This window comes from Butyrivibrio sp. VCB2006 (assembly GCF_000420945.1).
Lineage (GTDB): Bacteria > Bacillota > Clostridia > Lachnospirales > Lachnospiraceae > Butyrivibrio.
The window spans coordinates 1-57,671 of record NZ_ATVX01000017.1; the positions used below are offsets into that span (position 1 = coordinate 1).

The 57,671-nt window shown below is 39.8% G+C and carries 44 protein-coding genes (1 of these 44 running past the window's edge); 24 read left to right on the top strand and 20 right to left on the bottom strand.

What is annotated here, in order from left to right; all coding sequences use genetic code 11:
- From G613_RS0114190 to G613_RS0114215, 6 genes are all read right to left on the bottom strand, one after another.
- A partial coding sequence (locus tag G613_RS0114190; RefSeq protein WP_029674973.1) for a transposase occupies positions 1–304 on the bottom strand: 304 nt, incomplete at its 3' end.
- A gap of 168 nt (positions 305–472) precedes the next feature.
- On the bottom strand, positions 473–766 hold the full coding sequence (locus tag G613_RS0114195; protein ID WP_029233250.1) for an acylphosphatase: 294 nt from the start codon (positions 764–766) through the stop codon (positions 473–475).
- A 61-nt stretch (positions 767–827) separates the two neighbouring features.
- Positions 828–1,583: a hypothetical protein gene (locus G613_RS0114200; RefSeq protein WP_029233251.1), complete on the bottom strand. Its 756-nt coding sequence runs from the start codon at positions 1,581–1,583 to the stop codon at positions 828–830.
- 129 nt (positions 1,584–1,712) lie between these two features.
- Positions 1,713–2,264: an NAD(P)H-dependent oxidoreductase gene (locus tag G613_RS0114205; protein WP_242826157.1), complete on the bottom strand. Its 552-nt coding sequence runs from the start codon at positions 2,262–2,264 to the stop codon at positions 1,713–1,715.
- A 14-nt stretch (positions 2,265–2,278) separates the two neighbouring features.
- Entirely contained in the window at positions 2,279–3,382 is a 1,104-nt protein-coding gene (locus tag G613_RS0114210; protein WP_029233252.1) for an HAD family hydrolase, read from the bottom strand.
- Between the two features lie 135 nt (positions 3,383–3,517).
- Positions 3,518–5,029, bottom strand: a complete 1,512-nt coding sequence (locus G613_RS0114215; RefSeq protein WP_029233253.1) for a flotillin family protein — start codon at positions 5,027–5,029, stop codon at positions 3,518–3,520.
- Positions 5,030–5,259: 230 nt separating this feature from the next.
- Between G613_RS0114215 and G613_RS0114220 the strand changes: the two genes are divergently transcribed.
- Entirely contained in the window at positions 5,260–5,868 is a 609-nt protein-coding gene (locus G613_RS0114220) for a YgjV family protein (protein ID WP_029233254.1), read from the top strand.
- A 109-nt stretch (positions 5,869–5,977) separates the two neighbouring features.
- On the opposite strand, the gene G613_RS0114225 is transcribed toward G613_RS0114220, so the two are convergent.
- Positions 5,978–6,217, bottom strand: a complete 240-nt coding sequence (locus G613_RS0114225) for a hypothetical protein (RefSeq protein ID WP_029233255.1) — start codon at positions 6,215–6,217, stop codon at positions 5,978–5,980.
- 258 nt (positions 6,218–6,475) lie between these two features.
- On the opposite strand from G613_RS0114225, the gene pta reads away from it, so the two are divergent.
- The gene (gene pta / locus G613_RS0114230; RefSeq protein ID WP_029233256.1) at positions 6,476–7,459 is read left to right on the top strand and encodes a phosphate acetyltransferase; all 984 of its coding nucleotides are present in this window, start codon (positions 6,476–6,478) and stop codon (positions 7,457–7,459) included.
- A 188-nt stretch (positions 7,460–7,647) separates the two neighbouring features.
- Positions 7,648–9,009 carry an MATE family efflux transporter gene (locus G613_RS0114235; RefSeq protein WP_029233257.1) on the top strand — a complete coding sequence of 454 codons (1,362 nt, stop codon included), beginning with the start codon at positions 7,648–7,650 and terminating at the stop codon, positions 9,007–9,009.
- 50 nt (positions 9,010–9,059) lie between these two features.
- On the opposite strand, the gene G613_RS0114240 is transcribed toward G613_RS0114235, so the two are convergent.
- From G613_RS0114240 to G613_RS0114250, 3 genes are all read right to left on the bottom strand, one after another.
- The gene (locus tag G613_RS0114240; protein ID WP_029233258.1) at positions 9,060–10,868 is read right to left on the bottom strand and encodes a sensor domain-containing diguanylate cyclase; all 1,809 of its coding nucleotides are present in this window, start codon (positions 10,866–10,868) and stop codon (positions 9,060–9,062) included.
- A 34-nt stretch (positions 10,869–10,902) separates the two neighbouring features.
- Entirely contained in the window at positions 10,903–12,297 is a 1,395-nt protein-coding gene (locus G613_RS0114245; protein WP_029233259.1) for a diguanylate cyclase domain-containing protein, read from the bottom strand.
- Positions 12,298–12,381: 84 nt separating this feature from the next.
- Complete coding sequence (locus tag G613_RS0114250; protein ID WP_029233260.1) at positions 12,382–13,329, bottom strand: GTP-binding protein; 948 nt, start codon at positions 13,327–13,329, stop codon at positions 12,382–12,384.
- 124 nt (positions 13,330–13,453) lie between these two features.
- Here G613_RS0114250 and G613_RS0114255 point away from each other — a divergent pair, with 124 nt between their 5' ends.
- Positions 13,454–14,683: an extracellular solute-binding protein gene (locus tag G613_RS0114255; RefSeq protein ID WP_029233261.1), complete on the top strand. Its 1,230-nt coding sequence runs from the start codon at positions 13,454–13,456 to the stop codon at positions 14,681–14,683.
- Positions 14,684–14,733: 50 nt separating this feature from the next.
- Here the strand turns inward: G613_RS0114255 and larC are convergent, their stop codons facing one another.
- Both larC and hypA read right to left on the bottom strand, forming a co-directional pair.
- Positions 14,734–15,954, bottom strand: coding sequence for a nickel pincer cofactor biosynthesis protein LarC (larC, locus tag G613_RS0114260; RefSeq protein ID WP_029233262.1), 1,221 nt, complete (start codon positions 15,952–15,954; stop codon positions 14,734–14,736).
- A 46-nt stretch (positions 15,955–16,000) separates the two neighbouring features.
- Positions 16,001–16,351 (bottom strand): hydrogenase maturation nickel metallochaperone HypA, encoded by a 351-nt coding sequence (gene hypA / locus G613_RS0114265; protein WP_029233263.1) that lies wholly within the window; start codon positions 16,349–16,351, stop codon positions 16,001–16,003.
- A gap of 166 nt (positions 16,352–16,517) precedes the next feature.
- Between hypA and G613_RS19275 the strand changes: the two genes are divergently transcribed.
- The gene (locus G613_RS19275) at positions 16,518–16,733 is read left to right on the top strand and encodes a hypothetical protein (RefSeq protein WP_081647908.1); all 216 of its coding nucleotides are present in this window, start codon (positions 16,518–16,520) and stop codon (positions 16,731–16,733) included.
- Here the strand turns inward: G613_RS19275 and G613_RS0114275 are convergent, their stop codons facing one another.
- Both G613_RS0114275 and G613_RS0114280 read right to left on the bottom strand, forming a co-directional pair.
- Positions 16,734–18,038, bottom strand: a complete 1,305-nt coding sequence (locus G613_RS0114275; protein ID WP_029233265.1) for an ATP-binding protein — start codon at positions 18,036–18,038, stop codon at positions 16,734–16,736. It abuts the gene before it with no gap.
- 57 nt (positions 18,039–18,095) lie between these two features.
- The gene (locus G613_RS0114280; protein WP_029233266.1) at positions 18,096–19,259 is read right to left on the bottom strand and encodes a replication initiation protein; all 1,164 of its coding nucleotides are present in this window, start codon (positions 19,257–19,259) and stop codon (positions 18,096–18,098) included.
- 3,131 nt (positions 19,260–22,390) lie between these two features.
- On the opposite strand from G613_RS0114280, the gene G613_RS0114290 reads away from it, so the two are divergent.
- Both G613_RS0114290 and G613_RS0114295 read left to right on the top strand, forming a co-directional pair.
- Positions 22,391–23,218, top strand: a complete 828-nt coding sequence (locus G613_RS0114290) for a ParA family protein (RefSeq protein ID WP_029233267.1) — start codon at positions 22,391–22,393, stop codon at positions 23,216–23,218.
- Positions 23,218–24,009, top strand: a complete 792-nt coding sequence (locus tag G613_RS0114295; RefSeq protein ID WP_029233268.1) for a hypothetical protein — start codon at positions 23,218–23,220, stop codon at positions 24,007–24,009. The genes G613_RS0114290 and G613_RS0114295 overlap by 1 nt, the downstream gene beginning before the upstream one ends.
- A 101-nt stretch (positions 24,010–24,110) precedes the next feature.
- On the opposite strand, the gene G613_RS0114300 is transcribed toward G613_RS0114295, so the two are convergent.
- Together G613_RS0114300 and G613_RS0114305 are read right to left on the bottom strand one after the other, a co-directional pair.
- Positions 24,111–24,395 carry an HU family DNA-binding protein gene (locus G613_RS0114300; protein WP_013282588.1) on the bottom strand — a complete coding sequence of 95 codons (285 nt, stop codon included), beginning with the start codon at positions 24,393–24,395 and terminating at the stop codon, positions 24,111–24,113.
- A 164-nt stretch (positions 24,396–24,559) separates the two neighbouring features.
- Entirely contained in the window at positions 24,560–25,912 is a 1,353-nt protein-coding gene (locus G613_RS0114305; protein ID WP_029233269.1) for an MATE family efflux transporter, read from the bottom strand.
- 211 nt (positions 25,913–26,123) lie between these two features.
- Here G613_RS0114305 and G613_RS0114310 point away from each other — a divergent pair, with 211 nt between their 5' ends.
- Complete coding sequence (locus G613_RS0114310; protein ID WP_029233270.1) at positions 26,124–27,062, top strand: type I phosphomannose isomerase catalytic subunit; 939 nt, start codon at positions 26,124–26,126, stop codon at positions 27,060–27,062.
- Between the two features lie 24 nt (positions 27,063–27,086).
- On the top strand, positions 27,087–28,730 hold the full coding sequence (locus G613_RS0114315; RefSeq protein WP_081647909.1) for an ABC transporter substrate binding protein: 1,644 nt from the start codon (positions 27,087–27,089) through the stop codon (positions 28,728–28,730).
- Here G613_RS0114315 and G613_RS0114320 read toward each other — a convergent pair.
- From G613_RS0114320 to G613_RS0114330, 3 genes are read right to left on the bottom strand one after another with little or no spacing between them, the layout of a single operon-like run.
- Positions 28,701–29,885: a substrate-binding domain-containing protein gene (locus G613_RS0114320; RefSeq protein ID WP_029233272.1), complete on the bottom strand. Its 1,185-nt coding sequence runs from the start codon at positions 29,883–29,885 to the stop codon at positions 28,701–28,703. The genes G613_RS0114315 and G613_RS0114320 overlap by 30 nt on opposite strands.
- Before the next feature lie 2 nt (positions 29,886–29,887).
- Positions 29,888–31,651 carry a methyl-accepting chemotaxis protein gene (locus G613_RS0114325; RefSeq protein WP_196805067.1) on the bottom strand — a complete coding sequence of 588 codons (1,764 nt, stop codon included), beginning with the start codon at positions 31,649–31,651 and terminating at the stop codon, positions 29,888–29,890.
- A gap of 16 nt (positions 31,652–31,667) precedes the next feature.
- Positions 31,668–32,963, bottom strand: coding sequence for an ABC transporter substrate-binding protein (locus tag G613_RS0114330; RefSeq protein WP_029233274.1), 1,296 nt, complete (start codon positions 32,961–32,963; stop codon positions 31,668–31,670).
- Between the two features lie 246 nt (positions 32,964–33,209).
- On the opposite strand from G613_RS0114330, the gene G613_RS18810 reads away from it, so the two are divergent.
- The 9 genes from G613_RS18810 to G613_RS0114380 all read left to right on the top strand — a co-directional run bounded on the left by G613_RS18810 (position 33,210) and on the right by G613_RS0114380 (position 47,283).
- Positions 33,210–38,117 carry a class B sortase gene (locus G613_RS18810; RefSeq protein ID WP_051151084.1) on the top strand — a complete coding sequence of 1,636 codons (4,908 nt, stop codon included), beginning with the start codon at positions 33,210–33,212 and terminating at the stop codon, positions 38,115–38,117.
- A gap of 42 nt (positions 38,118–38,159) precedes the next feature.
- Positions 38,160–39,410 carry a response regulator transcription factor gene (locus G613_RS18150; protein ID WP_029233275.1) on the top strand — a complete coding sequence of 417 codons (1,251 nt, stop codon included), beginning with the start codon at positions 38,160–38,162 and terminating at the stop codon, positions 39,408–39,410.
- Positions 39,407–40,756: a sensor histidine kinase gene (locus G613_RS0114350; RefSeq protein WP_029233276.1), complete on the top strand. Its 1,350-nt coding sequence runs from the start codon at positions 39,407–39,409 to the stop codon at positions 40,754–40,756. Before G613_RS18150 ends, G613_RS0114350 begins: the two co-directional genes overlap by 4 nt.
- A 126-nt stretch (positions 40,757–40,882) precedes the next feature.
- Positions 40,883–41,875 carry an ABC transporter substrate-binding protein gene (locus tag G613_RS0114355; protein ID WP_029233277.1) on the top strand — a complete coding sequence of 331 codons (993 nt, stop codon included), beginning with the start codon at positions 40,883–40,885 and terminating at the stop codon, positions 41,873–41,875.
- A 244-nt stretch (positions 41,876–42,119) separates the two neighbouring features.
- Positions 42,120–43,634, top strand: a complete 1,515-nt coding sequence (locus tag G613_RS0114360; RefSeq protein WP_029233278.1) for a sugar ABC transporter ATP-binding protein — start codon at positions 42,120–42,122, stop codon at positions 43,632–43,634.
- On the top strand, positions 43,631–44,701 hold the full coding sequence (locus tag G613_RS0114365) for an ABC transporter permease (RefSeq protein WP_029233279.1): 1,071 nt from the start codon (positions 43,631–43,633) through the stop codon (positions 44,699–44,701). The genes G613_RS0114360 and G613_RS0114365 overlap by 4 nt, the downstream gene beginning before the upstream one ends.
- Entirely contained in the window at positions 44,701–45,741 is a 1,041-nt protein-coding gene (locus G613_RS0114370) for an ABC transporter permease subunit (protein WP_029233280.1), read from the top strand. Before G613_RS0114365 ends, G613_RS0114370 begins: the two co-directional genes overlap by 1 nt.
- Positions 45,742–45,753: 12 nt before the next feature.
- Entirely contained in the window at positions 45,754–46,815 is a 1,062-nt protein-coding gene (locus tag G613_RS0114375; RefSeq protein ID WP_029233281.1) for an ABC transporter substrate-binding protein, read from the top strand.
- Positions 46,816–46,908: 93 nt separating this feature from the next.
- Positions 46,909–47,283, top strand: coding sequence for a response regulator (locus G613_RS0114380; protein WP_029233282.1), 375 nt, complete (start codon positions 46,909–46,911; stop codon positions 47,281–47,283).
- 69 nt (positions 47,284–47,352) lie between these two features.
- On the opposite strand, the gene G613_RS0114385 is transcribed toward G613_RS0114380, so the two are convergent.
- Positions 47,353–47,877 (bottom strand): helix-turn-helix domain-containing protein, encoded by a 525-nt coding sequence (locus G613_RS0114385; RefSeq protein ID WP_029233283.1) that lies wholly within the window; start codon positions 47,875–47,877, stop codon positions 47,353–47,355.
- A gap of 193 nt (positions 47,878–48,070) precedes the next feature.
- Between G613_RS0114385 and G613_RS0114390 the strand changes: the two genes are divergently transcribed.
- The 6 genes from G613_RS0114390 to G613_RS0114420 all read left to right on the top strand — a co-directional run.
- Positions 48,071–50,533 (top strand): glycoside hydrolase family 2 protein, encoded by a 2,463-nt coding sequence (locus tag G613_RS0114390; RefSeq protein WP_029233284.1) that lies wholly within the window; start codon positions 48,071–48,073, stop codon positions 50,531–50,533.
- A gap of 95 nt (positions 50,534–50,628) precedes the next feature.
- On the top strand, positions 50,629–50,916 hold the full coding sequence (locus G613_RS0114395) for a hypothetical protein (protein ID WP_029233285.1): 288 nt from the start codon (positions 50,629–50,631) through the stop codon (positions 50,914–50,916).
- Positions 50,917–51,041: 125 nt separating this feature from the next.
- On the top strand, positions 51,042–51,680 hold the full coding sequence (locus tag G613_RS0114400; RefSeq protein ID WP_029233286.1) for a phosphoribosyltransferase family protein: 639 nt from the start codon (positions 51,042–51,044) through the stop codon (positions 51,678–51,680).
- A gap of 21 nt (positions 51,681–51,701) precedes the next feature.
- Positions 51,702–54,155 (top strand): EAL domain-containing protein, encoded by a 2,454-nt coding sequence (locus G613_RS18815; protein WP_029233287.1) that lies wholly within the window; start codon positions 51,702–51,704, stop codon positions 54,153–54,155.
- 158 nt (positions 54,156–54,313) lie between these two features.
- Positions 54,314–56,656 carry a DUF2339 domain-containing protein gene (locus G613_RS0114410; protein WP_029233288.1) on the top strand — a complete coding sequence of 781 codons (2,343 nt, stop codon included), beginning with the start codon at positions 54,314–54,316 and terminating at the stop codon, positions 56,654–56,656.
- Between the two features lie 175 nt (positions 56,657–56,831).
- Positions 56,832–57,671, top strand: the 5' portion of a protein-coding gene (locus tag G613_RS0114420) for a hypothetical protein (protein WP_029233289.1). The gene runs 393 nt beyond the window's last position; 840 of the gene's 1,233 nt are visible here — the first part of the coding sequence; the start codon lies at positions 56,832–56,834; its stop codon lies off the right edge, out of view.

Genomic DNA, 57,671 nt, shown 5'->3' on the forward strand with positions numbered 1-57,671 from the left:
CTGGTTCATTGAGTTCAAGACCAAGGAACCATCTGTATGCAACGTTTACCTCGATTTCCTTGATGGTCTGGCGCATACTTTTTATTCCGTATAAGTATTGAATGAATGGAATTTTAATAAGAGTGACAGGATCCATGCTTGGCCTGCCCATGTCAGGAGAATACTTATCTTCAACAAGGTCATAGATGAATGACCAGTCAATTGCCTTATCAATAAGCCTGAGCATATGGTCCTGCGGAACAAGGTCATCCATGCTCACAAACTGCATCTGTTCACGTTTTCTTTCTGTATTCGAAGTCATCATAAGTGCGATCCCCATCCCCAACTTTGATACTCCTATTATAACACAAAAAGTGCCTCAATCCTAGATAAATACTGGGTTTGTGGCACTTTTGTATAGAAAAATCCACGGCGTAAGCCGTGGACTTTGTCTTCAGTCTGAAAGGATGTCGCTAAGACATCCTTCTTTTCATCAGTACCCTGATACCTTAAATCCTCGTTCATCTTCCAGAACCGAAATAGTATTGGCTATCATATTATCAATCGACACATAGGTCCCCTGCTCAATCATCTGAAACACTTTATCAATCTGTTCCTCGGTTCCCTGTATCTCCATCGAAACGGATCCATCCGGATTGTTCCTGACCCATCCTGTTGCTCCAACAAGTTCGGCAGCATGTATTGCCCTATACCTGAAGCCAACCCCCTGAACAAATCCGTGAACCGTTATCGCTTTTCTTATGATTTTCTCGTTATAAGCATCCATCAGCTAATTTCCTAAATATTTTCTATCTCTGGCATTTCTTTTCTCACTTCATGCGTTAAAATCATGATCCGTGTACGCGAAGGTACTCAATACCAAAGGGGCCTTCACGGTGGCAAGTCACCAGCTTGGTCTCTTCTGCCTTCTTGTATAAATCACTACCTACCATGCTTTCGTACTCAGTTCCATCCTGCAACTTTACAGTCACATAATAAGTAGTTCCGCCCTTTGTGGAATGACTATACGATTTTGAAACAAATGTGCATTCTTCATGGGTCGCTGGGCTACTCAAATAGTAACATGTCGAGTTCACAGTAAGGCCGATGAAAATGGCCATCATAAACCCATAATATAACATCTGTTTTCCTTTGTTTATTTCTTCAATACGGAAATAGCCTATAACCATCATCAGTAACCAAATAAGTCCCCATAGAATAAGGATTTTACTGAATCCCTTATAGGTCTGCGCAATACAAAACAAAGTAAGCATATCATACAGCAAAATGAAGCCCTGGAAAAAGGAAAAAACATGGAAGAATTCTATATGTGTTTCTTTCCACGCTGCTGTAGATCTTATATGTAAATCATCAGATTTTGCATTTGCTTCGTCCCAACAGGTAAGCTTTGCAAAGATAAGTGCGTATATGTATCTCACCCAGGGAAGTAGTCCCAGTGCCAAAATCATCTTCTTTTGAGATGTCCATACATCGAAATGATATAGGATGATGATTAGAATCTGCGCAACTATCACCAGTGCAGATAAAACTTTTTCTACCGTTACAATCTTTTTTGCTCTTTCATAACTATAAATATCAGTCATTATTTAATTATTTTACTCTCCTTTGCAGCAATAACTGCCTCATATAATTATTATGAGAGAAAGTATACTATACAAAAGAGCACAGGTGGATAGTAAAATATGCGAGATAGGTGTACATATTTCGCAATCTTATCCTTCTCGATATAAGCAATCCTCCAGTATAGCCTCTGCGTCAGCACCTGCAATATCCAATCCGATTGCCTTAATTAGCTCAACATCACTGATTCCATAAAAGTTCTGCGCAAGCGCCTTTATATATCCGAACCCAAACTCTTCAGGCACGTAATTGCCGCCCGCTGTCATCACATAATAAAGCTTATTCGCTTTGCACAAGCCCTTGGGAAATCCCTCCGGCGTATATTCAAAGGTTACTCCCAATACATTTATAGCCTCAATATACTGCTTAAGCTTAGCAGGAAAAGACAAATCCCAGTAAGGAGCTGCTATTACAATCGTGTCAGCTTGGGCAAATTGCCTGGCCAATGCAAACATATCGTCATCAAAGGCTCCTTCTGCTATTAGCCTATCTCTCTTTTTTAGGTATGCCTCATCTGTTACGTCAAAACAAATGTCTTCAAGGTTTACACTAACCACTTCTCCTTCAAGCTTTGCCAAAAGAGCTTGTGCAAGTCTCTTAGTCCTAGATTTCTCTCTGACACACGCATTCACAAAAAGGATCATTTCCTTCCCTCCTATCATGCAGCCTCATCTTCCTCTTCATCTGCATCATTCTCAGGTTCTACGTACTGTGTTTCAGACCTTGTTACATTATCCGGGTAAATCTTAAGGAAATCATTTTTCATAGAAATAGGAATATACCCCTGTTCGATGTAGGCTGCTGACTTTTCTTCCCAGTTCTGCTTTCCCCATTCACGGACGTCATCATCTGCAACTACCATGTAACTCTGGGCAGGATAAGGATTTCTTTTGTCCAAAACGTAGTTCATCATGCTGGTATCACTGCCGCTATTTCCAAAGGCAAGCACCGGCCTCTGTCCGATTTCCCTCTCAATCCATATAGATTTATTGGCATTTAAGTTTTTCTGAATAAATCCACCGGTGAAAACAAGATCATCTCCGTCAGCATATTTATAGTCCATATTTGATGGGATATCCTCACAACCACGCTGCTTCACCTCAAACTCAGTTCCTATTACATGGGCTGGGGATACATATTCGCTTATAGGCGAATTAGCAACGATGGCCCTTGTAGTTGTGCGCTCTGTACCGCTTACAACGTAAATTGTAAATCCGTTTTCATACAGATACTTAACCAATTCCACCATAGGCAGATAAAATCCGTCAATATAACGCATGTTATTAAAACTATCTGTTTGTTTCTGCCCGAATTCAACGGCATAATCGTACAATTCCTGTATAGTCATTCCGGCATAGGCCTTGGCAAAGTTTCGGGCCAGTTCCTCACCTGCAGTATATCCGGGCTCAATCTCGGCAGCTGCAGCTTTCAGTTCATCGGATACTTTCTCAGGATGATCTATCAGACAGTAGTTTATAAACATCATAGTGTCATAGTAGGTATAGTAAGTCTCACATGTCAGTGTACCATCCATATCAAATACTGCGATTCTGTCCTTTTCAGGGATGTAATTTCCGCTATCGTTTTTATTAGTAACCATTTTTACATAGTTTCTAAGACTCTCTGAAACATTTGAATCAGCTGCCCAGTAATTTGTCAGTGCTGTGGTATTACTAACTCCGCAACCTCCAAGCCCCATACTTGAAACAATCATTGTTAAGACCATAAATAGTGAAACCACGATATTTTTTTTCTTGCTCATAAGCCCTCCTCATAATTTTCTATTAATACTATACAGTATCTAAACAGAAAAAAGACAGACTCTTTTACGATAAAAAGAGTCTGTCTTAACTATATTACGTCATTTAACTATATAGATGTTATATATCTTATATAATTACTTCTCAGTAGCTACTGTTACTTCTGCGCCTGTAATGTTAACGTTCTTGTTAACCTTAGCGTCATAAGTATTAGCTTTCATGATCTCTGCGAAATCAACACCTGTTGCCTCGCTCATGGTATCAAATACCTGCTTCATAACGATAGGCATGTTTCCTGAAATTCTGGAAGCACCGCTCTCACCGCCTTCACCGGTCTCATAGATATTGATCTTATCGATCTGAGAAAGAGGTTTTGCAATCTCAGCAGCAATCTGAGGCATTACCTTGATCATCATCTCAGCCATAGCTGCGCCGTTGTACTTCTTATAAGCTTCTGCTTTCTTTTCCATTGCTTCAGCTTCAGCAATACCTTTAGCTCTGATGGCTTCAGCTTCTGCCTTACCGGTTGCAGCAATTCCGGCTGCTTCAGCATCATATTTAGCTTTAATACCTGCAGCCTGCTGTTCAAGAGCATATTTCTCAGCTTCAGCTTTTGCCTTCTTGGCATCTGCTTCTCTTTCCTGCTCGTACTTAGCAGCTTCAGCTTTTTTCTGACGCTGGATAAGTTCTGCTTCAGCCTTCTTCTCTGCCTGATACTTCTCAGCATCAGCTTTTTTCTCAACCTCAGCAGCAAGTTCCTGCTGTTTTACTACAACTTCCTTCTGTCTCAGTTCTGCTTCACGCTCTGCCTTAGCAATCTGAGCATTTACAGTAGCAGTTTCAATAGATTTCTGCTGTTCCTGCTGCTGAATCGCATATGCCGCGTCAGCAACAGCGTTTGCTGTGTCAGCCTGCTGTTTAAGTTCGGCCTGCTTAATAGCAAGTGCGTTATTCTTTTCAGCAATCTCTGTCTGTGCAAGAACTCTTGCATCATTAGCTGCCTTATCAGCTTCAGCCTTAGCAATAGCAACGTCTCTGTCTGCCTGTGCCTTAGCAATAGCTGCGTCCTTCTTGATCTTAGCTGTGTTATCCATACCAAGATCATTGATAAGACCGTTTTCATCAGTTACGTTCTGAATATTGCAGGATAGAATCTCTATACCGAGCTTATTCATATCCTTGGAAGCTTTCTCCATAACCTGATCTGAGAAGCTGTCTCTGTCGGTGTTAATTGTCTTAAGAGCAAGTGTACCGATGATCTCACGCATGTTACCCTGTAATGAATCCTGTAAATCTTCTGTGATCTGCTCAGGATCCTTGTTAAGGAAGTTCTTGGCTGCCAACTGGATAGCTTCAGGGCTTGTGCCGATTCTAACCTTTGCAACAGCATCAACATTTACATTGATGAAATCGTTTGTAGGTACTGACTGTTCTGTCTTAATGTCTACAGTCATCTGTCCAAGATACAATTTGTCGACTCTCTCAAAGAATGGAATCTTAACTCCTGCACGACCGATAAGGATTCTTGGATTTTTTCTCATGCCCGAAATGATATAGGCTCTATCTGGGGGAGCTTTAACATACCCCGCAACGATGATCATTATAACTACTAGAATGATCGCAAAAATTGGAATTAATTGGTAACTCATACTTTCCTCTCTTTCTTTGGGCTTTGCCCAAGCAAATGTGCTTAGCACATTGATGTTGAAATGATAATACCAATTCCTGTAATCCCCTTCATTAGCGGGTTTGACGGTTTATATATCCATAATTCGAAGTTTTGGAAAAAAATGAGCACAAAAGCAGCAAATTTGCTTAATATACTTATATTTGCTACCATGTATTAGACAGAAATTATTATGAAAGAATGAGGTATTATATGTTAGATAAAGCTGTTCTGATCGAAGCAATCGGATATTTGGGATCAGCCCTGGTGCTTGTTTCATTCCTTATGGCATCCGTATTTAAGCTTCGCGTTGTAAACACTATAGGAAGCGTAATCTTTACAATCTACGCATTCATTATCCATTCATATCCTACAGCCATCATGAATGCGTGCCTTGTGTGCATCAATATCTATTATCTGGTTAAGATGAGCAACACAAGCAAGAGCTATGACCTTGTCAAAGCTGATTGCAACGATTCTCTGTTAAAGTACACTATTGATAAATACAGAGATGACATTGTAAAAATCTTCCCCGGTATCAACATGGATTTTTCAAAAGCCAATACCGGCTACGTTGTATGTCAGGATGGAAAACCTGCAGGAGTTCTGCTTGGTGAGCTCAATGACGGATCTATAGAAGTTCTTTTGGACTATGTAACACCTGAGTACAGAGATTTCTCTATTGGTCAGTTCCTGTTCACCAAACTTCCGGAGGATGGCATCAAATCCCTTACCTACCGTGGCTCTGACAAATACAACAGACCATATCTCGACAAGACCGGTTTTGTTAAAAAAGACGGATATTACGAGAAGACACTTTGAAAAGCCACAGTAAATATCACAATTGGATGATATAAATACAATAAAATGCCCATTGATAGCAGCTGTTATCAATGGGCTCTTTTTATTTATTCAGTTTCCATTATGCGCATTACTGCTGCATATTTGTATTCTTCATCAAATTGATTGTCTCAATATCATTGGCTGTGAGCTTGATATTGGACTCCAGAACCTTGCCGTCAGGTGTAGTAACCTTAACTGCAAATACAGTTCCCTCAGTTACTGCAGTGCTTCCTACTGCCTGCATAAAAGGCATTACCTTGGGATGGTCCTGCTGAAAAAGACTAAGTCTTTGCTGAAGCTGCATAAACAGCATTGGATTCATATTCATATCTCATTTTTCCTTTCAAAAAATCTAAGGTAATTCTACCATATATACCATTAAATGTAGCATAGTTAAAAAATAGTCAAACTATATAATTTGGTTAATAAATTAACATAGATTTTTATTGATTTTAACTATAATTTTATGTGTATTTTGACTGAAATCAAATTTTTTTGATTTTTCTAGGTCTATAATGCCTATTGCGCATAAAAAATGTATGCGCTTACATTTTACAATTCACCTGTTAATAAGGAGGACAAATACATGTACGGATTCGGTGATATGATCGAAAAACTTAAGGCTAACCCTAAGACTATCGTTTTACCTGAGGGTTCAGATCCAAGAATTCTTGAGGCTGCTTCAAGACTTCTTGCTGGCAACTTCATTAAGCCTATTCTTTTAGGTAACCCAGATGAGATCAACAAGTCTGCAGAGTCAGCTGGTTACAACATCAGAGGCGCTCAGATTATTGATCCTGATAACTTTGACAAATTCGACGAGATGGTTGATATGTTCTGCGAGCTTCGTAAGAGCAAGGGAATGACACCTGAGAAGGCAATTCCTATGCTCAAGCAGACAAACTACTTCGGAACAATGCTTGTTAAGATGGGTCTTGGCGACTGTCTTCTTGGTGGTGCTACATATTCTACAGCTGACACAGTTCGTCCAGCTCTTCAGATTATCAAGACTAAGCCTGAGAACACTATCGTTTCTTCATGCTTCATCCTTGTTCGTCCAGCTGCAACTGGCGAGAACGAAGTAATCGCTATGGCTGACTGCGGTATCAACATCAATCCTAACGAGGATGAGCTTGTTGAGATCTGCGGCGAGACAGTAGGATGTGCTGCTAGATTTGGTGTAGATCCTAAGGTTGCTTTCCTTTCATTCTCAACAAAGGGATCAGCTAAGGATGACACAGTATCTAAGATGCAGAATGCAACCAAGAAGGCTCAGGAGAAATACCCTAACATCCCTATCGACGGTGAGCTTCAGTTCGACGCTGCAGTTTCTCCACGCGTAGCTAAGCAGAAGGCTCCTGGATCAGCTGTTGCAGGTCACGCTAACATCTTTATCTTCCCTGACATCAACGCAGGTAACATCGGATACAAGATTGCTCAGCGTATGGGTAACTTCGAAGCTTATGGACCTATTCTTCTTGGTCTTAACGCTCCTATCAACGACCTTTCTCGTGGATGTAACGCTCTTGAAGTTTACTCAATGGCTATCATCACAGCTTCTCTTGCATAATCATTTGCAAAAGCAATCCAATAGATATAATTGGCCATCGTATAGAGATATACGATGGCTTTTTTGTGCATTATAATGAATTTATAGCAAATATACGTCTAATCATGTCAAAAATCGCCTCTACCTTATAAATGCCAGTGTGATAAAATGTATTGTGCAAAACACGTTAAATATATCTGAGGTTTTTTATGTCCAGAACATCTACTATGGACATGACGACGGGGTCAATCCGAAAAGAACTTATTCTTTTCGCCATTCCACTTCTCGCCGGAAATGTCTTCCAACAATTGTATAACACCATAGATAGTATAATAGTAGGCCAAGTAGTTGGACCGGAAGGACTTGGTGCAGTTACCAGTGTAGCTCCGGCTATTAACACTCTTGTAGGCTTTTTTATGGGCTTTTCAGCCGGTTCCAGCGTAGTAATAAGCCATTATTTCGGTGCCAAAAATATAGAAGGACTTAGAAGAGCTGTGCATACTTCAGTTATCTGTACCTTGATTCTGGGTCTGATAATGATGGTAGTTGGCTACTTTATTACTCCTCCGCTGCTTGTATTTATGTCCACTCCGGAGTCAGTAATGCCTCTCGCTACGCAGTATCTTCAGATTTACTTTTTGGGAATAATCGGACTGATGCTGTATAACATTGGGGCCGCAATTCTAAGAGCTGTAGGTGATTCCGTAAGACCGCTTATTTTCCTTATCATCACCTCTATATTCAACATCTTTCTGGATTTGTTATTTGTAATAACACTTGATATGGGTGTAGCAGGTGCTGCTTATGCGACTATTATTTCTCAGTTTATATCAGCAATTCTTACCATTGCTGTCCTGTTCCTTAGTAAAGAATGCTATAACCTAAGAATTACAGAGTTTACCATAGATAAATCAATCCTGTCTCAGATAATTAAGATAGGAATGCCCGCCGGAATCCAAATGGCTGTCATTTCATTTTCAAATCTTTTTGTCCAGAGCTACATTAACAGATTTGGAGAAAGCAGTACTGCAGGATGGGGAGCCTACGGCAGAATTGATGCCTTTGTAATGCTTCCGATGCAAAGTATCGCACTTACAGCAACTACCTTTGTAGGCCAGAACGCCGGCGCAGGAAATGTTGATCGAATCAAAAAGGGTATTAAAGAAGCTCTTTTCTTGGCAGCCCTATGTACTATCGCCCTTGTAATACCGGAGTTTCTTGCTGCACCCAAAATAGTATCCATGTTCAATGCTGACCCTGAGGTCGTGCGCTACGGAGCTCTTTTCATCAGAATGAATTGTTTCTTTGACATTCTGTGTTGCAGTAACCAAACTCATGCCGGAGTACTTAGAGGAGTTGGAGATGCCAAAGCGCCTATGTTTATCATGCTCAGCTCCTTTGTAGTATTCAGACAGATATATTTGTTTATAGTTTCACACCTGACCACATCAATATATCCGATATCTATTGCTTATCCTATGGGATGGCTGGTTTGTAGCATCATAATGCTCATTTATTTCCGAAAGAGCAAATGGGAATTGAAAGTTGATGCTTCATATCAAAAACAATAAATAGCAATAAAAAAGAACTATCACTTTCTCTGTAACAGTGATAGTTCTTTTTATCTGTCTCTTGATCTTCTTCTGTTATGTGTACTGTAATATCTTGCCTTGTCTTCATACATCAGTTTATCAGCATTTTTCATGATGATTTCCACATCTGCTGAAGACGGGCCCCAATCCCAGCCCATAGCAACTGCAATACCTTCAGTTTCATTGAAGTCCTTTTGAAGATCTTCACATACATCAATGAAATTCTGTCTTTCAACCTTAGGAATGGCAATTACAAATTCATCACCGCCAACCCTATAGATAAGGTCCCTGTTGATATGCCGCTTCATTATGGTACTTATTTTTTTGAGCAGCTCATCACCGGCTTCATGTCCCATAGTATCATTTATCTGCTTAAGTCCATTCGCGTCAGCATAAATAATACCAATCGTAAGACTTCTCTTTTTAAGCTTTTTAATGGTCATTTCCATGGCGCTACGATTCTTAACACCACAGAGACTGTCATAGATACTCTTATGTTCAAGCTCCTGCAAAAGTCTTAATCTACTGAACTCTGATGACAAGAAATAAGATACTGCCTCAATCAGTTCTTTTAAGTCCAGATTATTGATCATTCCGAAGTTAATCCCACCAAAATAACCAATAAGAACTCCTTCATCGTAGATTGGTATCTCAACTATGGATTTGGTGTCATAGGAAACAAGCTTTTTAAATAGTTCAGGATGAGAATTTTCAATGGTTGATACATCATCGATTACAAGACTAAAAGCCCCGGGATACTCTTTTTCCCAGTTGAGCATATTATCTCTTTCAATACACGTAAGTCTGTCCATAACAGATGATATATTATTGTTACACCACTCATAGGTGGCTGAAAACGTATCATCTTCTTTTTTCTCAACAATATAAATCCTGTCTGCACAGGTTGCTTCGCCTACAAGACGTATAACCTCATTTATGGCTATCTCATGAGGAAGTCCACTATGAAGCATCTTGGTACAACTGATGATAAGGTCGTCTGTACGCCACTCTCTGTCCATGAACTCATTAGTGATATGCTCTTTCGTTACATCCTCGAGAATGATTGCACATCTTCCGGTAACTGCAGCTTTATCAACAGTAATGTTGATCCACCTGCCGCCTTTTGCAAAATAATACGTTGCTTTACTATTTATTCCCTTAAACGCAGCGTTGCGCATCATCTGTATTATATCGTCATGATCCTTACCAAACTCCGGATAAACATCCTTCCCAACAATCTGATTTGGGTTTTTACCCATCATCCGTGTAAGTCTGTTACTGGAATAAACGCAGATAATCTCATCCTTTTTGGGAGATGATTCCTCATTTAGCTGAAGTACAGCATAAGCAAGTGGCAGATCATTGAACAGCTTAACATAGTCGTTCTTGATCAGGATGTGCTCCGTCTCTGAGTCCACATCTCTTACGCAGGATAAATATATTCCTTCATCCGCAAACGATGGTTTTAATATTATATAAGCCTTCCAAACATAGGAACCATCATCTTTCAGGGTCCTAAAATACTCCATTATAAAGGACTTTTCATCCTCTTCGATACGTTTTCTTATGGTATCAGGATATGCATACTCTTTATACGCATCCACATCATCAGGATGGATAAAATCACAGGCAACTTCCTCGATATAATCCGCCAGGTCTGTTTTCTCTCTAAAAAGATAATCGCCCTTACCTGTATACAAACATCTAAGTGTTAATGATTTTAAATCAAGCAAATTAACATGATCATAAAGAGCGTACAAAGTCCTTAGTACGTCGTCATGCTCATCGTTAAATGCTGATTTTTTTGACAATATCACATTATCACTTTGAATAATCATAAGCTGCCTTTCATAAGCTCATTAAGATTTGATATCATGTGTTATGTCTACGCTCATGGGTCTTGTAATACTCGGATTTGCTTCCATACATAGCTTCGTCTGCTTCACGAATGCTGCTCCTAATGTTCTTTGAATCGCTTGACCATACAGAGCCTACTGAAACAGAAACATGCTTTAATTTTGTTTTCAGTTTCTTGATTAGGGTCTCAAAAACATCTTCATCTACTTCGGGCATTATCACAATGAATTCATCGCCGCCAATTCTATAGCAGAATTTTTTCTTGAATACTGAACCAAAGATCTCTGCAACATGCTGAATATGTTTGTCACCCTCTTCATGGCCTTGCTCATCGTTGATAGCCTTTAGACCATTTATGTCCGAATAGCAAACACCAACCGTAGTTGACATCTCTGTAAGCAGCATCAGGGACTGATTAAGTGAATGTCTGTTCCCAAGGCCAGTTAGAGAATCATGGCTTCCCATATATAACATCTCATCAGTAAGGGCCTTATTTCTTATCTCTGCGGAAATAAAAATAGCTACAGACTCCATAAGTTCTGTTATATCCAGATCAAGCTCATTGGAATAATTGTCCGCCGCCAAATATCCAAGCCTTTTATCCTTATCCATCAGCCTGACAATGGCATATCTGGAAATAGCGCCTGCCAGTACTTCGTTATAGAATTCCTCATTGTTCTTCATGAGTGTAGCAGTATCATTTACCACAGCCACATTTTTGCCCTTTAGCTGCCTCTCCCATATGGCTGCTACATCATACTTCTCAAGTACCTTTCTTGATGGCAAATTAGGTGTTCTTGCACTATTGAGCCAGGAGTGAATCTCATTAGGATTTAAGCTCTCCGGTACTATATAAACTCTGTCTGCATTTATTGCCTGGCCAAGAATCTTCAGTACCTTTTTAATTCCTTTTCCAAATTCAGCTGAAGAAACCGCGGTGGCACAGTCAATGATCAGTTTATTGGTATTAGTTCTGAGCACAGTATGTTCTTCGGTCTTTTTGGCCGCAGTAACATCATGAATAATAAAGGCACAAAAGCCTTTCTGGAAAACAGGAACAGCCCAAAATTCAAACCATTTATCAAAAGATGAATTATATGTTCGGGAAATATTTGATTGACGAAGAATGGCAGCTTGATAGCTATACTTAATCCAGTCTTCATCTCTGTTGGCCACAGTTTCGTAGTAGGTACTTCCTATAAGCTCCGCAGATTTCTTTCCAACCAACTGCGCATACTTGTCATTGGCAAAAAGAAATAGCATATCCTTAACTGTGCCAAAAGGATCCGTAAGCACTTTAAAAATACAACATGCATCCGGAAGGTCTTTTAGCATGTACAAAATATCACTAGAAGAAAAATCAACCATTGCTGAGTATCCAATTTTACCGTCATTGCTTTTGCTTTCCATTGTCGTATTCTCCCAATCTGTGCCTAGAAAAACCCTTACTCTAGATTATACAACAAATGCGTCATTTTATGAAGTTTTTTCACATTATAACGTTGGTTTTCCAAGATATTTTGATATGCTTTCTTTATTCAGTTTCTCACCTATGATGATTAATACTGCCTTCTCAGTGTTGACTCTGTTAGTCAGAATTTCATTACGCGTGGTATTGATTTCAAAAGTCGCGCCATCACTGCCTTTCACGATTCCTTTAATTCTGTGAATATTTCCACATTCCGAATCCGCGTAAATATTTTTAATCTTTTCAAAAAGAATATCCTTTTCCATCTGAAAATCGAAGTAGAAAATTGTTTGGAAATCCTGATTCGCATCAATAGGCTGTTTTTCAAAGCTGTTTCTATTAAATCCACATTTAACAACATTATCAAGCCATGATATATCCTCGTCTGACCACGCAGAAGAAATTACTCTGTTTTCGTCGATTTTTTGCCTGCATTTGAATTCTTCCATGGCATTTTCAATAGTATTGATAACATCAGCTATTTCTTTTTGTTTAGCTTCCTGCGTTCTGCTAAGAACAATAGCTCCGGCATCAGCCACCTCTGACATTAGTACATATCTCGCCTGCTTAGATAATGGCTTTTTCAGTTTGGGATCCACAATGGCGATAACATTCGCCACTTCATAAAATCTATCCAGGGGCTCTTCATAAACCAGATCAAAAAACTCATCTACATCAAATATTCCTGAAGGTTCAATGATGACTCTCTCGCATCCCATCATAGCCATGGATATTAGTTTGGTTTTAAGTCTTCTTTTATGGGCCTCCTTGCCATCTCCGCCCACAACCATTTCCAGGTTAACGCCTTCTGACTCCAATTCCTTAAGCAGAACCATATCAACATTAATTGCGCCAAAGTCATTCTCAATAATGCATATCTTTTCGCCCTGCTTAAGAAGGTACTTAACATAATGCTTTATGAATGTTGTCTTCCCTGCTCCAAGAAATCCGGTAATTAAGTCTAATTTTATCAAAACGTTCTCCTTTAAATCATATTTTAAAGCAAATGTTTATCGAAATATCATTTTCTTTTCATATGCTTAGCCGTCGTATATGTTAGAATTATTATGCATAGAACTATGCATGGAGGTAATGATTATGCGCAAAAAACTTTTCTCTATCACTCTTTGCGTACTACTAACTCTATCACTGCTTGCTTGTGGTAATAATTCTCCCACATCAAGTGTCTACAACTACGGAACCACCCTCAATATTGCTGCAAGAGATGGTTCTCATTCTGATGTTATAAGCGCGGTTAAAGCCGCTTTTGAAAGCCAATATAACTGTAATGTAAACATTATATCCCTCTCAGCAGACGAAATCCACGATACCGTTATTAAGGATGCTGAGAACGAAAACGGTATTTACGATGTAATAATGATCGACGATCCCCTGATGCCGGAATACATTGAAAAGAACGTACTTACAAATCTTACTCATCTTGGCTATAGTGATGATGATGATTTCGTTGAGAAATCAAGGCTTTTGGGAAAAGACCCTTATCCATTAGGTGCTACTTATGCTCTTCCGTTTTCAGGAAACGTCCAGCTAATCTTTTATAACTCAGATGTTGTTGGCACAGATCCAGATCTATCCAACTGGCAATCTATTCTGGAAACCTGTCAAAAGCTTAACTCAAATGGTCAAAAAGGATACGCTATAAGGGGACAGGCCGGAAATCCTATAGTTTCTGACTTTCTTCCAATTCTCTGGGCATTCGGAGGAGATTTATTCGACAATTATAACAACGTGATATTAGACAGCAAAGAAAGTCTCGAAGCACTGAATTTCTACATTAAACTCCTCGAAACAGGTGATAACTACGACAAAGACGGATTAATTGATGCAGTATCCGGTGGTCAGGCTGCAATTGCTCTTGGATGGCCTTCATGGTTCATTTCAGGCACCGGAACCAAAGCTCAAATAGCTCAGATTCCAGGAAAAAAGGCCTCCTCATCCGATACACTACCAACCGGAGAAATCGGAAACTGGTTACTTGGTGTTACTGCAAATTCCAATCATCAGGAGCTTGCTTTGGAACTTGTTAAATATCTTACCAGTGCAAGCGTACAAAAAGAAGCTCTCTCGTATGGCGGAGTTCCAACACGAAAGAGTATTTTCAGAGATAAAACCGTTCAAACAGAATATCCGTTTTTCCAGGCCATTTATTCCGGTACAAATAACTCACGAGTTCGCCCAAGAACAACGAAATGGTCTCAGATTGAGGATGCCTTTGGAAAAGAGCTTGAAAAGTGTATTAAGGGCGAAGAAACCGCCGAAGAATGCCTCAAAAATTCACAGGAAGCAATTAAAGCTCTCGCAGAGTAAACAAGAGTTATCCAAAGCATTTTGAATGTTGTTTTAGATAACTCTTGTTATTATTCCTCAATCTCTTTTTTCAGATCTATTATTGATTTCCCGGTTCTTCTGGCAATGCCTGCCAAATCCTCATATTCAAGTTTGGATCTTGTGACATTGTATCCATAGGCGTATTTCTTACGCACTTCACCATAAGGAGTATCAATCTTTTTTACTTCCCGGGCAAGAACATACCTGTTGCATACGTTTTCCCTGATTCCCAAAGTAGTTGTATATTTGAATATTTTCTCGATCATCAGCTCTCTGCTGTCTTGTTTGCACACGCAGTACAGTAGCGTTCCGGGTCTGTTCTTTTTCATATCGGCTGCAATTGTATAAACCTCGAGAGCACCTGCTTCAAATAACATCTCTGTAGCAAAACCTATCTCCTCGGCTGTCATATCATCAATATTGCAGATAAGCTCAAGAACATACTCAGATTCATCTGTAGTCTCACCAAGAACAGCTCTTAGTACATTTGCCTGCGGAAAGTCCTTATTTCCGGTGCCATAACCGATCTTCTTGACTGTCATAACCGGCTGTGCAGAATATTCATCCGCGAAATATTTAATCAGTGCTGCTCCTGTAGGTGTGCAAAGCTCTGATTTAATCACTTCACTCTCATAATATGGAATTTCCATCAATAAATGCGCTGTCGCAGGGGCAGGAACCGGCAGAATGCCGTGCGCAGTCTTCACCACGCCGCTTCCTACGTTAATTGGGGATACGATAATCTTGTCAGGAGACAGTTTATGCATCAAGTAACAGGTTGCTGTAATGTCCGCAATAGCATCCATGTCCCCAACTTCATGAAAATGTATCTTGTCCACAGCAACACCGTGTACACTACTTTCAGCCTCAGCAATAAGCTCATAAACCTCTCTTATGTCACTCTTTATCTCTTTATCAAGGTTCATGTTCTCGATAATGTCTTCAATCTCATACAAAGTCCTATGGGCGTGGTCTTGATGATTCTCGACATCATGTTGGCTTGCGTTTGAATGATCATGACCTTCATGAATATCATCCGGAAGCTCTTCCTTGCCATGTACCAGAACTCTCAAATGATTTCCTTGTATTCCGCATTTATCAGTAATCTCGAGCTTATATTCAACGCCATCTATGCCAATGGTATTTAACTCATTGACAATAGCCTCAGAATCATCAAAAAGACCCAGAATAGCAGCGCCAAGCATATCTCCGGCAGCACCCATTTTGCATTCCAGATATAATGTCTTCATGTAACCTCCTGAACAAATTGCATATAGCACATATATGTTATATAACTTATTTATCCTCTATAACAATATTTCTAAGAGTAACTCCTTTTCCCTCGATAATATGGGCTTTTCTTCCTCCGCAATGGGGGCAAAGATATCTGTTATCCCTATTGGGATAATACTCTTTACCACACTCTTCACATAGTGCCTTAACATCCACCTCTATGCACTCCAGCTCTGCTCCCTCCAGCATACTTCCTTTTGATGCTTCCGGGAAATATTTGTGCATATAATACGGCATAACACCACTTGTTTTGCCTATCTCTACAACGATTTTTTTAATTGCTTTTGCCTCATTATCTCTGGCAATTTCCTCTGCCAAACCTACCATTTTGGCAATATAACTCATTTCATGCATTTGAAAAACCAACCTAAATCTATTTCTCTAGATTGTATTTTATACTATTAAACTCGTTTATCCTATTATTTTATTATGATTTTATGCTAATTTTATTGATTCTGGCCCTGTATGACACAATAATGGAATTGTAGAGGTATCTCTTTTTTGTGTCAAAGGAGTTTTTATGGCCCATAATATCGAAAAAACCTGCATAGGTTGCGGTCGAACATTTATTGCCAGGAACAGTGGGCAGCCATTCTGTTGCAGAGCCTGCAAACTTCGCTATTCTTATCATTACACTTTCCGTTGCAGAGATTGCAGAAATGCCTCCTGTGAAGTTAGAAACGAGTATCTTCAGGGCTGCGCCAACAACTGTCCTAATCTCAAATGGGATCCTTGATTATTGCTCTCCAATCATGTGATTAACAAACTGTCTTGCTGTTCTACCTGAGATTCCTCCATGATTAAGTTCCCATCTGTCTGCTTCTTTCAAAAGATCTTCTGTTTCGAATTTTAGTCCTTCTTTTTGTGCCAATTCCATGACAATATCATAGTATTCCTGCCTGGATGGCTTGTAATATCCGATTGTGACGCCAAATCTGTTTGCAAGAGACAGCTTTTCTTCCATAGTGTCGGATCTGTGAATATCACCATCCTGTTCCACATCGCGTCTATCACGCCATGTCTCTTTTATCAGATGTCGCCTGTTTGAAGTAGCATATATCAGTATATTATCCGGTTTAGTCTCTACACCGCCCTCTATTACAGCTTTCAGGAACTTATAATCAGATTCATCCTCCTCAAAAGATAGATCGTCCATGTATATTATGAATTTGTAATTTCGGTTCTTGATCTGCGCAATCAACTGAGATAAAAGCCTGAACTGATGCTTATATATCTCTATCATCCTAAGACCGTCTTTATAAAACTCGTTTACTATAGCCTTAATACTTGTAGATTTTCCTGTTCCGCTGTCACCAAACAAAAGAACATTGTTAGCTTTTTTTCCTTCGACAAAGGCCTTTGTATTGGCTATAAGCTTCTTTTTCTGCAGTTCATATCCTACAAGATCATCCAGAACAACTGCATCCATGTTGTTTATTGGATTAAACTCTACGCGAGCTCCGGATATTTCATGAATTCTGAAGGCCTTATTCAGTCCAAATGCTCCTACACCAATATCCTTGTAAAACCTGGTTACTTCGTCAAAAAATTCATCTTCTGAGTTTGTTTTTTCCAGGGCTGCGCTTAAATTCTTTACTTTTTCACTGACATTCCCATTATACATAAGCTCAGGCTTATCAATTGCCTGGTAATTGGTTATACATGAAAAGCAGTCCACATCAAGAGCCTTTTCCAGCTCACTGAAATCATAGTCAAAAAGCTGCATAAATGCAGCAAAATCGTTTTTGGCAAAATGATTAACACTTCCGTTCTTACTTCCGACCTTTTCACAGGTTAAGCTAAAGGGATTTTCATCCATGATCAGTAGATAAGTCAGGTAATTATGCCATAGATTCTTATCAAATGCGCAGGATGTACCCAGTACAAGTATTCTCTTGATCTGTTTGTATACTCTGGCTGTCAAATCTTCCTTGCTGTAATTACCACTGTGAAGATCTCTGCAAACATATGACAGCTGCATTAAAATGGAGTCTTCGGGCATATCTCCGTACATCAGTAATTTAGATACTATTCTTTCCATTTTGCCTCCTAAGATGAAAAAAGCGATATATGTTATATAACATATATCGCTCATATATTAATTATCCAGTAATATCTTCTCTAAATCTTCAAAATTGTCGTGATTCTGCTCAAAGTTATTAAATGTATTCTTCTTGGAATACATTGGTTTCGCCTTCTGGGCATAGTATTCATTTTTGATGCAATCCTTGATAAAAGCTATTGGAACATCAATTGTCTTATCATAGGACAACATGTAATTATATGACTTACGTACCTTTTCAAGATCGTATTCAGCAGTTTCTGCAATCTCTCTTATCTCTTTGATCTTGAAATCATCATGTAACAAATCTATAAGCTCGTCCAGAATCTCGTCCTTATTTATTACAGAAAGTTTTTCTTTAGGAACAGATCCTTCCTTCTGATTGACAAAGAACCTGATTCCGGCTGTTTTCCTGCCATTTTTGATTGGTTCATAGTCAACTTCAAGGCTTGTCTTCTTGTTAAGCTCTGCCTTGGCCTTACTAAGAACGTTTCTGTTAAAAATCTTATATTCTTTGTATTTGTTGAGATCATTTTTATCAGCCAGAGCCTCTATCTTATCATAATCAGGAAGCTCTTTCTCGAGCTCATTTTTGATCTCTTTAACACCACCTGATGTAATAATACCAAGCTCAAGTTTAAGCTCAGTCAAATTATAGTCAAAAGCCTGCTCTCCTGTCTCTTTGGTAACATAAGCTTTGTAATCATAAGCTGATTTGAGCATCTCATATAATCTTAAAGAATACACACTCTTTAGACTAAGCGTATCTGATAAACTAAGTACGGTATAGTTTTTCTGTAAGTTAATAATCTTGTCTGTTAATGAGTTGTTATACCTTAGAGTAAGCGTTCCATCCTTGAATGAAGCATCTGTAACTACCTGATGCGCTTCGATTTTGCCCTTTTCCTTGTCCTTCATCAGAAGATTCCAGTCAAAAATTGTCTGGCCCTTAACCTGTCTGTCGCATAAAGCCTCTATATGTTCATATAACGACCCGGAAGTAGACTTGAACATCTTACGAAGTTCCGATCCATAAATAGTAGCCACAACATTGTTGGTATCATCTACCTTCATATTCTGCATACCAATAGCAAACAGCTTCTGACTAAGAGCTGTACCCTTACCCATAGCATTGATCAGCTCATTTGACTTCCTATAACTCCTGCTTACTACCAGCTGGTCTCTTTTCTTATCTGACATAAATCCCCCACATGTACATCTTCCTTTTTTGTACACCTTTGAAATGCATACATCTTCCTTTTTTATGCACCTTATGTAAGTAACCAGAATAAATAACATTCCCTTTTTGTTTACTTAAATAATATTATATTCCCTTTTTTGTCACTTACAAGCTTATTTTGCCTATATTTTGTGGGTTTGTCAAATAAATAATACTACAATTTGTTGACCATTCTAGTCGTGATATTATGTTCCCTTTTTGTGCACCTTTAAGGTTTTATACGCCCCTTTACTTATCTTTTGACTGCTTTGGATTAACTAATATAGTCAATTTTATTCCCTTTCCAGTCACTTTTAGTGCCCTTTTTATTTATTTTTGTCCTCAAATAAAATTATTTCGCTTTTCCTGGTTATATAAGCCCATTCATTCCCTTTTTAGTCACTTTTATATTCCCTTTTTGTACACCTTTATAAAGATTTTGTATGAATATAATTTCTAATTTAGGCCTATAATGCTCTATTCCAACCCATAATTATAATAATGCGCCCTTTTATGTCACCATTCCCTTTTTGGTCACCCTTTATATATTTAATGTGATCCATTGATTCAGGGCTCATAATTTATATTGATATCTGCTTTATATTTTTACCTATTTAGTCTTTTTTATCATTTTATATGCTTTATTATTATCTCCAGCTAAATTTACCCTTTTGAGCTATTAAAACAAGATAATATACAGAAAACAGGCTTTTCTTTTCTTGAATGAAGCTCCCTTTTTATACACATTCGATTCCCTTTTTGGTCACCTTTATATTCTTATTCCCTTTTATGTCACTTTTACCACCTTTAATAGTCTCCTTTTATACCTAAACCGGTTACTTTTACTGCACTTTGGACAAGCCCTTTTTATTTACCTTTAGACCCTCTTTTACTAACCTGCCATTCCCTTTTTAATTACTTATAATACCTTTTTCAGTCACCAAAAACACTTGAAAAGCCCATAAATACACAGATTTCCTTAGCTTTAATTAATAATAAATTGTAGTTATTTTATATATAAAAAAACAACCTACTCTGCGTTTACAAAGTAGATTATCCAGGATTGCATATTATTAAGAATTTGGAATATCTATGGATTTAGTGAATTCTTACTTCATGATCATAATTATTTGAAATAATTTCTTTTTGGATATGAAATATTTCTTGCAGAAATTATATTAAATGATTTTAAGAGTGTAAAATGATGAATAATTAGATATTAATTATTTATAAAATTTATAAATTATATATAAACATTGTTATCAAAACATATGATACCAATAGTTATTTTGTGAATTAATTGTTTCTATTTCTATTCTTGTTTATTGAAATAAATTATACTATTCTTTTATAGATACCAGAAGATACCTTTACATAAGAAACTGCCACAATAAATAATTTACGATATTTTAATTGGCCTAAAAATGTTGCGTGATTGTCTATTATTTCTAAATTATTGACTATTATGGTAAATGTTATGTTTATAAATTATTTATTTTGCTTTTTATAACATAAATTATCATATCACGAGTTAATTATGTCTGATATTATTGACAAATGCTGATAATATCTAAGTTATTTATTCATTGATAGTTTATTACATTTTAGTAAATTTGAATTGAATCTTGCATTCATCCATACTTTTATTGCAAAAATATCTATTGATATTAAATAAAAGGCTTAAAATAGGCAAAAAATTTATATAAGCAGGCAATATATTTATTGCATTTTGATGTTAGTGTATTTTATAGTTTGTTTATAATTTCATAATTCTGTTTTTATATAATTCCCTTGCACTATTGTTGCTATTTGGTTCAAAAAACTTAATTATGACGGTTTTGATTAAATTTGTAATGTTTATTGATTATAATTAATGCTTCTAAAGCTTTTTGAATCTTTTTATTATGGATCTGGACTCCAGGCCCTTTATTTTTGCTTTTTGCCTTGTTCTTGTAGCAATTTCGACTAAAATCACCTTGTTTTATCATATAGCATATTTATATTATTTCACATATATGTCATATATTCTATAAATTAGATATATTTAACATATAGACAATATTTATTATAATTATTATATCATATATCTTACATATTTGTAAAACATAAATGATATATATTAATTATTATATTTATAATCTATTTTATATTTATTACATATTTTATAAATTTGATATTTAAATTACATGGTAAATAAAACAAATATTATATATTTATATAAAATAAGAAATATAATATATATATCGATATACATTATATTCCATATAGATTATAATTATAATGAATAAGATATATAACAAATAGCACATAAATAAATATAATATATTATAGAGAAAATCGATTGACATACAATTAATAAAAGGCATATATGTTATATAACTTTAATAGATTCTTTATTGGTATCTGACTGTTCTATTAGTATCTGGATTTGGGATGATTTTATCCAAGACAGAATAAGGTAAAAATATTTTCTGTAAATATATATGTTATATATCATTGATGTGCGACCTCTTGTTTGCGAAGGCAGAGAAGTGCTGCAATACATGGCTTATGGACGCAGCGTTACAGACGCTGGACAAAAGGTCAGAAAGGCAAAAAAGATATATAACATATATGACAAAAAACTTTTGCGAGAAATTAATCCAGCCAGGTTTTACTTTTTCTATAAATGAAAAAGGATTATGTTTTTCTTTATATGAATATATAAGATATATAACATTCGCATGGATAATTTGAATCTAGATCTATGGAGATAAATAATATCAAACACATAAAAGTAATATATGTTATATAACATCCGAACAAGTGTTATGGTACTATATATAATATAAAATCAATAAATGATATAAGTTATATAATAACGGATAAGAACTTGCATCTTGTATAATTTATATAACATATAGATATATAACAAATATGACAAATATATGTGCAATAAGACATACATAATGTATATGAAATACAAGTAAAATAACAAAAATATTATAGATAAATTGTAGAATATAAATGATATATATTTTTGATATTGAATATTGAATCTAAATAAAGAATAGAATATAATATCAAAGGATGAGATTTATCCTATATAAGTTATATAAGCTTAGGAGGAGTTATGCGAATAATAGCATTTAGTAACCAAAAGGGGGGAGTTGCCAAGACTACATCCAGCTACGCTATGGCTGTTGGACTGGCAAATAGAGGCTACAAGGTCCTTGTAGTAGATGCAGATCCACAGGAGAATTTGTCAATGTCAGCCGGAATTGATCTTAATGAGATAGATCCGGATCCTGAGGATATTGAGAAATTAACTGAGGAACAGCAGGATTACTTCTATGAAAATGTACCTGCCAAGCTCTTTGAAGTAATGGCTAAGAGGAAGAATATTAATGATGCAATAATCCCTATTTCTGAGAATTTAGACCTGATAGTCGGTGGAATAGATCTTGCTTCAGCAGATATGTCTTTTGCCGGACTTGGAAGAGAAAGACTTATTAAGGAAGCATTTGACGACCTTGAGAAGGAATATGATTTCTGCGTATTCGACTGCAGCCCTGCTCTTGGAGTTGTTCTTATGAATATCCTGACAGTCGCAGATGAGGTTATTATTCCGCTTGAGCCAGGTGCTTACTCGCTTCAGGGATTATCAAGACTATACAAGTTTATTGATCAGATTCATGATTATACAAATGATAAACTTCGTGTTGATGGAATTCTGGTTACTAAGGTTAGAAATACAGCCAATGCTAAGATTTGGATCGGAGATATAGAAGAGAAGGCTCAGCTTCTTAATACTAAGGTATTTAAGTCCAAGATAAGACTTAATGTATCTGTTGAGGAAGCTCAGACAATGAAGATGGATCTTTTTGAATATGCAGGTGGTTCTTCTGCAGCAAGAGATTATGATGATTTTATTGATGAATTCTTAGAGGAGGTTGAGTGATGGCTAGTAAAAAAGACTTGTTAAAGGGCGGAGCTAACAGAGCTTCAAAGGGCTTATTTGCTGGAATGACACCACTTAGTAAGACTGAAGAAAAAGAAGAAACATCAAAAAAGCCTGTAGAATCAAAAGAAAAACCTAAAAAGGCAGTAGAAGTTGCTAAAGAAGCTCCAAAATCGAATACAGCGGTTGCAGAGAAAGAAGAAACCGTTGTTATCAAGAAAGAAGTGCCAGAAGTAGCTGAGAAAATAGGCGAAAAGGTAGCTGCCATGGAGAAGAAGGTAGAGAGTCAGCCGGTTATGCCGGAACCTCAGCCTGTTCCAGCAGAACCGGTACAGACACCTGTAGTTCAGGAAGTTGCTGCTCAGCCATATGTGCCGGAACCTACAGTACAGCCTTATGTACAGCAGACTCCGGTTCAGCAGGTACAGACCCCTGTATACCAGCAGTATCAGCAGGTTCAGCCACAGGTAGCTCCGGTTCAGCAGTATCAGCAGCCTAGAGCTGAATATACATACCAGCAGCCAGTTATGCAGCAGCCCGTAATGCCGGCCTATAATGAGCCTCAGGCACAGCCTAAGCCTTCCAAACAGGACAAGAGCAGATATGAGAAAGAAAAGTTCCTTTTACTTGATATAAGAGGATACAGAGACTATGTTGAGCATATGGCCAAAGCTTCTAACATGTCAGCGACTAAATACATCAGAAGCCTTATTGAACAGGATATGATGAGAAATATGGATATTTATCAGCAGCACAAGCAGTTAGAAGAGGCCCTCAAGGCAAGAAGATAAATTACTACCAAATAGGACGATTCCACAAGGAACCGTCCTATTTATTTGCAATAGAAAAGCCCCTAGAGTCAAGCTCTAAGGGCTTTAGTATTTAAAATGAATTATTTCTTCTTGCCGTTAACAGCATCCTTAAGGGCCTTACCAGCCTTAAACTTAGGAACTGTAGCTGCAGGAATCTTGATAGCTGCGCCAGTCTGAGGATTCTTACCTGTTCTAGCTGCTCTCTTAGCTGTCTCAAAAGTACCAAAGCCAACAAGCTGAACTTTGCCCTTCTTCTTAAGCTCCTTAGATACAGCTTCTGTGAAAGCCTTAACAGCCTTCTCTGAATCCTTCTTAGAAAGACCAGTTTCCTTTGCAATAGCATCAACGAGTTCTGTCTTATTCATGGTTTAATACCTCCCTCAAATTGAGTATTTTTTACTACCAAGTAAAATTCTACACCCATTTTATGCACCATACAAGTATTTAAATGCGAAAAAGTGCCAAAAATTATAGCGGTTTTTAGTGCACAATTCTTAAAAACCACGAATATCAAGAGATTTTTTCGTAATTACATTGCTGATACAGTCTCTTTGTACAGTTTCTTGAAGAAGATTGTTGAAAGAGCCAAGGATGCTATTTCAGCGATAGGGAAGGCCCACCAAACATTTGAAAGTACACCAGTCTGAGCGAGTAGAAAAGCTGCAGGTATGAGTACAACAAGCTGTCGGCCGACAGAAACGATCAAAGAGTAGAAACTCCTTGAAAATGCCTGGAATATGGAACCCATAGCAATGCAAACACCGGCAATTGGGAATGACAAACTGATAATTCTAAGAGCAGGAATACCAATTTTGATCATATCCGGTGAAGCGTTAAACAGTGTTAAAAGAAGGTTAGGTATAGTTAAGAAACATACGGTTCCTACGATCATAATGGAAACAGCAAGCATTAGCGCAAATCGAAGAGCTTCCTTAATTCTGTCTTTGTTTCTTGCGCCATAATTATATGCAAGAACAGGAATAAGACCATTATTAAGTCCAAAGACAGGAAGGAAGAAAAAGCTCTGCAATTTGAAATATACGCCAAATACAGCAGTTGCAGTAGAACTAAAGGAACCAAGTATAAGGTTCATGAGGTAAGTCATTACTGAGCCGATGGACATCATAAGGATTGATGGAACACCAACAAAGTAAATCTCTTTTATAATATGAGCTTTAGGTGAAAGAATCTTTTTAAAGCTTATATTTATATCATTGTTGAACTTAAGGTTACAGAAAAGACCAATGGATGCACCAATCAGCTGGCCAAGAATTGTAGCATAAGCAGCACCTGCAACACCAAGCGCAGGGAATGGACCAATTCCAAAGATAAGAAGTGGATCAAAGATAATGTTGACAATAGCACCTGTAGACTGGGAAATCATGCTATAAATAGTCTTACCTGTGGACTGCAGAAGTCTTTCAAACATAACCTGGAAGAATAAACCAAAGGAAAGACAGCATATAATTGAAAGATACTGTGCTCCGTAAACTCTAATAGCTTCACTATCTGTCTGTGATGCGATAAAAGCAGGAGCGACAAACAGACCAATTAACAAAAACGCTAAAAAGTTAAAAAATGTAAGCAGAAGTCCGGTGTTGGCAGCTGCATCTGAATTTTCAAATTTCTTTTCTCCCAAAGATCTGGAAAGAAGTGCGTTAACACCTACTCCGGTACCTGATCCAAGAGCAATCATGAGGTTCTGCATAGGGAAAGCAAGAGTAACAGCGGTAAGAGCATCCTCACTTATTTTGGCAACGAAAACACTATCTACGACGTTATATAAAGCTTGTACAAGCATAGAAATCATCATAGGAAGTGACATAGATACAATTAACTGTTTTACAGGCATTACGCCCATTTTGTTTTCTTTTGTAGTCATAAAAAATCCTTTTTCTTTTTAAATAAACGATACGAGTCAAAAGTATAACATGTAAATTATACATTATCCATTTGCAAACTGTAGGAAAAAGAATAAGAAATGGTTGAGTATATGGCAAAAATGTTGAATAAATATGATAATAGAAAAGTGAAAGGTTGATAACGACATAATAAAACCTTATAATTCCTTAAATCAAAGAAAGGAAACAGATATGGGAATTTATGTACTTAAACCGGCATGTAAAGACTACCTGTGGGGCGGCCATAAGCTGGTAGAAAAATATAATGTTGATTATTCCGGAGAAATCTGTGCTGAGGCTTGGACATTGTCCTGCCACAAAGACGGATTATCAATAATAACAAATGGTATCAATAAAGGCAAGACTCTGTCTGAACTTATAAACAACAAAGGCAAAGAAATTCTTGGTAAAAATTGTCTGAAATATAAGGATTTTCCGATTCTGATCAAATTGATAGATGCTAAAAAAGCTCTGTCTATTCAGGTGCATCCTGATGATGAATATGCTCTTAAGCATGAGAACCAGTATGGTAAGACGGAAATGTGGTATGTGCTCGAGGCAGAAGAGGGTGCGTTCCTTTATCAGGGATTTGAAGAAGTAATATCCAAGGAAGAATTTGAAAAGAGGATAAAAGAAAATACGCTAACAGAGGTTCTTCATAAGGAATATGTTAAGCCGGGAGACGTGATCTTTATTTCTCCGGGAACATTGCATTCAATAGGCGCCGGCCTGGTTATTGCTGAAATTCAGCAAAGTTCGAACGTGACTTACAGGATCTATGATTATGGCAGGGTTGGAGCAGATGGAAAGCCAAGACAGCTTCATATTCAGCAGTCTTTGGATGTTACAAAGATAGAGAAACCAGTAAAATACGAATCTCCAGATAAACATATGGTAAGTTGCGAGTTCTTTTGCGTAGATAAAATTGAAACAACCGATAGTAAGGGCTATAGTTATAATGCAGATGACAGTTCTTTTGTAAGTATTCTGGTAACTGACGGAGAGGGCACTATAGCTACAGTAGACGAGCTCTTTAGTATCAAAAAAGGAGACTCTGTATTCGTAGAGGCTTCTACAGGTAAATTTGAAATAACCGGTAACATAAAGGCGGTTCAAACTATTGTTGGTTGACCTTAATAGGTATAAAATTATACTATGAAACGTACACTATGCCGTTTGTTAATAACTGCATACTGCGCTATTCTCATGGTTTTAGCCCCTGCGATAAAAACCTGCGCAGAGGATTCTTTAGAGCGGCAATTTCACATTCTTTTTATCTCATCCTACGGATTTTCCAATGCCAGCGTTCCAGACACATTTAGAGGCTTTCAGGACGGCGTAGAAGGGCTTAATATCGAAATCAACTATGATTTCATGGAGGCCCAGCAATTCTACGGTGCTACTGATATTGCCAATTTTGATAAATATCTTAGGTACAAGATCTTTTCTGTAAGAAACTTTGATCTTATTGCAGTGGCGGATGATCCGGCGCTAAGGTATGCCATCAATAACAGGAGCAAGCTCTTTCCCGATATTCCACTAGTTTTCATGGGCATAAATAATATTACTGAGGCAACTACCGCAGCGGCAATGAAGAATGCTACAGGAATAGCTGAAAATCAGGATTTTGAAAATAATTATGAGCTGATGAGGGATCTTTTCCCAAACAGGAACAGTCTTGTGGTCATTACAGATTCCACTGTAACAGGTCAGGGCGACTATGTGGAATTTATGAAATTTAAGGACCGTCACGACGATATTACCTGCAAAATAATAAATACCTCATATTATACTCAAAATGGCCTAAAACGGGCTTTAAATGCGCTAGGAAGCAATGATATTATTCTCTTTCTGGATTTTGGCCTTGATGGGAATAAAAATAACTACTCACTGCCGAATGCGGCTGATTTTATAACTAAAAATACAAATAATATTCCCATATTCAGACTTTCATCCTCGGATGTGGGTCATGGTGTTTTGGGAGGTATTTCCTATTCGTTTTATGATTCGGGATATATTGCTGGAACTATGGCAAAAGACATACTGATGGGCGCAGATCCGGATGATATGCCCCTTAAGACAGCCACTGTCACCACAACATATTTTGATCAGGATGCGATGGATAAATTCGGAATTAAGGCGTATCAGTTGCCACTTGGTTCGGTCATAGTCAACGAACACGAGACCATTGCAAAGTTTTACAGAGAGAATAAGACCATCAGTAATCTGGCCATAATAATAGCTATTTTGCTCATTGCTATCATTACTCATCTTTATTATTCCAACAGACGTAGACTTCAGATGGCCCGGACTGATTTCCTTACACAAATGCCTAACAGACTTAAGATAAATGAGGAAATAAGCCAGATTGTGGCAAATGGGACGCCTTATGGAATGGTCATGATCGATGTGGACCATTTTAAAGATGTGAACGATACCTATGGCCATAAAGTTGGAGATGAGGTTATAAAAGCAGTTGCCAAGAGGCTAAAAGAGCTTGCGGATAAAGATGTTTCTTTTGCCAGACTTGGTGGTGATGAATTCTGCGCAATTTTCTATGAGCCATCAGAGGAAAAAGAGCGGATTATCTGTGAAAATATTATGGATATCATGGGAGATAAGCTTAAAACCTCAGCAGGAGAACTTCAGATAACTGTAAGTATTGGATGCGCGGTTTATCCTCAGGATGTGGGCGATCCTGATAAACTCATGGAATGCGCAGATAAGGCGCTGTATGTGACAAAAGAGAATGGAAGAAACGGATATACCTTATTTAGCGGAATAGATAAGGCCGGCTGAATTACGCCTGTAATAGCCGGTATCAAAGAGTTGCGACTCGATATTATCTGCAGTCACGACGATAGGTTCAAGCAGATATGAAGAGACAATCTTTTTACCATTGTCATAATCTGTGGTGTTGAAGGAACATTTAAAGTCCCAGTCAGATTCATTTATAAGGTCTTCAGCAGGTCTTTTGCCATCTAAAAGAGCCATGCTTAAAGCAACGGTTACTATGGACTCCTCTCTAAGAGCCTTGAAAACCGTCATACCCTGAGTCCCATTGATGATATTGTAAATATTGGCTATATCAGCGTCCTGTCCGGTTACCGCGACAGGATTTTTTGATTTGTAATCAGTTTCCAGGGCTCGTACTGCCCCAAGAGCCGTTGAATCGTTGGCGCACAAAACAGCATCCAACTTCACATTTTCAGGATAGTAGGAATTGAGAATAATCTGAAGGCGCTGTTGGGCAATGTCAGAAGACCACTGGGCTGTAGAGGTTTCATAAAAGTTGACCTGACCGGACAATGATACGAGTTTTTTCGAATCAAAGAATGGCTTAAGTGTGTCCATTGCGCCGTTGTAGAAATAACGAGCGTTATTATCAACGGGGTCGCCTGTGACCAGTTCGATGTTCTTGGGAGTCTCGGTATTAGCAAGGCCCAGAATCCTTATAATGTACTGGGCCTGCAATACACCAACTTTATAATTGTCAAAAGAAACATAGTAATCAACTACATCTGAATCCATCAGGAGACGATCGTAGGCTATTACGGCCACGTTTACGGATTTCGCTATATTCAGAACTTCAGTAAGAGCAGCGCCGTCTACCGCAGCGATAACCAAAAGATCAGCACCTTCCCTTATCATATCCATAATATCGTCGGCCTGAGTGTCTATAAGGTTATTGGCATACCTTAGAAGTACTTCGCATCCTCTTTTCTCAAATTGCGCACGTAAATAAGACCCATCCTTATTCCAACGCTCAAGAAGCCTGTCCGGCATGGAAATTCCTACCACAGTACGGCCATCGTCTGAGTGGGTATCAACGATTTCCGGCATATCCATAGTGACGGGGGCTTCGGTGACAGTCTTTTCCTGAGGCTTTTGGCATGCATACAGGCACACCGAAAAAAGTGCAATTGTCAGAAGAAGTGCGATATATCTTTTCATGGTTACAGCGATTTGAATCTTTGTGTTGTATCTGAAAGCTGCTCGGTAATTTCGTTATTCTTGCCAATGGCTTCAGAGATCTTCTTGATACCACCAACGATTTCAGATGAATTTTCCGCAGATGAAGAGATGGCAATAGAGCTTTCTTTTATGGAATCAGTGATCATCTGAACATTCTCTACCATCTCATGCATTATGCTGTTAAGGTGCTCAGCTTTATTGTCGAATTCTCCAAGCATTTCATCCATAATATCGGCTGTGTGCTCGTATTTTTCTCCGGTAGAAACAAATTCGTCGTAGTCGCTAAGAACAGTACCATTGATATAATCAAGGGCGGTCTGAGCGTTCTGGGCAAGGCGGTTAACGGCTTCTGTAACTTCTGTACTGATAACCTGGATGTTTCCGGCGGTTTGTCTGCTGTTTTCAGCCAAAGCACTGATTTCCTGGGCAACAACAGCAAAGCCTTTACCTGCATCACCAGCTCTTGCAGCTTCTATGGAAGCGTTGAGGGCAAGGAGATTTGTCTGGCCTGCAATATCAAGGATAACTTTGGTAAGCTCGCCAATCTGTCCAACCTTCTCGGAATCCTGAACAGATTTGGAAAGAACCTCAGATAGCTGTGATACCTGGCTGGCAGCATCAGTTTTCTTTTCATTTACACGGCTCTTAAGTTCAAGGGCTTCCTGTTTAATAGTAGTAGCTGTATCGGTACCTGAAAGTGCCTGATCTGCAATATCCTGGGCGGCGGAACGAACCTCTTCTACCTTGCCGTTGATGGCTTCAACGGTGCCGGAGAGAGTCTCCATGTTTGCAGAGAGTTCTTCAAGTGCTGCAGAGGTATTTGTTACGTTGTCATCTGCAATTCTAAGCTGGGATGAAACCTCTTCAGCAGAATTTGTAAGGACTATAGAGCCTTCTTTTACATCTTTCAGGATTCCCTGAAGCGTTTCAATAAAGTGGTTTATACCGGTGGTAATAAACATAAGCTCAGATTTGGTTTTTGTCTTAATTCTGGTAGTCAGATCACCATTTCCGGCTTCGATATTGGTGATCATTTCATTAACCTCATCACTGATAGATCTAATCTTACGAACGATGTTCTTGTAGCTTACAAGGAAGTTGACAATGATTAGGAGTAAAATAACAACCGTTCCGATTAAAGCGGTGAAGTTTCCTGACTGCAACAGGGCGTTCATCTGTGATGTTGTGGCTGCAGCGGAGGAGGAAATTGCCTCGTCCAATACCTTAGTTGAATGGAAAATAGCTATTTTTTGAATTTCAGCTTTATCAAAAAGAATGGTATAGGCTGAGGCCTGGTCTCCGGCATCGCACTTGGAGATGGCTGAGTCTATCAGGGCAACCATTCTGTCGTACTGGCTCGATATTTCCTGAAGCTGCTGATTAACAGTTTCATCATTGTAGCTTGCAAAATCACTGTTAAGGGTAGCAATATCCTCTTTTACCAGGGCCTTAACGGCTTCGATCTGAGGTAAAAGAGCCTGCTGGGTCTCCACAGCATCGGCGGCAACATATCCTGTAGTCTGATCATAGAGGGACATTACGTCGTTTTTCAAAGCTGCTTCGTGCTGAGTCAGGGCCATCATGTGATCGAACATTTCGATACTGGTTCCGGTGGATTTCTTCATGGACAGCATTACCATGATCATAACCACAACGAAGGCAACTAGCATGAGAAGGTTAAGGGAAGAAAGCTGAAAAACGATTGAATCTTTGGTTTTTACTTTGATATTTTTTGTATCTTTCATGTTCATCACCTCCTCCTTACAGTTTCTTATACCAGTCAGTGGTTATTTTCTGGACTTCTTTTACGAATCCTGCTGCATCTATCTCGCCCTTAGCAAATTTCTGATAGGCAAAGGCTATACCCTTTTGTCCCAGGTTTTCCGGCATGTCCATCCAGTGCCAACTGGAGGTTTTTCCGGCTGAAATATATTGTGAAATAACTGATGCGAAAGGATCTGATGCCACGTATTTACAATCTTTGAAAGGACTGATGAATCCGGCGCCTTCTACAAGGATTTGCTGTGCCGAATCCTCTGAACACCACTGAAGGAAGGCCTTTGCAGCCTCTACATTGCCTTCTTTTGAAACTGCCCACCAGGAAGGAGCGCTGGTAAGAATTGTTTCCATGCCGTCCTGGAATGCATATGGTGCCATGCCGACAGCAAAGCTTCCTGCTGCGGCGTAAGCATCTGAAGATGAAAGAGTTGCACCAATCCAGGATCCTTGCGTTACAAAGGCATATTTGCCGGAAGCAAAGTTTGCAACCTGATCATCATAGGTGCCATCTACCACAAGGTCAGGATCGGAATATTCTATGAAAAGACCCATCATTTCGGCATAGTCGGTAAAGCGTGCTGTATCAAGCTGTCCACCGTTATTGAGAAGATCTATATAAGTTGTGTCACTTCTTGAAAGGCCTGAGTCGATATAAGCACCAAATAGGTGGTTTCCACTGGACCAGCCAAGGTTTTCGGGTTCTGCGCAGTAGCCTACAACAGCTTTGAGACCCAGAGAATCTTTTTTGGCATCGATAGCTTCGAATGCTGCTTTCATTGCGGCAGGCCCGGTTATTGATGCAGGATCCACACCGCATTTTTCTAGGATGTTGGCATTATAGGCAAGACCTATAGCCTCTGTGGTGTATGGAAATCCCAGAGTGCCGTAGGCGCTGTCAACATAGGCGGCATCAGTTCTTCCTGCCCAGTCCTGGTCTGATAGGTCCACAAGAAGTCCGTCCCAGTTGCTAAATCCCGAGGCCTCGCAGGCGATGATATCCGGCATTTGATCTGACAGATAATAGCCCTTAAGTGTTGCCTGGGCATCTACGCCGGCAGGTACGTTAAGGACTTCGACTTTTATGCCGGTTTCCTTTTCATATTGGCTTGCGAGGGTTCCAATCTGTTCTGAAACCTCACTCTTTATGTTCAGCAGCCTAAGTGTTCCCTCGAAAGCAGCTTCTGTAGTCACATCTTCTGTCTGAGATGCTCCGCAGCCGCCAAGAACCAGGCATGCCAAAAGAATTAAACTGATAGCAATGGCGTTGACCCTTCTCATAATCAATATCCTTTCCTACTAGTTCCTGAAAAAATGAACGACAATAAACGCATAACAAATTCGTTATAACACAAATTAATTATCGCGCAATGGTAAGGCCTCTCCAATTAAAATCCTATTAAGAATTTGGGAAAAGATAATTAATATTTTTTATAAAAAAACAATAAAATTTCGCCAAATTTGTTCGATATTGTAATAAAATAATATGAGGGAATTTTTATACTTTTTTATGTGTGGAGATGTGGTATGAAAAAGCGTGTTGTATCTATTCTAATTGCAGGAGTTCTTTTCTTTTCCAACATTGGTGTGACATCCTTTGCTGCTAATTCAAGTGCAAATGATGCATCTAGTGCTTCATCAAGCGAAGCGTCCACTGAAGCCGGTGCTGGAAGTTCATTAGGTGATCCCGGTGAACAAGTAAATAATGATGCTAATGGCGTGGAGGAAGCCGGTTATTTCAAGATAACCGATTTTGCTGACCTGCCTGAAGATATATCCAATCAGAAAATTCGCGTAGGCGGAAGTTTGGAAGATCTTGAGCTGCCTGATACTCTGGAGGTTATAGTTGAACCTGATCCGGAGCATGACGAGCGCATAGAAAGAGGTCTTGAAAAAGAGCGTGAGCGCCTTATGCGTGAAAGATTAGAGCGCCTTAGAGAAGAGCTTGAAGCTGAACAGGCCGGCGAGAGCGCAAGCGAAGATAGCTCGGAGGAAGATGATGCAGCATCTTCTGCTAGTTCTGAGGAAGAGGATGGAGATAAGCTCTTTTTCTTTGGAGATGATGAGGCAATCACTGATGATTCAGGTGAGCTTAGCGAAGAAGCAGAGGCTGAAGAAGAGGCTATAGAAGATACAACCACAATAGAAGACGAATCAAATCCTACCACAGAATCTACTGTTGATAACAGCACAGAGGCAGATACACAGGAGTCTTCAGACGTAATAATTATTCCTACAGAGGATGCAACAGTAAATGAACTGAACGAGTCAACAGACGGTTCATCAGAGAGTGCGTCAGAGGCTTCTTCAGAACAGGGCTTGGTTTCATGGCTTAAGCATACATTTAGAAACGCAGCTGTTGCATATGCGGCAGATGTTGAAGAAAAGACTCAGCTTGATGAGAATGCTAATGTTCAGCTGATTTCAGATGTTGAATGGATCATGGAGGCTGATTATAACTACGGCGAAGAGGAGTTCAATCCTGATACTGAGGGTAAGATTTATCTTTTCACTCCGGTTCTAAAGATTCCGGATACATACTATATCGAGGACGAACTTCCTATTATCACTGTATTTGTCACAGACGATTACTATGCATTCGATGAAGAAACAGTTGTTGATGACGTTAAGATCCGCGTTAGAGCTGACAAGGGTGTATTCCCGGAGGGATCAAGAGTAACAGCCAAGAAGCTTGTTGAAGAAGACGAGCAGAAGGTAAAAGAGCTTGTTGATGAGCAGATTGATACAGAGAATATCGTAAAAGAGTACAGCTTTGACATTACCATTAAAGATAGAGACAACAATGAGGTTCAGCCTGACACAGAAAAAGGGCGTGTAGTTGTTTCTTTTGAAGCTGCTGAAGTTGCAGACGAGGCACTTGAAGCAGAAGTTTACCATATTATTGATGAGTCCAAGGACGATAAGGAGCAGGAGCCTGTAGAGGCTGTGGCTCTTGGTAGTGAGCGCTCAAAAGAGAGAGTTCTTACTATATATGATGAGAATTCAGTTCTTAAGGCTGAGAAACTTGAGGCTGAAGTTGTAGAGTTTGAGGATGTAAAGGTTCTTGAGGCTGAGACAACAGGGTTCTCGACATATAAGGTTATATTCAAGATTGTTGAAAAGATTGATGATACCGTATATGAGTACAAGTATGAAGTGACAACATCGACAGTCATTCCTGTAAAAGATATATTGGGTAATGCAGTTGATCCTGGTCAAAATGAAGAAGATACAAGTGATGATACTCCGTTGTATTTACCAGACAATTATAAAATTAAGAAAGTAACGCTTGGTAATGGGAAAAATTCTAATGAATATTTGTATGTAGGTAATCTTTGTGCGACTACTAATAGCAATCAAGTAGTTCCAGAGGATGATCCTAGTACAGGCATGTATAAGGAAAGCGAGGATGGAACAGGCGAATGGTTTGTTATTGTGAAGCAGCCTTATGCATATGACGCTAAGAATCCTCAAACATTGCTGGTTACTTTTGAAAATACAGGCTTGGATCCAATATCGATCAGCTTGACTTCATGTGAAGAGTATTCTAGTGCAGAATCGGATAATTATGGATATCCAACAGCATCAATGCTATCTAATAAGGGATTTATGCTTTACATGCCCACTGTTGATTATAATGAGGAATCAGGAAAACTGCATCCTATAATGTATCAGTGGCAGCACTGTACCGATAACAAGAACTTTAAAGACATTGATTTGGCTAATACTAAGTCATTTGGATCAGCTACTGTTGGAGAATGGTATCGGTGTTTAGTTAATGGTACGCCTAGTGAATCTGTTCAAGTGGTAACAGCAAGAAACGATGGTAAGAAAAGAACGTGGACTGACTGTCATGACAGCGACCAGAGGTATGTTAGTAACGGACTTATGGCATACACTATGTATGGAAGGAACAAGATAGATGTTGTTGGCGAATTTTCTAGTGGTGGAAAGAAATATATGCTTCAATCTACTATTGGTGGAGGAGGATGGACAACTTATCCGAAAGAATCTGAAGATCAGGAATTAGTTTATCGTGACGACATTTTCTTCTATTTCACTGAGAGTAAGTCATTAGTTGTAGATACATTTCTAAAGGCTGGAACTAATAAATTTGCTATTACAGCAAATGCTCAAATAGGAGATCACGAAAAAAATACCGCAATAGCTACTGAGGCGGATGAATACGAATTGGAGAGACTTGCTATTGTTGGAGCTAAAAATCAAGATGCAATCCAGACAGCCATAAATGTTGGAACTGGCAATAGTATTCCTTCACTTCTGGTAATTCCAAAAACAAATACAGGACTGAAGTACTATATTGGAAAAACTAATTCACAGGAGCCATATAAAACTAGAGAAAAAACCATTGTTGAGGATACAAAGCCGGGCACAAGTATATCGTGGGAATCGAGTAGCTTAACCGAAGTAGAAGTTGAGTTTAAGCTTGCTGGCGCAGCTGCTAACAAGATTCTGCCAGCTGTATCTAAGAGAGCTACATCGAACACTTATAGCACCGGAAATCTTAAGAGTATTAAGCTAAGTGGTAGTGAGCTGGATTCTTACGCTAAGAAGCTTGGAGAACCTACTGAAGAAATTCTTATCGAAATGAAGAATGCGGCAGCAAGTTCTACTGATAAGACCGCTATAAGCAATATATTGCCGACATATGCGAAGACATCGGGGACTACGAGCTCAACCACAACATCTTCATCAACAACAAGCTCAGCATCAAGCAGTAATTCCAGTAACTCAACGAAGTATACTGCAGACTACTATGGTGTAACCTTTACTTATAAAAAGGACTCAAAGACTGTTACTGATCAGGATGGATTCTATAAAGATAAAGCTGAGCTTCCTATTGTCCTTACCGAGGAAATCTCTTATGATTTCAAGGAAAAAGAGGATATCAGGGTATTCAGATGTCATGATGGCGAGGCTAAGGAATTAAGTTCTGACAATCCTGGAGGAGATGGAACTTATAAGCTTGATCAGGAAGCAGGCAAGATTTATATCTATGCTAGTAATTTCTCAAGCTTTGGTGTTGCATACAAGCCCGAGACATATTACACTGTAACATTTAATGATGGAACAAATACATGGACAGTCAAGGTTAAGGCAGGAGAAAAGGTAGCAGCTCCTGAAGGAACTCCTACAAAAGAGGGATATACCTTCATGGGATGGTACTTGAAGGGAGCAAGCACCACTTCTACAACAAGTAGCACGACTTCTTCATCTTCAACATCCAAGTCAACTTCTACCACGACAAGTAATGCTACGCCTTACAATTTTGACACACCGGTTAACAGTAATATCACACTTACAGCAGGATTTACCGCAATTAAGGACGATACAGATACATCCAAGAAGGATGCTGCTTCTACAGGTGCTTCTGACGAAGAAGGTGATGTAAACGGTGCACGTGCACCGCACACCGGGGACACACTTCCTCCTGTATGGCTGTGGGTACTGGTTTTGGTTGGCGGCATTGTAGCTTTTAGCTGCAATCTGTATGCCAGAGCAAAAGAAGGTAAAGTTAAGTTTTCAAAGAACAAGACAGTGAGGAAAGTTACACGTTTTTTTCTCCTGATTGGACTTGTAATAGTTACGGTAACTAAGTTTTGTGCCAGGAAGGCTGTTGAGAATAAGCGCCAGGTAGCACTTGCCATTAGTGGAATGGTGGTGCTGGTGGCCGGTGGAGCTTTAATAGCAACATCAATTGCATATCATAGATCTGAGAAGGTTTATGAGAATGCCAACAAGGTATTTGTTAAGGATACGCAGGAAATACCTCTTTCAAGTAGTCCGACTGAGGTAGTCAACGAGGAGAATTCCTGGTGGAATGAAGCTAGTGTTGAGATGGCAACTCTTTCCGAAGAGTATCCGGATGTGGTAGGATGGATATACTTTGAGAATGAGGATATCAGTTATCCTATAATGTTTTCCGGGGATAATACTAAGTATCTTGATACTGCTTATACAGGCGAGAAGGCCAGAGCAGGAGCTATTTTCCTTGATGGTGAGTCAACTCCTGACTTTTCAGATCCGCATAGTCTGATTTACGGACACAATATGCGTGATTTAACAATGTTTGGCAAGCTTAGATACTACAAGACAGATGCGTCATATTATGATGAACACCAGTATTTTCAGGTATTCACAAGAGATGGGGTTTACAGATATCAGATATTTGCTTATGAAGAAGTACCTGACAGTCATGACGTTTTTTGGGTATATGGCAAGAATCCTGAGGGTATGTGGGAAATGCTCCAGGATATTGAAGGCGGTTCATATCGTAAAACCGGCATAGAAGCTACAGAATCAGACCATGTGATCACACTTGCGACATGCACGTCAAAAGAGGATAGAAGGCTCATTGTAAGTGCACTTCGCACAGATGAACATGATTTTGATTATGTAGCAAGCAGCAATTGATTAAGGCATAATAACCATCCGGGATATGTGGGAGTATTCCGGATGGTAGATATTGGGGTACAGGGAAGAGTTATGACGAAGGTGTTTTTGGTTGAGGACGAGTTTGTCGTCAGAGAGGGGATCAAGAATAATATTAATTGGGAATCACACGGCTATGATTTTTGTGGAGAGGCGTCAGACGGGGAGGTTGCCTATTCCATGATTCAGAAGGAACAGCCGGATATTGTGATTACTGATATCAAGATGCCATTTATGGACGGTTTGCAGCTTAGCCGCCTGATCAAGGCAGAATTTCCATGGATTGAGATAATTCTTTTAACAGGATATGAGGATTTTCAGTATGCAAGGGAGGCCATCAGGATTGGTGTCTCTTGTTACCTTTCTAAACCTATAAGCGGAGATAATCTGCTCAAAGAGGTGGATGCTCTCGCTGAAAAGGTTGAGGAAAAGAAACAGGAGAGAAAGTATGCACTTCGCTATGAGGCGGAGATGCAGGAGAGAACTGAGGCTATTAAACACGGCATAAGCGAAATCGAGACGTTTATGGCGGATTTTTACAATGGAAGATACTTTCCAACTCAGAATCCGTCCAGTGCTTCTGAGGACGAGATCATACCGGAAATCGATCCCAAGCATATAGACAGGAAATATATCAAGGAATTCCTGCGTCGAGGAGATGAATCCGAGACAGAGGTTTATTTGGACGAATTCTTTAAAAGAATCGGAAGAAATGCCATTAAATCCACCATGCTAAGGCAGTATGTGGCCATGGATGTGTATTTTTGCGTGGCTGATTTTGTTGAAAATGATCTGGGAGCCGGCAGAGACAAGCTGGATGCTAAGATTGCAATACCTACTCCGGAGATTTTTGCTGAAGAGAACCGCACCAGAGAATATCTGGCCGGAGCTATAAGAGCGGCGATAGAAATCAGAGATAATAACTATTCTGGCAAGTATCATGACATGGTAAAAGAGTCACTGGCTTATATAGAAGAGCATTATTCAGAGGATGAGCTGTCTCTTAATACATTGGCGGCTCACGTTAATTTCTCTCCGAACCACTTAAGCGCAGTGTTCAAGCAGGAGACAGGACAGCCTTTTATCAAGTATCTTACGGATTTCAGGATGGAAAAGGCTAAGGAACTACTGTGTACAACCGCCAAGAAGAGCAATGAGATCGGGCTCATGGTAGGGTACAAGGATCCGCATTATTTTTCATATTTGTTCAAAAAGACTCAGGGTGTTACGACTACGCAGTATAGAAGTGGCATGCAGATGGAGGCAGCAAAGTGATTTTTGGCAAGAGAGCAAAAAAGCATGACTACAAGTTGGCCAACAAGATTCGTATATCCTATCTGATTCTTTTGATTCCAAACATGATTTTTATGATCTATGCGTTCCACAGCTTTTGGATGACAAATGAAAGATACAAGGATATGCTGAGCTCTGTGGTTGCGGCCAGTGAGTTTAGCTTGGATTTTAAAGAAGATTTTGACTACGAGACATATCTTTTGATAGTGGGAAATGTGACCTGGGATAATTCCAATCTTCCAACGCTTCTAAGTGATGCCAAGAAGGTTGTAACCGGGCTCAAGGACTACACAGATACTCAGGACAACCAAAAGAGACTTGCCAGTGCAGAAAAGTACCTTAACAATCTGGAGACCTACACGGACAGAATCAAGGAGAATCTGGAGTATGGGGACAGATATGAATCAAATATGCTGATCTGGGAGAACGATGTCCAGATAGTTACAGGTCTTTTGCAGGAAACAATCAATGAGTATATTTACTATGAAAATAAGCAGCTTCAGGTGACTCAGGCTGAGAATAGAGCACTGTTCAGCAGAGCTCTTGAAATATCAATCGTTATCTTTGTATTCATTCTGGCGTGCATCGTTCTGATATCTATGTGGATGCCTCTTTGGATCACCAGACCTATCGAGGAACAGGTCAAAGAGGAACAGAAACAGCTTCGTAAAGCTGAGTTTGAACTGTTGCAGGCTCAGATAAATCCGCACTTTCTGTATAATACTCTGGATGCGATTGTATGGTCTGCAGAATCCGGCAACCAGAAGCAGGTTGTCAGCATGGTTGGAAGCCTTTCTGAGTTCTTCAGAGCTTCTCTTAATAAGGGAAAAGAGATAGTGTCCATCAAGGAAGAGCTTCAGCATGTGACCAGTTATCTTGAGATTCAGCAGGTAAGATATCAGGACATTTTATCCTACGAGATAAATGTGGCAAAAGATATCTATAATTACAGTATTCCTAAGATCACAATCCAACCTATTGTTGAGAATGCTCTTTATCATGGTATAAAGAATCGCAGAGGCGGCGGAAAGATTACCATTACCGGTGCTGAAAATAATGGTGGAATTACCATTCAGGTAAGGGATAATGGTGCAGGAATGACTGAGGAGAGGCTAAAAGAGGTTAGAAACAGCCTTTTGCAAGATTCTTCCGATAAGAGTGCTATTTACGGCCTTTACAACGTAAATGAGCGTATCAGGCTAAATTTTGGCGATGAGTATGGTCTTTTTATTTCCAGTCATTCAGGAAAAGGAACAGATGTGACTATCTATTTGCCAAAAATCTTAACCGGAAACGTAAAAAATTCAACCAAAGATAAAATAGAATAAAAAATTCAACTCATTTTAATTTATATATCAATGTATTTTTTCCTCCTGAAAGCTACAATTAATCTAACTAATAGCTAAGGAATAGGCCTTAGCTCAAGAGATTAAGTTTTTAGGAGGATTTTTGTTATGATGAAGAAAGTGTTGTCTATTCTCATGGCATCAGCCATGACACTTAGCCTTGTTGCTTGCGGCAGTTCTGCTCCAGCATCAACAGGTGACGGCGGAAGCGCATCTGGCGGACTTATCAAGGTTGGTATTATCAACAACGACCCTAACGAGTCTGGTTACCGTACAGCTAACGACGCTGACCTTAAGGCTAAATTCACAGAGGCTAATGGATATGATGCTTCTTTTGCTTACAGCTTAAAGAACGACGAGCAGATCCAGGCAGCTCAGAACTTTATTCAGGATGATGTAGATTATCTTCTTCTTTCAGCAGCTGATACAGCAGGTTGGGACTCAGTTCTCAAGGATGCTCAGAATGCAGGCGTAAAGGTTATCCTTTTCGACCGTACTATCGATGCTGATTCTAGTCTCTATGAGGCTTCAATCGTTTCAGACATGGCTAAAGAAGGCCAGACAGCAGTTGATTGGCTTGCAGGCCAGAACCTTTCAGAGTACAACGTAATCCATATCCAGGGTGTTATGGGTAGTGCAGCTCAGCAGGGACGTTCAGGCGCTCTTGATACAAAGGTTGCTGCAGAAGCTAACTGGAACATCGTTAAGCAGCAGACAGCTGAGTGGAACGCAGAGAAGGCGCAGCAGATCGTTCAGTCAGTTATCGACGCTGGCACACCTTTCAACGTAATCTATGCTGAGAACGACGATATGGCTAAGGGCGCTGTTGCAGCTCTTGACGCAGCTGGTATCTCACACGGTGTTGGCAAAGACGTTGTTGTTATGGGATTTGACTGCAACAAGTGGGCACTTGAAGAGCTTCTTGCACAGAACTGGAACTATGATGGACAGTGTAACCCATTCCAGGCTAGCTACATTGATGATATCATCAAGACTCTTGAGAGCGGCGGATCACTTGCACAGAAGACAATCATCATGGATGAGAAGGGCTTCGATGCTACAACAATCACACAGGATGATGTAGATAACTACGGAATCTAAGTGATATAGGAACGAAAAGTTACATTTTTGGATGCTTGCAGACAAAAAAATGTAACCTTGAGGACCGAACATACATGAGGAAGTAGCATGTTAATGCGGATCCCGAATGTATGTAGGATTGCGAAAATACGCAGTATGTAGCAATCCGTATATCAATTATATAAGTTATATAACAATTTATCGGCGGTGCGGCTTCTCCAAAGAGAAATACCGCACCGTCTGTTTAATGTAAAGGGACTGGATTATGGAAGAATCAAGAGTACTGGAAATGCGGGGGATAAACAAAGAATTTCCAGGTGTTAAGGCTCTTCAGAATGTAGATTTTTCTCTGAATAAGGGTGAGATTCATGCTCTTATGGGAGAGAATGGTGCTGGAAAGTCAACGCTTATAAAGGTTCTGACAGGTGTGTACACCAAGGATGCGGGTACGATAAACCTTCAGGGCAAAGGGGAAGTTCAGATTCATTCACCACAGGATGCGCAGAAGCTGGGTATTAGTACTGTTTATCAGGAAATTACTCTTTGCCCAAATCTTACTGTGGCTGAGAATATGTTCATTGGTAGAGGAGAGGGTGCTTTTACCAATTGGAAAGAAATAAACAAAGAAGCAGAGCTTTTGCTTAAAAAGTTGGATATTCCTGCAAAGGCAACTCAGCAGCTTGCTAACTGTTCTATCGCTGTTCAGCAGATGGTAGCAATCGCAAGGGCTGTGGATATGGATTGTAAGGTTCTGATTTTGGACGAGCCTACATCCTCTCTTGATGAGCAGGAGGTTGAAAAGCTGTTTGGTCTTATGAGAGACCTGAAGGCTATGGGAGTAGGAATCATCTTCGTTACCCACTTCCTGGATCAGGTTTATGAGGTTTGTGACAAGATCACAGTACTTCGAGATGGACAGCTGGTTGGTGAATACGAAATAAAGGATCTTCCAAGAGTTAAGCTCGTTGCCAAGATGCTTGGTAAAGAAATGGATGATCTGTCAGATATAAAGGGTGAAGAAGGCGCCTATGAGGGCGCTGACAAGAACGAGAAGGTCTTTGAAGCATCTCAGCTTCAGAGTAATGCAGGAATCAAGCCTTTTGATTTCTTTATCAAAAAAGGTGAGGTTAATGGTTTTACAGGACTTCTCGGATCCGGCAGAAGCGAGTGTGTCAGAGCAATTTTCGGGGCAGACAGAGTTATTGGGGGCTCTGTAAAGGTACATGGTAAAGATGTGAAGATTAACAAGCCAATTGATGCTATGAAGCATGGAATTGCTTATCTTCCTGAAGATAGAAAGATTGACGGAATCATCGGAGATCTTTCTGTCAGAGAAAATATTATCCTGGCTTACCAGGTGCTTACAGGCTTCTTTAAGCCATTTAGTAAGCGTCAGGCCTATGAATTTGCGGATGAGTATATCAAAAAGCTGAATATCAAGACCGCATCAGCAGATACGCCTATCAAATCTCTTTCAGGCGGTAATCAGCAGAAGGTTATCCTTGCTAGATGGCTTTTGATGCATCCGGAGTATCTTATCCTGGATGAGCCTACAAGAGGTATCGATGTAGGAACCAAGGTAGATATTCAGAAGCTTGTTTTGGAGCTGGCAAAAGAGGGAATGAGCGTAACCTTTATTTCCTCTGAGACAGACGAAATGCTAAGAACGTGCTCAAGACTGGTGGTTATGAGAGACAGAAAGGTAGTTGGGGAGCTATCCGGAGATGATCTTACCCAGAGCAAGATTATGAGCACTATAGCAGGGGAGAGTAACGTATGAAAAATCAGAATACATTAAAAAAGATTGTGAGTAATCAGCTGTTTATCCCGGCAATAGCGCTGATCGTGCTCACACTTATAAATCTGGTAAATGACCCCGGATTTTTTAGAATTACACTGGTTACAAATAATGCCGGAAATCCAATGCTTTCAGGAAGCCTTATAACTATCCTGGACTTTGGATCAGAGCTTGGAATCCTCGCAATCGGAATGACTCTTGTAACAGCTGCTTCAGGTGGACAGGATATCTCCGTAGGAGCTACAATCGCCATCGCCGGTTCTGCAATGCTTAGAGTTCTTTGCGGCGGTGTTGCCCGTCCTGAGACAATAGCGGCACCTATTTTCGTGGCATTTTTGGTAGCATGCCTTGTGGGAATGGCTTGCGGTCTCTTCAATGGAACTTTGGTTGCCGTATTCAAGATTCAGCCCATGATCGCTACACTGATTCTTTTCACAGCAGGTCGTTCAATTGCAGCTTGGATCAACCATAACGAGCTTCCTATCGTTCCGGATCCTAAGTTTTCATATTTCGGTGGTGTTATCCCCGGAATACCGATTCCAACAACTGTATTTATCGTAATAGGATGCATTATAGTTATAGCTCTTATTCTCAAGTTTACTAACCTTGGCCTTTACACACAGGCTGTTGGTATCAATGAGAAATCTGCAAGACTTAACGGAATCAATCCTACAGCTATCAAGATTCTATCTTTTGTAATATTGGGACTTTGCGTTGCTGTTGCTGCACTTATCAAGGTCAGCAGACTTTCAACCATTAACTACTCAGTTATAGCAAAAGATATAGAGATGGACGCTATCCTGGCTGTAGCCCTTGGTGGTAATGCATTATCAGGCGGTAAGTTCAACATGTGGGCTTCAATCCTTGGAGCTTATGTAATTCAGTACCTTACTACAACTCTTTATAAGTTCGATGTTCAGTCAGACGCTCTTGCAGCATATAAGGCTGTTGTAGTTATTATTCTGGTAGTATTCTCTGCACCAACAGTAAGAGAAGGCTGCAGCAAGTTCTTTAAGAGGCTGGCTCCTGCCGGAAAGGAGGCAGCATGATGAAAAAAACAAGTGAAAAGAGCAGTATTTTTACAAAATTAAATGACACAAGTTTGCTGCTCATTATTACTATCGTAATCTTTTTTGCAATGTATATTGGAGCAATCATCTTTCAGGGCGGTGGATTTACCAAGCCTCAGATGCTGTTCAATATTCTAAATGCTAATGCTGCGCTCATCATAACATCAGTAGGACTCAGCATTGTAATGATAACAGGCGGTATCGATATTTCTGTCGGCGGTGTTGTTGCATTGGTATCAATGTGCTGCGCAGTATATCTTGATAAGATGGGCGGAAGTATTATCGGATCTATCTTTATTGCTCTCGGAATAGGTCTCCTTTACGGTCTTGTACAGGGCTTTTTGGTAGCATACCTTGATATTCAGCCATTTATCGTATCTCTTGCCGGTATGTTTTTTGCCAGAGGAATGACAACAATCGTTAATACAGCACCTTTCAACGTTGAAAACGCTGAGTTTGTAGCCCTCAAGGATACAAGAATCATCGTTCCGGGAATGGGCTCATACACCAGAAAAGGTATTTACGTACCTGCATATGTTGAAATTGGTGTGATTGTAGCACTGGTAATTGTGTTATTATTGTTTGTAGTACTTCGCTGGACCAAGCTTGGACGAAGCTTTTACGCAGTTGGAGGAAACAAGCAGAGCGCACTTATGCTTGGCATAAATGTTAAAAGAACTAAGTTCCTGTCACACTTGATCTGTAGTGTGCTTGCAGGAATTGCCGGATATGTATATTTCCTTCATGTTGGCTCAGGTTCAGCAAGCCATGCTATGGGTATGGAGATGAATGCGATTGCATCCTCCATCATTGGCGGAACAATGCTCACAGGCGGTGTTGGTAACCTTATCGGTACATTGTTTGGTGTTTTGTCACTTTGTACTATCCAGACAATCGTTGCATCAGCAGGCCTTGATGACGCATGGTGGACCGGAATCACAATTGCCGCTATGCTTTGTATTTTCCTGATCATCCAGAGTGTTGTTATGGTTCAGAAGCAAAAAGCATTAAAGGGTTAGGATAAATCTTTTATGAAAACAGTTGCTAATTTAGCGATGGTACTGCTCCTGTCAGTGGCTTTGATAGCCGGCTGCGGGAGCAGTAGTGCGCAAAAAGATAGTGGGGATTCAGGATCCTCTTTGGAGTCAAAAGAGGCAGGAAAACTGATTACGGTTGGCTTTTCACAGCTGGGAGCTGAATCTGACTGGAGAAGTGCCAATACTATCTCCATGCAGTCAGCGTTTGTGCCGGAGGAAGGCTATAACCTGATCTACAAAAACGGTCAGCAGAAGCAGGTCAACCAGATTACAGCGATCAGGACTTTCATTCAGCAGGAAGTGGACTATATAGTTCTTGCTCCTGTTACTGAGAGCGGCTGGGACTCTGTGCTTGGAGAGGCTAGAGACGCCGGGATTCCGGTTATTCTTGTTGACAGAAGAGTAGACGTGGCGGATAAAACTCTGTATTCCTGCTGGGTTGGTTCGGATTTTGAACTGGAAGGCCGCAAGATGGCTGCCTGGATAGATAGCTACACAAAGAGAATAGGCTTGGATGCCAGTGAACTTCATATTGTTAACATTCAGGGAACGATTGGATCCACAGCTCAGATCGGCAGAACAAGAGGCCTTGCAAATGCAGCCAGAGAAAATGGCTGGGATCTCATGGCGGAGGTTTCAGGAGATTTTACTGAGACCAAGGGCCGAGAGGTTATGGCAGGTCTTCTGAAGCGTTTTGATAACATCAATATTGTGTACTGTGAGAATGACAATGAGGCAATTGGTGCTATTGATGCCATTGAAGCTGCAGGCAAAAAAGTCGGCTCCAACATCAGAAAAGGCGAGATCATGGTTGTCTCTTTTGACGGAGTAAACAAAGAAGCTCTGGACTATGCCAAGGAAGGAAAGATTTCCTGTATAGCAGAGTGCAATCCGCTTCATGGACCCAGAGTAAGAGCTCTCGTAGATATGCTGGTGGAAGGAGAGACTCCGGATAAATTCAACTACGTAGACGAAAGACTTTTTAGCTCAATTCCGGATGTTACGGAAGTAAAGGTAGACGGTGTCAGCTACCCGGTTCAGGGAATAGATGAGTAACTTTTCATGACAATTTATCAATATTTTATTTGAATTATTGACGAATTTGTAGCCATAATATACGTAGTAGGATATTTCAATAGGAGGCCAGACATGAAGAGGAAGATTCTTATAGCTGATGATACGACCTTTATGAGAGAGATGTTGAAATCTGCGCTTGATCCTGAGAAATTTCAGATTGTAGGAGAGGCTACAGACGGAATCCAGGCTGTTGAGTTTTACAAGGAAAAAAAGCCCGAGCTGATGATTCTGGATATCAATATGCCTAAAATGAATGGAATTGACGCTCTTACTGAGGTTATCAAGTATGATCCCAATGCCAATGTTATCATGTGCTCCGATCAGAAGTATGAGAACATGATTGTTATGGCGATAAAGAGAGGCGCCAAGGACTTTGTCATCAAGCCATTTACGGCTTCAGATGTTATTACTGCGGTAAATAAGATATTTGATGACGATGACGAATAATTGATGAATAAAATATAGGCCTGTCGGAAAATGTTTCCGGTAGGCCTCTTTATGTGTGTTAAACTGCGATTATTTCTTGGTTCTGTATTTTTCTGTTGCTTCGGCTATTTTCTTTTTGTCAATCTTGCCCTCTGCGATAGTGCTTGCCATCCAAAGCTTAAGAGATTCAACTGTAAGATCAATCTGATCAAGCTGTTCCTGGATCTTGACGAAATCAGGAAGTTCATCCTCAGTGATCTCGCCATCAGCTGTGATGTCGATGAGGCGCTCTTTCTGTCTGTCCAGAGAGTTCAGAGCTGAAAGCATTCCAAGAACAATCTCTGAAAGAGATGAGAGCTTAACTTCAGGTACAGATTCCTGACCGATTCTGCATTCGTGTGTGCAGTAGTAATTGCAAAGCTCGGGCTTTTTGTAGGCGCGGGACATATCAAGTACATCCTCGGGATAAATTGCGGTTTTGCCTGTTTCCATCTTTTCAAGTCTGCTCTCGCTGATTGTGCCAATAAGCTCGCTGGCCTGTGCTCTTGTAAGGCCGGCTTCTTCACGGCTTTCGAAGTATATGTTCTTATTTTCTCTGATTGATCTTTTTCCCATTTGTAATCCCCTTAAAACTCTCTAATAATGCGTTTCCAATCCACTTAGTTACGCAACACCTATATATTATCTTATTTCATGGAAAAAAAGAAGTTAATTTACATGATTAATTTAGTAAATGCGATATAATGAGAAAAGGTTTATAAGGTCGTACTTTTTGATACTTTTTGTACATCTTTGGAAAGGAAACTATATGATTACCAGAAACTTACATGATAATTGGGAAATGCGTAGAATGGACCAGGATAAGTGGTATCCGGCTACTGTTCCTGGCACAGTTTACACAGATCTTATGGATAATGGGCTCATGGAGGACCCATATTACAGAGATAACGAGGATAAAGCGCTTCGTCTGATGGATTATGACTATGAGTACCGCATGAGTTTTGCCCTTGAGGAGAATGATGAGCTTTCTTCCTGCGACGAGATCGATCTTAGACTTGAGATGATTGATACTGTAGCAGACATTTATCTCAATGATAATCTGCTTGATAGTATTTGCAATATGCACAGGACTTTTGAGTATGCCGTAAAAGGCATTTTAAAGGCCCAAAACGAGCTTAGAATTGTGTTACATAGTCCTAATGCCTTTATCAAAAAAGAATTCGAAAAAGACCCTGTACTTGGCTCTGAGGACTGTAGCAAGGGATTCCCCAAGCTCCGTAAGGCACACTATATGTTTGGCTGGGATTGGGGCCCAAGACTCCCCGATGCCGGTATTATGAGGCCGGTAAGTCTTATTGGTGTCAAGAAGGCAAGGCTTGATGATGTTTATGTGAGACAGGACCATGAAAATGGCAAGGTTATCCTGGCGATTGACACAGGCTACCGAGTTGCACAGTCTCTTGTACCAGGATGGGTAGGCCCGGAAGGATGCGTAACAACTGTTACTGTTACAGGCCCCGACGGATCTGCTATAGCAGAAAATGTTGGTGCCCCTTATAGAGTTGAAATTGAGAATCCTAAGTTGTGGTGGCCAAATGGATATGGAGCTCAGCCGTTGTATACAGTTAAGGTTGAACTTAAGGACAATAGCGGAGATGTTCTTGATGTCTGGGAAAAGAGAATTGGTCTTCGCACCATGACAATTTCAAGACAGAAGGATGAATATGGCGAAGAGTTCTGCCATGTAGTAAATGGCGTCAAGATTTTTGCCATGGGTGCGGACTATATTCCACAGGACAATATTCTCAGCCGCGTCAACAAGGAGCGCACAAGACAGCTTCTTACTCACTGCGCTAACTCACACTTTAACTGCGTAAGAGTATGGGGCGGCGGTTACTATCCGGAGGATGATTTCTATGATATCTGCGATGAACTGGGGCTTGTAGTTTGGCAGGATCTGATGTTTGCCTGCGCGGTGTATAGACTATCAGAGGACTTTGAGGAGAATATCACAAAAGAGGTTGTTGAGAACGTTAAGAGACTTCGGCATCACGCCAGCCTTGGTCTTTGGTGCGGCAATAATGAGATGGAGCTCTTTGTTGGACAGGAGCACTGGGGAGCAAAGTTTACCCTCAAGTCGGATTACGTCAAGATGTATGAATATCTTTTCCCGAAGCTTATGAAGGTACTGGATCCTCAGACTTACTATTGGCCAGCAAGCCCATCTTCAGGCGGTGGATTTGATAATCCTAACGACGAGAACAGAGGAGATGCCCATTATTGGGAGGTTTGGCATGGTAATCAGCCATTTACAGCGTATCGTCAGTTCCATTTCAGATATCTTTCGGAGTTTGGATTCCAATCCTTCCCTTCTGTTAAGACGATTGAGACCTTTACAGAGCCGAAGGACCGCAATATCTTTTCCTATGTGATGGAGAAGCATCAGCGTAATAGTGCGGCAAACGGCAAGATAATGAACTATATGAGCCAGACATATCTTTATCCGGAGAGCCTTGATGAGCTTGTATATTATTCTCAGCTTTTACAGGCAGAGGCTATCAGATATGGCGTTGAGCATTTCCGTAGGAACAGAGGAAGATGCATGGGCACAGTGTATTGGCAGCTCAATGACTGCTGGCCTGTTGCTTCCTGGGCATCTATCGACTACGAGGGCAGATGGAAAGCGCTCCAGTATTATGCCAAGAGATTTTTTGCTCCGATTCTTGTGTCCTGCGAGGAGAAGGGATATCTGGATCAGAGAGTGAGCGTTAATGATGATGCTGATCCAATCCGTAAATCCATAAGGCTCAATGTTCAGAATGAAACTATGGACAGCCATGAACTGGTGGTGGAATGGCAGCTTAGAAATTCAAAAGCAGATGTTATTGATGCTGGCAGCGAAAGCTTTACAGCTGAGCCATTATCTACAGTTTGGTTTGCCGAAAAAGATATGGATAATGCGGATCTTTATGAGAATTACGTAAGCTATCAGGTACTGGAAAAGGGAGAAGTTGTATCTGAGGGAACAGTTCTTTTCTGTCCGCCCAAGCACTTTAAGTTTGCAGATCCCGACCTGAAATTTAGGGTAGAAGGGGATGAAATTGTAATTTCTGCAAGCGCATATGCTAAGAGCATTGAGATACGTAATGAGGAAGATAATCTTCTTTTATCCGATAACTATTTTGACTTAAATGCCGGGGAGAAGAGAGTGAAGATACTCAGCGGAAATACTGATGGTTTAAGGGTTAGATCTGTAGGAATCAGGCATTAACTTATGGCCAAAAATACTATCAAAATGTTATAAAAATTTAACGAATTGCCGTACAAAGTTATGTTAAAATTTTTTCTGTGAAAGGAGTGACTTGTATGGCAGATACTAGATCAGACTTAATTAATCAGCTGGCGGCCAGTATGGGTGCAGGAGATTACGCCAAGACCAGATTTGAAGAATCAAGGTATGACGCGGAAACCGGTACATTATATTGTGATGGATACGTTATTTCTAAATCAGTCATTGATGAAGCAATTCAACACTTCAAGCTGATGCAGAGCAAATGCGATATGAATGACCCGGCCTCGAGACACATGGCGCTGATATATAAAACTGCTTTGGAAGGCATCAAGAAGCTTCGAGAAGCAGATAAAAAAGAATAAACTATAAGGGTCACTATGGTCTTTTACCAGGTGGCCCTTTTGTATTCAGTAGATTAATGCACGTTTTGATGATATGATTAATATGATGCTCAGTGTATGTACATTATTTTGGGGAGGTATGCTTAATGCAAAACTACAACAAGATTGAATATGCAGGACACAGTAATGTTATTTTGAGGATAACACCGGGACATTTTGTAACACCGCATTCCCATGTCAATTATTATATGGATCTTTGTGATACTAAGGCAAGAATGAAGGAAGCAAGAGCAACAGGTGAGGCCCTTGCGGAGATGTATCTTGCATCTGATGTCATCGACACAATTCTGTGCCTCAATGGCATGGAGGTTGTAGGTGCGTACATGGCGGATACGCTTACCCAGGCCGGTATTATTTCCATGAATTCGCATAAAACTATGTACATTACACAACCTGAGACCAATGTTAACGGGCAGATGATGTTCAGAGAGAATAATAAGCACATGATCGATGGCAAAAAAGTACTGATTCTCATCGATTCAGTTACAACAGGCGGAACGCTTCAGGCAGCCCTTGATTCCGTAAGATTCTATAAGGGCGAAGCTGTAGGTATTTCTGCAGTATTCTCTATAGCAACTCAGATTGAAAATACTCCGATCAGAGCTCTTTTCACTAAGAGGGACTTCCCGGAGTATGCAAGTTATAGTCATGACAGTTGCCCTCTTTGCAAAGAGGGTCAGCCGGTTGATGCAATTTGTAACGGATACGGATTCTCAACAGTGTAATTATTTACTAATGAGGGATTTATGGCAGATATCTCGAAACCGGATGTTCAGGATTACGTCGTAAATAAAATAGATGAAGCTATCCAGAATGAGTGGATCAAGGTGTACTATCAGCCTGTAGTCCGCTCTATTACTGGTGAACTATGCGGCTGTGAGGCTTTGGCAAGATGGATCGACCCAGAGATTGGTTTTTTGTCGCCTTATGAGTTCATTGGTGCGCTTGAGAAGCATGACCTTATTTACAAGCTGGACTGCTATGTGCTTGAGCATGTTTGCTGGCAGATTAGTAAGGAGCTGGAAGATTGTGCTCATTCTGTGCCTACATCTATCAATTTCTCCAGACTTGATTTTATCAAGCTGGACATGGTTGAGGTTGTTGAGAATCTTGTCAAAAAATATGACATTCCCAGAGATATGCTCCATATTGAAATCACTGAGAGCATGATCGTTTCCGATGAAGAGCTTATGGCCAGGGTTATTTCCGACTTCAGAAAGGCCGGATATGAGATCTGGATGGACGATTTTGGAAGCGGTTATTCTTCCCTGACGCTTCTTAAGGACTATGATTTTGATCTTCTTAAATTGGATATGCGTTTTCTGTCCACTTTTAACGAAAAGGCTCAAAGTTTGATCAGATCCACCGTATCACTGGCTAAGGATCTGGGTATAAAAACCCTTGCAGAGGGTGTTGAGACGAAGGAACATTTTGAGTTCCTTAAGTCTATTGGTTGTGGAAAAATTCAGGGCTACTATTTTGGTAAGCCAATGCCACAGGATGAATTCTGGGCTCACATCATAGAACAGGGGCTTAAAGTCGAGGAGAGGCAGTGGAGAAGCTTCTATGAAGTTGCCAGTCTGACTGTACGTGAAACGGATGCTCCTTTGGCCCTTATGCTTGATAATGGCGAGGAGCTTAAGACTCTTTTCATAAATCAGGCATATAGAAATCAGATTTCATTTAATGCGAAGATAAAAGCTGAGGAGATTGACGAAAAAATCTTTAAAAGCGGATCCCCGTTAGCAAAAAAGTATAGAGAAATCGGAGATATTATTGAGAAAAGCGGTAATTTGGAAACCTTCTACTGGACATATAATGGAAGGTACTTAAGGTTCAGAGGACAGTGCATTGCAAAACATAACGGTAGTTATATTGTAAGGGCTGAAATACACAATATTACCCAGGATGAAGGCGGCCAGGAAGCGGGAAGATTAGATGCCAAATTAAGAGATCTGAATCTTCTGTATGAACTGGTTGATATTATCAATGTCAAGAATCGAGATATATCTCCTCTCATGGGAAAATTTAGATACATTGATTCCGAAGACTATATTTTCGATAGTTTTGAAAATACCGTTAATTATTTCGTTAATAATTTTGTCTTCCCGAGTCAGAGGGAGAGATTTAAAGAGTTCCTGAACCTGGATGTCATGAAAGCCAAGGTTCAGGCTACGAACAGGGGACATATAGAAGAAGCTTATAGAATCAAACAGAAGAACGGAGCTTATGAGTGGAGGGAATGCGTTCTTATGATGATTCCGGGAACTGATGGCGAGGAATATCTGTTTGGTGTAAAGTCTCTTCCAATTGGACTCAATATTGATAATCCTAATTATGAAGAACATATGACTTCAGAAGTTTTAAGGTACTATGGTCTTATTTGGGAGAATCTGATATGGAATAGCCGTATTAAGTTCTTTTGGAAGGATAAACAGCGAAGGTTCATGGGCGTCAGCCAGTCATTCCTTGATTTCTATGGAATAAAGTCCAAGGATGACATTGTTGGTAAAACCGATGAGGACATGCATTGGCATATAGATGATTTCTATATGAACCGTGAACTGGAGGTTATGAGTAAGGGAATCAGCCTTAAGGATGAGCCGGGACAGTGCATTGTAAGAGGTGTCATGCACAATATTATGTGCAATAAGATGCCTATTTATAACGATGGTGAAATTATAGGTCTTTTTGGATATTTCATTGATACTGAAGAAGAACTTAGTAAGGTTAACGGAACGAATGCGTCAAGTGTTGATACCATTACCGGGTTAATGAATGCAAGAGGCATTCTGGATACCATGATAGGTTATGCTATTCAATATGATGATAATGATCGAAATTATGGAATTATCATGGTAGATAACAAGAATCATGATAGAATCATCAAGTATTTTGGAAAAATAATAGCCAATGACCTGATGAAGGAAATCGGAAAGAAAATTGTAGAGGTAACAGGTCAGTCCTGCTCTGTAGGAAGGCCCAAAGGTTCTATCTTTACAATCATTACAGATGCTGATTCCAGAGAAGAACTTCAGGAACTTACAGACAAGATAGTTGCAAATGTCAACACCATCAGAGAAATAGACGGAAGCAGCGTTACACTTAGGATTGAGAGTGTATTTAAGCTTCGTTCTGAGGAAGGTCTGACAGCAGAGAATATGTATCAGATCGTGATGGAAATGATTGAGAAGGCGTAAAAAGCATGAAAATGTGACCCCTAAGTCGATAGGATAACACTTATTGACTTAGGGGATTTTTTGCGCATTTTAGTGCCACATTATTTAGATTTTTATTGTTTATTGGTATATAATAACTATTGCTGTTCATGAAAAAAGTTTTAGAGGAGATTTAGTGTATGGGACAGATAGAAGAGTTGGAGAAGGAACTGGCTACGATTCAGTTTCAGGTAGATCGTATTCAGCATGGACTTGATAAGTGTAAAGATACAGTGGGGCTTATCAAGCAGAATCAGTCTAATCTCATGGCACAGCAGGCCGCTATGGCCCAGAGACTTCAGCAGGCGCAGCAGTCACAGCAATTGCAGCAGCCACAGCCTCAGTCTCAGTCAGTGCCACAGACACCGGTACAGCCTGTTCAGCCGCAGATTCAGCCGGCTCAGCAGACACCTTTATATCAGGCAGTGCAGAATCCGGTACAAACACCACAGTTTCAGGCAGTTCAGCAGCCGGTATACAGAACTGTTCAACAGGCGCAGCCTAATCAGCAGAATGTAGTTAACAGACCGGTTTATGTTCAGCCGGGTGTGCAATATGGTGGAACACAGAATAAGAAGTCAGTTGAGAGTGCAGAATCATGGATTGGTAAGCATCTCATGAGTATTCTGGCAAGCGTTTTGATCTTTGTAGCACTTATTCTTTTTGCAAGCCTTATTATTCCATATCTTGGGGATGGCATTAAGATTACAATGATGTTTACAGCAAGTATCGGTATTTCTGCTTTTGCTTATTATCAGCACAAGAAGAAACCCGAGAATACTTTCTTTACATCGTTACTTGCCTGTGGAATAGGGTGTTGTTATATATCCATTTTGGTAACCAGAATTTCTTTCGAAGCTATCGGCGATATTGGAATGTATGTGCTTATGCTTCTGTGGGGATTGGCAGTTCTTTTCCTGGCACGTAAGGAGAATTGGCTGTTCCAGGTTATCAGTAATGCAGGATTTGTTATTTCTGCGTTGTTTGCCTTCGCTATGAAGGATGAGAGCCTTATCTTACCTCTTTTAGCATATTTGATCGTTATGGGTGGGGCTCACCAGTACATTTTCTGGAAGAACAGTTTGCAGCGCAAGATTCAGTGCGGTGTTAACCTGGCAATTATAGCTCAGTATTCAGCCGTGCTCAGATTTGCGTTTGATGGCGGTGTGTCATATACAATAGCATTTGTTATCATGACAATCCTTGCCCTTGCTATATTTGTTTACTTTACATTTGGAGATCTATTTAAAGAGAATTCTTCTAATCCATACTTTGCAGTTGCAAGCGCAGTTACACTTTGCATCACATATCTTGGTCTTCTCAGCGGATTTGATGCACCGGATATGGTCAGAGTAATCGGACTTTTTGCTATCGGTGTTCTTGCTGAAGTTGCAACACTTTTGATCGATAAAAAGAATCCTGAGAACAAGTATTCATTATTTAGCCTTATCTGGATCACTGCATGGCTGATGATTGTCTCTGTAGTTGCGTATACAACTGTAACAGAGTTTTTCGATACAGGAGTATTGTTTGTATTCCTTGCACCTCTTGCTCTTTGGGGTATTAAGACAGGCGACAAGTTCTACAAGTGGCAGGCGTTTATTCTTGCAGCAACCATGGTATTTGTTGAACTGTTCAGCGGCGCAGCGCTTATGTTCTGTGTAATGGCATTTGCTTATGCAGTACTTGTATTTGTGATTGAAGCCTTTATTGCAAACAAGGCAATGGAAATCAAGTTTACTTACTATGTATTTGCTCTTATTACACTGATGATGCTGATGTACACTCTCTGCAACAACTTTGAGTTCGACAAGGAATGGACAAGACTCTTTATGACAATACCTGCAGGACTTGTCAATGCAGCCATGATTTTTGCAGGTCTGGACAGAGATTCCCAGGGTGAAAGCCATAAGGATTACTGGAAACTGCTTAATGTTATTAACATTATCGGAATGCTTGTAGGACTGTTTGATATGGCTATAAGTGACGGTGCGGCAGCAATAGCTATCAGCCTTGTTTATACAGTTTCACTTGCAAGTGTTAACCTTAAGCACCACATTGAAGGCAACGGAGATGAGAAGCTGTATGCCGGAATAAAGTACGGTATTATCCTTTTAGTTGCGCTTTATAGTTACAGCGCAAAGGGCTATATCGCCAGCGTATGTGTTCTTGCTTACGCAATTGTTTGCATTATCATTGGTTTCAGCAAAAGGTTTGGGGCCAAGGAGCTTCGTATTTACGGCCTTATCCTTTCAATGATCTGTGTTGTTAAGTTCATTATGATTGATACTACTTATGAGAACACTCTTGGTCATGCGATCAGCTTCCTGATCAGTGGTATCCTGTGCTTCGGCATTAGTGCAATTTATAACCACTATGAAAAGAAAGAGTCTCAGGAAAATGGACCTGAGAGCAGTAATTCAAATGCTCCGACAATGCAGAATACAGGTTTTAACGGCCCTCAGAATGGTAATGTTGGTTAACCAAATATAATAGTTTAAGGGTGAATTATTAGCCCCGGATGTGTCATGCTAAGTGACATGTCCGGGGTTTTTGACTATATTGTTACGAAAATGCAAAAAATATATACAATTATGAGAAAAAGCTATATATTAGTGGTTATATCAGCAAGTATTTATCAAAATAGGGGTGTGGGGAATGAAAAATTTAAATGATATTGCGACAATTGTTACATTAGTTACTGCGGTTTTATCGATTTTGGGATTTGCATTTAAACGAATTAAAAAGCCCAAAGAAGATGTTCCTGAATCTGTTTATTTCATCAAAACATATGGTGAGCGGAAAAAGCAGATTTATGCGGAACATAATAAGAATCTTTTTATTTTCTTTTTCTTTTCGATATTTGTGGTAGCTATATTATTGTATTATGAGGTTACTTTCCACAATAAAAGAGATACTTTTACAGGGATAATATCGTGGGCGACGATTATTTCTTTTGTTGTGTTTATATTAACATTCTTAGTCTGGCTTGGAACCAGTATAAGAAAAGCGCCGAGGCTTGGGATTTATCGAAAAGTCAAAAGAAGAGGTAAGTTTTTTGCGTATTCTTTTGGAATTACCTTTGGGCTGATAGTATATTTTGCTATATCAGAGATGGTAAATGATTATATTATAAACACAACTAAAGCAGCCTTTCAGCCGTTAGATATAGCCTGGAGAGGCGGAGCGGCTTTAGCAGTATTGGTAATAGGTGAAATATGTCTATACTATTCATGTATTAGCATTGATAGCAGGGAGGAAAGTGTAGCATTAGCTTATTTGGATTTTTCTGGCACAGGCAAGAAGAGATATTTACACTTTAAAGAAGATGGAAAGTATATATGTACGGATCAGCCCTTCTTTGATAATAGCAAGGACTTCATATTTGTTAATTGGGATGAATATGATTTTAGAGATATTAAGATAATTAGTAAATCAGTTCGTGACCAGATTGCGGATATAGCCAAAATAACTGAAAGGATACAGAAAGATAATAAA

What these genes read in the sequence shown, in the direction of transcription:
- G613_RS0114195 (WP_029233250.1), bottom strand. Translation starts at nt 766, where the DNA reads ATGGATGCTTATAACGAGAAAATCATAAGAAAAGCGATAACGGTTCAC.
- G613_RS0114200 (WP_029233251.1), bottom strand. Translation starts at nt 1,583, where the DNA reads ATGACTGATATTTATAGTTATGAAAGAGCAAAAAAGATTGTAACGGTA.
- G613_RS0114205 (WP_242826157.1), bottom strand. Translation starts at nt 2,264, where the DNA reads ATGATCCTTTTTGTGAATGCGTGTGTCAGAGAGAAATCTAGGACTAAG.
- G613_RS0114210 (WP_029233252.1), bottom strand. Translation starts at nt 3,382, where the DNA reads ATGAGCAAGAAAAAAAATATCGTGGTTTCACTATTTATGGTCTTAACA.
- G613_RS0114215 (WP_029233253.1), bottom strand. Translation starts at nt 5,029, where the DNA reads ATGAGTTACCAATTAATTCCAATTTTTGCGATCATTCTAGTAGTTATA.
- G613_RS0114220 (WP_029233254.1), top strand. Translation starts at nt 5,260, where the DNA reads ATGTTAGATAAAGCTGTTCTGATCGAAGCAATCGGATATTTGGGATCA.
- G613_RS0114225 (WP_029233255.1), bottom strand. Translation starts at nt 6,217, where the DNA reads ATGAATATGAATCCAATGCTGTTTATGCAGCTTCAGCAAAGACTTAGT.
- pta (WP_029233256.1), top strand. Translation starts at nt 6,476, where the DNA reads ATGTACGGATTCGGTGATATGATCGAAAAACTTAAGGCTAACCCTAAG.
- G613_RS0114235 (WP_029233257.1), top strand. Translation starts at nt 7,648, where the DNA reads ATGTCCAGAACATCTACTATGGACATGACGACGGGGTCAATCCGAAAA.
- G613_RS0114240 (WP_029233258.1), bottom strand. Translation starts at nt 10,868, where the DNA reads ATGATTATTCAAAGTGATAATGTGATATTGTCAAAAAAATCAGCATTT.
- G613_RS0114245 (WP_029233259.1), bottom strand. Translation starts at nt 12,297, where the DNA reads ATGGAAAGCAAAAGCAATGACGGTAAAATTGGATACTCAGCAATGGTT.
- G613_RS0114255 (WP_029233261.1), top strand. Translation starts at nt 13,454, where the DNA reads ATGCGCAAAAAACTTTTCTCTATCACTCTTTGCGTACTACTAACTCTA.
- larC (WP_029233262.1), bottom strand. Translation starts at nt 15,954, where the DNA reads ATGAAGACATTATATCTGGAATGCAAAATGGGTGCTGCCGGAGATATG.
- hypA (WP_029233263.1), bottom strand. Translation starts at nt 16,351, where the DNA reads ATGCATGAAATGAGTTATATTGCCAAAATGGTAGGTTTGGCAGAGGAA.
- G613_RS19275 (WP_081647908.1), top strand. Translation starts at nt 16,518, where the DNA reads ATGGCCCATAATATCGAAAAAACCTGCATAGGTTGCGGTCGAACATTT.
- G613_RS0114275 (WP_029233265.1), bottom strand. Translation starts at nt 18,038, where the DNA reads ATGGAAAGAATAGTATCTAAATTACTGATGTACGGAGATATGCCCGAA.
- G613_RS0114280 (WP_029233266.1), bottom strand. Translation starts at nt 19,259, where the DNA reads ATGTCAGATAAGAAAAGAGACCAGCTGGTAGTAAGCAGGAGTTATAGG.
- G613_RS0114290 (WP_029233267.1), top strand. Translation starts at nt 22,391, where the DNA reads ATGCGAATAATAGCATTTAGTAACCAAAAGGGGGGAGTTGCCAAGACT.
- G613_RS0114295 (WP_029233268.1), top strand. Translation starts at nt 23,218, where the DNA reads ATGGCTAGTAAAAAAGACTTGTTAAAGGGCGGAGCTAACAGAGCTTCA.
- G613_RS0114300 (WP_013282588.1), bottom strand. Translation starts at nt 24,395, where the DNA reads ATGAATAAGACAGAACTCGTTGATGCTATTGCAAAGGAAACTGGTCTT.
- G613_RS0114305 (WP_029233269.1), bottom strand. Translation starts at nt 25,912, where the DNA reads ATGACTACAAAAGAAAACAAAATGGGCGTAATGCCTGTAAAACAGTTA.
- G613_RS0114310 (WP_029233270.1), top strand. Translation starts at nt 26,124, where the DNA reads ATGGGAATTTATGTACTTAAACCGGCATGTAAAGACTACCTGTGGGGC.
- G613_RS0114315 (WP_081647909.1), top strand. Translation starts at nt 27,087, where the DNA reads ATGAAACGTACACTATGCCGTTTGTTAATAACTGCATACTGCGCTATT.
- G613_RS0114320 (WP_029233272.1), bottom strand. Translation starts at nt 29,885, where the DNA reads ATGAAAAGATATATCGCACTTCTTCTGACAATTGCACTTTTTTCGGTG.
- G613_RS0114325 (WP_196805067.1), bottom strand. Translation starts at nt 31,651, where the DNA reads ATGAAAGATACAAAAAATATCAAAGTAAAAACCAAAGATTCAATCGTT.
- G613_RS0114330 (WP_029233274.1), bottom strand. Translation starts at nt 32,963, where the DNA reads ATGAGAAGGGTCAACGCCATTGCTATCAGTTTAATTCTTTTGGCATGC.
- G613_RS18810 (WP_051151084.1), top strand. Translation starts at nt 33,210, where the DNA reads ATGAAAAAGCGTGTTGTATCTATTCTAATTGCAGGAGTTCTTTTCTTT.
- G613_RS18150 (WP_029233275.1), top strand. Translation starts at nt 38,160, where the DNA reads ATGGTAGATATTGGGGTACAGGGAAGAGTTATGACGAAGGTGTTTTTG.
- G613_RS0114355 (WP_029233277.1), top strand. Translation starts at nt 40,883, where the DNA reads ATGATGAAGAAAGTGTTGTCTATTCTCATGGCATCAGCCATGACACTT.
- G613_RS0114360 (WP_029233278.1), top strand. Translation starts at nt 42,120, where the DNA reads ATGGAAGAATCAAGAGTACTGGAAATGCGGGGGATAAACAAAGAATTT.
- G613_RS0114365 (WP_029233279.1), top strand. Translation starts at nt 43,631, where the DNA reads ATGAAAAATCAGAATACATTAAAAAAGATTGTGAGTAATCAGCTGTTT.
- G613_RS0114370 (WP_029233280.1), top strand. Translation starts at nt 44,701, where the DNA reads ATGAAAAAAACAAGTGAAAAGAGCAGTATTTTTACAAAATTAAATGAC.
- G613_RS0114375 (WP_029233281.1), top strand. Translation starts at nt 45,754, where the DNA reads ATGAAAACAGTTGCTAATTTAGCGATGGTACTGCTCCTGTCAGTGGCT.
- G613_RS0114380 (WP_029233282.1), top strand. Translation starts at nt 46,909, where the DNA reads ATGAAGAGGAAGATTCTTATAGCTGATGATACGACCTTTATGAGAGAG.
- G613_RS0114385 (WP_029233283.1), bottom strand. Translation starts at nt 47,877, where the DNA reads ATGGGAAAAAGATCAATCAGAGAAAATAAGAACATATACTTCGAAAGC.
- G613_RS0114390 (WP_029233284.1), top strand. Translation starts at nt 48,071, where the DNA reads ATGATTACCAGAAACTTACATGATAATTGGGAAATGCGTAGAATGGAC.
- G613_RS0114395 (WP_029233285.1), top strand. Translation starts at nt 50,629, where the DNA reads ATGGCAGATACTAGATCAGACTTAATTAATCAGCTGGCGGCCAGTATG.
- G613_RS0114400 (WP_029233286.1), top strand. Translation starts at nt 51,042, where the DNA reads ATGCAAAACTACAACAAGATTGAATATGCAGGACACAGTAATGTTATT.
- G613_RS18815 (WP_029233287.1), top strand. Translation starts at nt 51,702, where the DNA reads ATGGCAGATATCTCGAAACCGGATGTTCAGGATTACGTCGTAAATAAA.
- G613_RS0114410 (WP_029233288.1), top strand. Translation starts at nt 54,314, where the DNA reads ATGGGACAGATAGAAGAGTTGGAGAAGGAACTGGCTACGATTCAGTTT.